We start from the raw sequence: 57,671 nt of genomic DNA on the forward strand, positions 1-57,671 counted from the left end.
GGCTTCTTTTCCACGCGAGTTGAAGTTATCTATAGACTCCAACCAGCGGAAGGAAACTCCTGCAGAAATGCTAGGATTTTTCTTGTCCTTTTGGCGGATAGCCTTTGAGAGGGAGAGGTGGAAATTCAAGAAAAATTCAACTGTTCGTCTTTTTTCGCCGTTTTTTCTGCGAAGTGAGAAGCACATCTGCCACACAGTCGCTGATGCGGTTTTCCGCCTGTTCCATTACATGGCTATAGAGATTGGTAGTGGTGGAGACGCTGGCGTGTCCCAGGCGGCGGCTGATACTGACGCTGTCCACACCGTTGAAAAACAGGACGCTTGTCATGGTGTGGCGGAAAGCATGAGGATTGAGATGAGGCAGGTTATGGCGGCGTGCGAAACGGTCCAGCCAATTGCCCAGCTGCGAAGGATTCATCGGTCCTCCTTTCTCTCCGGTAAAAACAAACGGGGATGGGGTCCATTCCGCGCCCAGACGGCGTTTCTGCTGTTCCTGCCAGCAGCGGTAGCTTTCCAGCAGCTCCACCGTCTGTTCCGGAAGCTTGATGCTCCGAATGGAACCTTTGGTTTTGGGTGTCCCCTCATAGACGCCACGGTCGCTGGCATAGAGCAGTGTACAATCGATGGTGATCTGCCGGTTCAGGGAGTCCACTTTATCCCACTTCAAGCCGAGAATTTCTCCCCGGCGGCAGCCTGTCACCAGCAGCAGCTGAATCAGCGCCCGCCACTTGATGGGTTCCCGGTTCAACGCGCTGAGAATTTGTTCCACTACCTCCAGCTGGTAGTAATTCGGCGAACTGGGGGTTACCCTGGGAGGTGTGGCCCTGGAAGCAGGATTGTAGGGAATCAGCATTTCCCGTTCCGCCTGACCCAGGATACCGGACGCAAGCAGATGGCAGTTTCGGATGGTCCTGCTGCAAAGGGGTGTCAAATCACGTTCGATCCGGAACAGGGTTTCCAGCGGCAGATTCAGGGTGTCCGCCATCCGCTGTGCCGTGACAAGGGACACGTGCTTCCCCTGCAAAGCTGTGTCAAACCTCAGTTCTCTTCCATATCGGTCGCGGATTCTATGGCCCAGATCCCGGTTTTGAAGCACCTCTTTCAATTCGGGACGGGCTACCGCCCGGTCGCTGTTTTTCCTGCCGCCGGGCTTTGACAGCTCTTCATAGAGGAGGTTCAGATGCTGCGGGCGGATATCGGTCAGCTTCAAGCGGCCTAGGCTAGGAAGGATTCTGTCAAGATTTTGCCGGTAGTGCAGCAGCGTCAGGTGTTTCACTCCGGACTGCTCCTTCAGCCGCATGACATATTCCGCATATTCCCCAAAGGTTACCCGTCCGTCAAAAATACGGCCCTCCCTGCATTTTTTTTCGAAGAGGACCGCCTGCCGTTCCGCTTCCTTCCGAATCCGTTTTTCACTCCAGCCGGCCGGAGGCCGCCAAGTGGTGGAATAAGGGGTGAGCTGCTTTCCTGTATTTGGATCTCTTCCTTTGTACACGCGAATACTGTAGGAGACGATTGTTCCATTTTTATTCCTTCTCGGCTGTATATTTGCCATTCCCCATTGACTCCTTTCCGGCCCGTCAGCCGGGCCGCTCTGAATTCTGCCTGTCATTCTAGGGAGAAGGGGGCGGCCTGTCAAGAAAGAGTGGAAAATGTCACTCAAATACACATTGTCAAGGGAAAATACGGTTCAACAAAAATTCAACTGAGTCCAGCGTAAAAGGCTCTGCTTCCGGATACCGACCCGGCATATTCGGTTTTAAGGGCCCAGGCTTTAAAAAGAAACAGGCCCTTTTCCTGTTAAAAAGGAAAAAGGCCTGTTTCAGTATTTTTGAGGGATAGGAAACGACCCGCAGATAGGTTCTGTTCTCCACGTATCAGCCTCTGATTACGTCCCGGTTATCCTTGATATAGATGATCCCTGATACCACGGTAAAAAAGGTGGCTATCAAAATAAGGACTTCTCCGGCAATGATGCAGCCGGCCAGAATGCCGGGAACCAGCGAGGAGATGTACTGCATCAGCAGAATGGCGATGATGGCCGTCATTTGAGACACGGTTTTCAGCTTTCCCCAGTTATTGGCAGCGATCACCCGCCCCTGCTCTACGGCCAGAAGGCGGATGGAGGTGACGGCAAACTCCCGCACCATGATGAGGATAACGCACACGGTGGAGGCCAGGTCCAGCTTCACCAGGCAGATCAGCGCTGCCATGACCATGATTTTGTCCGCCAGGGGATCCATGAGTTTCCCGAAATTGGTGATGAGGTGATCTCGCCGGGCGATCTTTCCGTCCAGGTGATCCGTATAGGAGGCGGCGCAGAACAGCAGCAGGGCGAACAGATAGCGGTGGGGCACAAAGTCCGCCAGCAGGAAAAAGACGAAAAACGGCACCAGGCAGATGCGCAGCACGGTCAGCTTATTGGGCAGATTCATAATAAGAGGTCCTCCTTTTGTACTCAGGGTACAAGATGGCCGGTGAGGTCGCAGTCCATGCAGTCTTCAATTTCCACCTTGACGAAAGATCCCAGGACCGGCTTCTTTTCCGAAACGCTGAAGAACACCTTGCCGTCGATATCCGGGGCGTCCATGGCGGAGCGGCCGAACCAGCATTCCGCGTATCGGTCAAAGCCCTCTACCAGCACCTCCAGGGTCTGGCCGACCAGGCGCTGGCCCTGCTCTTCCATAATTTCCATCTGGTCCTGCATGACGATTTCGGCGCGGCGCTCTTTCACATCCTCGTCGATCTGGTCCGGCAGCTCTGCGGCGGGTGTGTCCTCCTCCTGAGAGTACGCGAAGCAGCCCAGCCGGTCAAACCTGACCTCTTTTACAAATTCCATCAATTCCGTGAAATCCTCATTGGTTTCTCCGGGGAAACCGGTGATCAGGGTGGTGCGGAGAATGACGCCGGGCACCTTTTCCCGGATTCTTTTCATCAGAGAGGTGAGGCTTTCCCGGTCTCCTCTGCGGTTCATGGCCCTCAGTATTTTTCCAGAGGCATGCTGCAGGGGAATATCCATATACTTGACAATTTTCTCTTCACAGGCCATTGTGTCCAGCAGCTCGTCGGTGATGGAGTCCGGATAGCAATAGAGCACCCGAATCCAATGGAGGCCGTCAATTTTGCACAGCCTGCGCAGCAGCTTCGACAGGGAGTATTCCCCGTAAAGGTCGATTCCGTAGCGGGTGGTATCCTGGGCAATCAGGATGAGCTCTTTGGCGCCGTTCTGCACCAGAAAACGAGCCTCTCCCTCGATGCTTTCCATGGTCCTGCTGCGGTAGCCGCCCCGGATGAGAGGAATGGCGCAGTAAGTACAGCGGTTGTCGCAGCCCTCAGCGATTTTCAGATAGGCGAAATAACTGGGGGTGGTGAGCACGCGCCCGCCGCAAAGAGGCATTTTTTCCTTTTCCGGAAAAGCCTCTACAAATCCGCCTTCCATCATCCGTTTTAAATGGCCGGCAATCTCTGCATTGGCGCCGATTCCCAGAACGGCGTCCAGTTCTGGGAGTTCCTTATGTATCTCTTCCCGGTAGCGTTCCGCCAGGCAGCCCGTCACCACCAGCTTCTTGATCCGCCCCTCTTTTTTCAGCTGGGCCAGTTCCAGAATTTCCTCAATGGATTCCTTTTTTGCGCTCTCTATAAAGCCGCAGGTGTTCACAATGGCGATATCCGCCAGAGCCGCGTCGTCCACAAGCTCAAAACCAGCCTGCTGCAGCGAAGCCATGAGCATTTCACCGTCCACCTGGTTCTTTGCGCATCCCAGGCTGATCATGCCTACTTTTATTGACATAGGATCGTTCCTTTCATCCCCTGCGGGAAGTTATTTTTGCAAATGGTTCCGGAGGAGCTTATAAAATTCGTGAGGGCCGGGAGGCACTGGGGAAAGATAGGGCTCATGACCATCCATGGCTTTTTTCTCCCATTCCTCAAAGGGCAACCACTGCGCGCCGTCGGTCTCTCCCGGCTGAAAAACCACTTGCTCCAGGGAAAAGTCCATACGGGCGAGGAAGACATCCCGGAAAAACCCCTGGCCTTTCCAGGAATACAGCAGGGTGAGCTTTCCGGGATCCACAGTCAGCCCGGTTTCCTCCCGCAGTTCCCGCACGGCGGCGGAGAGGCTGTCTTCTCCGGCTTTTGCCGCGCCGCCTGTGGATTCCCACCAGCCGGGAAACGCGCTTTTTTCCGGGCTCCTCCTGGTGCAGAACACCCTGTTTTTCCGATCCACTACCATCAGCACCACTACCAGGTCGTACCAGCCCGGCTGCAGGGGATTGCTGCGCTCCCGGGTCATGCCGGTCTTCCGGCGGTTCTCATCGTAAATATCCAGAAGCTCCAAAGGATTCCCTCCCAGCCAAAATTCAAAAGGCCTTTAACCCTATTATTAAAGCATAAATCAAAAAAAACCGCAAGCAATCCGGGCGGTTCCCCGAAATTTCCTGCAGTTTTTCCTTTATAGCGCCGTAGCGCACGGGGGTCAGGCCTCCCGGCTTTGTTGGAACTGCGTTTCCAGGACACAAGCCCGGCCTATGTTGGAAAGGCTTCCACGGCTTGTCCACATTCTTCAGAGCGGATTGCCGCCGAGCAGTTCTTTGGCCTTCTGTACTGCCAGCTTCACGTATTCCCCCAGGGGAAGTTCAGTTACGCCCACCACGGTGACAGAGCAGCGGTTGACAGGGATGAGCAGTTTCTGCGCCCTGCTTTCCGAAACTGCCGCCGCCATCTTGGGAGTGATTTCCCCCAGCAGGGCATTGGCGGTGATAATGCCCATGGGGCCAGTGATAAGGTCTGCGTCTGCGCAGTTGACCACTACGGGATTTTCACCGGTGGCGCCCGCGTCTGCGCCTGCCTTCAGCATGGCGGTTGTGGCGGCCGAGTTGGCGCCGATGGCCACAATTTCGCAGGAGGGAAGGTTTGCGGCCTTCAGCTGAGAGGCCAGGGCCGCACCCATGCGGCCGCCCTGCCCGTCTATAATCACTACTTTTTTCATAACTTCTCCTTTTTTAGTCGCGTCATCGTTCAGGGCAGATTTCCACCCGGCAGAAGAGGGCCGAACAAAGTGAGGGCATCTTCTGCAAAGCCTCGGCTCTGCCGCCTTCCACACAGCCGCCGTCTTTCTATGGGTCCGAAAGATCAGACAGCCGGACGGTAATTGGTTTCTACTGTTTTTTCTACAGGAAGCTTATCCGGGAGGAAATCCTGCGCCCTGGCGCTGCCGCATAGGATTTCCTCCCCTTCACATTGGAAGGAAATCTCATCCAGGCTGTGATCCTGATAAAAGGCGACGAAGGTTCCCACCATGGCGCGCAGCATGGTTTCATGGGCCGGTTCTGCCAGGTAGTCGGCGGTGTCCCGGTTGAACTCCAGGTTGAGAGTCAACGTGCCGCCCATGGTATAGACAACGCTGCTGCCCTCAGCATGCTCTTCCCCGTGATTGTCCAGCTTGACGGAGAGCAGCTTCCCGCCTTCCGGCATTCCGCCCAGAGCCACCATCTGTGCCGCAACCTCCGTCAAATCACCGGGGGTGTCCTTGACTCTGTATTCTGTAAAGCCGGTATCTGTAGGCACAAACACGGATACAGTGGAAATCTCCAGGGGGAGCTCCGCGGAGGGGTCTTCCGGGAGTGAGCTTGTCTGAGAAGAAGGATTCAGGTAGTCGTTGATTTCTTTCAGCGGGTCGTTGGAGGGGTCTGGCTCCATTTGGCTGCGGTAGGAGGAAGAAGAGAGATAGGGGATACCGTTGAACCAGCCGTAATGCACCCCAAGATAGCAAAACCCGCAAAATACCAGAACCCCCAGGGCCGCCCAGGGAGCCGCCAGATCCATGCGGCGCTTGAAAAAACGCAGCCGCTGCTTGCCCTCGAAGCCGTCTTCGCTCCGTTCCATCTCAAAGCGGTCCCACACCCGCTGCAAGGCGCTGTCGCCCACAGACAGGGACGCCAAAGCGGCTTCCGCCTCTTCTCTGCCGAGCCCTGCCCGCTTCAGGGCCTTATCCAGGCCATGCCTTACAGCGGCGGGGCTGCGGTCCAGCAGCTTCCCAGCCTCCTCTTCGGTAAGGCCCAGCCGCAGGACGAAGAACAGGGGGGCTTTGCTGCCGTAGGGCAGCTGCAGCAGGGAAAGCAGTGAGTCCGTCAGAGGAAAGGGCACGTTTGCTTTGCGCAGCTCCTCCGCGTTCGGCATTTTTCGCGCCTTGCGCAGAAAATAATCCATGCAGCCGCCATAGGCCGCACGGAAAAAACCTTCCCGCCCCTGCAAAGCCAGACGGAAGGTTTTTTCCCGGTACGCCATATCCGACAAGATGGTCTGCATCAGGCTTGTGGCCTCGTTGCTTCTGAGGGTATAAAAAAAACACAGCGCAAAGAGGTCGCCTGAGAATTGGGCATATACAGGTTCCAGGTCCTTGCTTTTGGCGGAAAAGGAAGCCAAAAAAGATCACTCCTTCAAAGTGTTGGGGGATTTTGTGTTGCTGGCGCGGCCGCGCTTTCCCCTGCTTTTCTTAATTTTGGACGCAGGGGCTACGGCACGGGTTTTCTTTCGGCCCAGCAGGTCCCGCAGGTCCTGGCCGATACCGCTGTGCTCCAGCCACATGCTCACCTCGGCACCCAAAAACATGATGTACATACAGAAAAAAAGCCAGAACATCAGTGTGACAAGGGTTGCAAGGCCCCCATAGACAGAAAAGTTGGAGAAGTTTTCCACAAAAAGGGAAAAGAAGAAGGAAAACAACACCCAGCCTGCCGCGCTGAAAGCGGCGCCCGCCAGGTTATGCACAAACCGCACCCGGCGGCGGGGCACGCAACTGTACATAAGGGTAAAAAATGCAAACAGCAGCACAAAACCAGCCAGGGATTTGAAGTTCATCAACAGCGTGGCAAAGAAGGGCGGGGTCTTCGTCAGCAGATAATTATAGATGGTGGAGCCGAACACCAGAACAACCGCCGTGAGAATGAGCACCAGGGCAAAGATGATGACGTACACCACTGCTACGATCCTGAGGCGAATATAACCCCGGGTTTCCTCCACGTCGAAAATGTGGTCCAGCCCCTTGATGATGGCTACCATGCCCATGGAGGAGGACCAGAGAGCGGCGATCACCGCTACCGGCAGCACGCCGGAGGAGGTGATGGGGTCCGGCAGCAGCCCCTGGATATAGTGAGCGACGCTGTCCGGAAAGATCTGCAGGGCGGCTTCGATCACGGGGATTCCGGAAGAAAAATGGATCTGCTGCATCAGGGTCAGCAGAAAGGCGATGAAGGGAAGAAAGGAGATGATAATGAAATAGGCGCCGTGGGCCGAGGTGGAATCCAGGCGGTCCTTTGCGACATGCTCCATAAACCAGAGGACATGCTTTTTTAATAGCTTCTTCATGAGCTGGCGTCTCCTTTCTCCCGTGGAAAGCGAACTGCAGAAAGAGTAGGGCTGACTGTTCCGGCGCAGTTCCTGATAGCGGGAATGCGGCTGAAATTGTGCTTTTCCGGATTTTCATCCATGCTGTAAGTCTTTGCAGGCATGATTCCGTCTATCCGGATGACTGCCGGCTGTTATATCCTATATTTAATACTCCGCACACCTGCGGTGGGCAAGCCGCGCATCCCACCCCTGTGGTTCTTCAGCCGACCACACGCGTTACAAATTATGATTTCTATATATTATACCACACCTGCGGTGGGCATGTCGCGCCTCTTGGTCTCTGCGGTTTTTCGGCCAACCCCACGCGCTACAGGCTTTCTGCGGTTATTATACCATATAAAAAGAAGATTTTGCCATAGATTTTTCCTGCCGTGTTTTGACGATTCCTGCGGAAACAGGGGAAAGCTTCTGAATCCCCGTTGAGTTTGAAAAGCAAAATTCCTCAAATTGCAAATTTCGAAAATAGAAATTGCAAAATCTCTCTATTTTGTAAAACCGGAAAGTCTGGAACAGTCCTGAGAAATGATTACAGGGTTGAAACTTATTTAGAAAATACAAGGGTAAAAACCTGCTGTTTTCAGCATAAACGACAAAAAGACCAAAATATAAAATTGCGAAATTTCTATCTTTGACGATTGTAATACCCGGCATGGTGGTGTATTATAATGAATATCGTGAATTCTTGGTGAAGGGAAAATTCACAAGGAATTCACTTTCCTAAAAATTAATTCAGGAGGAATCATCATGAAACGCAGCAAGATCCTGGCCTTGGTCCTGGCACTTGCGCTGGTTTGCACCACGTTTGCAGCCTGCGGTGACAACAACACGTCTTCCACCGCCAGCAAGCCTGCAAATTCCGGTACAAGCAGCACAGCCGAAAGCAGCACCGGTGAAAACAGCGCCGAGTCCACCCCTGCTTCCGACAATATGGCATATCCCGGCACCCCCGGTGACAATGAGATCACCATCAACTTCGGCGCCGAGGAAAAGCTGAACACCCTGGTGGAGACCTACAGCCACTGCTTTGCTCTGACGAAGCACTACATGGTCAACCTGGTTCAGCTGGACGAAAATGACGAGGTTGTGCCCGGTGTGGCCACCGAGTGGACCATTTCCGACGACGGCCTGGTCTATAACTTCAAGCTCCGCGAGGGCATGACGTGGACCAACGGCGAACCCGTTACCGCCAAGGACTTCACCTTTGCCTGGGAAAAGCTTCTCACAAAGGACACCGGCTCCAACTACGCCTACTTCGCCTATATCTTTAAGAACGGCGAAAAGTTCTATAACGGCGAGTGCGGCATTGAGGACGTGGGCTTTAAGGCTGTCAGCGATTACGAGCTGGAAGTCACCCTGGAAGGCCCCACCCCCTACGCCCTGTTCACCTTCTCCTTCGGTTCTCTGGCTCCCGTGAACCAGAAGTTCTATGAAGAAGTGGGCGCAGACAAGTATATGACCGAAGCCCAGTACTTCAACACCAACGGCGCATTTAAAGTGGAATCCTGGACTCATGACGACAGCATCGTGCTGGTCAAGAACCCCGATTTCTATGATGCCGACAAGGTGCAGCTGGATAAGATCAACTGCAAGATGATTATCGATTCCGCCGCCCAGCTCAACGCTTTCCAGGCAGGCGAGCTCGACGTCTGCACCCTGAATGCCGACAGCCGTGAGATCATGGTCAACGAAGACTATCCCATTCAGTCCTATAGTGACGGCGCTGAGTTCCACATGCTGTTTAACACCAACAACGAGGTGCTTGCAAACGCCAACATCCGCAAGGCCCTCTCTCTGGCTATTGACCGCGAGGCCTTTATCGCCGCCATTGCGAAGGGCAGCAACCAGGTTGCCACCAGCTTCACCACCGGCGTTAACGGCGTCAACGGCACTCCCTTCCGCGACGATGTGCTTGCCGAGTACGATGAACTGTTCAAGAAGAATGCTGATCCCGACGCTGCCAAGGAAGCATGGAACAAGGGTCTGGAAGAGCTGGGCATCACCTCTGAAGAGGCTGCCTCCAAGATTTCCATGAACACCGGCAACAGCGACGACGCCACCAAGCAGGGCGCTTTCTTCCAGGAGCAGTTCCGGACCAACCTGGGCATCGAAATTGCCGTGAACCCCATGACAACTCAGGCTCAGTCCGACGCCCGCGACAACCGCGACTATGCCCTCGACTTCACCGGCTGGGGCCCCGACTACAACGACCCCATGACCTTCCTGGATATGTGGGTTACCGGCAACGGCAACAACTCTGTGGATTATTCTAACCCCGAGTATGACAAGCTGATTGCCGAGGCAGGCTCCACCAATGATCTGGAGCTCCGCCAGAAGAACTTCCTCGCCTGCGAGAAGCTCATTGCCGACGAGTGCCCCATCGCTCCTGTCTACTGGAGAATGCGCGACTATGTCACCAGCGGCAAGATCAACAACGGTTATTGGAGAACCACCTTTACGGACTTCAACTTCACCTATACCACCCTGAAGTAAAGTTCCGAAAGCGGATTCTTACTCGAAACTGAGATACTGCTACGGTGTGGACCGCTTCAAAACGGCGCCACACCGTACTGTATTTTCAGGGAATCCTTTCCTTGTGGTGGCGGAAAAGAATATTTTTCTGTCAGTTCCTTAAATTGGAAAATGCAGTGTGCCAAGGGCGGCTTCTTGGGAATTCCCTGGGAATGGGAGGCGTCGTTTTGGCACATTTCCTTATAGACCGCCGCCTTGCACAGAGGTTCTTTGAAAGTTTTGTACAGGGCGGAAGAAAATTGTAAATTCAGGCAAAACTCTTGTGGTAAACTGAGGTTTTGTGCTATAATACCATCATATCTGCAAGTTTACCAGAGAAATAATTCATGAGAGGGGGACAGGCCATATGGCAAAATATGTCCTGAAGAGGCTGGGGTATGCGGTGCTCACCTTGTTTGTGCTTGTGACGCTTACATTCTTTACCATGCAGCTTCTGCCTGGCGACCCGTTTACGGGCGAGAAAAAGGTTCCGGAAGAGGTTTTGGCCAGCATCAAGGCAAAATATGGCTTGGACAAACCCGTGTTTGAGCAGTATCTGATGTATCTCGGCAACTGCCTGCACGGTGATTTAGGTGATTCCATGGTGACGAAGCGAGCGGTCACCGATGTTCTGCTGGGCTCGTTCAGCGTCTCGTTCGACCTGGGTATGCGGGCGTTGATTTTTGCGTTTGTGGGCGGTGTGCTTTTGGGCATTATCGCCGCGGTAAAACGAGGTACCCCGTGGGATACGCTCACGATGATCATAGCGCTGGTGGGCGTTTCGGTGCCCAGTTTTATCGTGGGTTCGTTCCTGCAGTTCCTGTTGGGCCTGAAGCTGCCTCAGTGGACCGGTGTCAAGCTCTTTCCGGTGACAGGCTGGAACGGCTTTGCCAGCACGGTGCTGCCTACCTTTGCCATGGGCTTCGGTTCCTTGGCCACCATCTCCCGGCTGATGCGTACCAGTATGCTGGACGTGCTGGGAGCGGACTACATCAAGACGGCCCGTGCCAAGGGTATCAGCAATAAGAGGATTATCTGGCGGCATGCGGTGCGCAACGCCATCATGCCGGTAGTTACGGTGCTGGGACCCATCACAGCGGGCATCCTCACCGGCGGTTTTGTGGTGGAAAACATCTTCGCCATTCCCGGAATGGGCAAGTACTTTGTCCAAAGTGTACAGCAGACAGACTATTTCCTCATTTCCGGTACCACGATCTTGTACGGCGGCCTGCTGATCGCCTGCAATCTGGTGGTCGACTTGGTGTACGGATTTATCGATCCGAGAGTCAAACTGGGAAAGGAGGGGTCGTAGCATGGAGAAAATCGACAAAAACCGGTTTCAATGGGTCGGCCCCAATGCGGAAGAGAGCGAGGGCATGGCCCGTCCCAGCGTAACCTATTGGCGGGACGCTATGGGCAGGCTGGTTAAAAACAAGGTGGCCCTGGTTTGCGCCATTATCATCATCCTGCTGATTCTTGCCTCTTTGATTTTCCCGCTGGTTTCCCCCTTTGAGGGCAGAGAGCAGCATTTGACCCATACCAACGCGCCCCTGTTCTCCACTTGTGACCAGAACGGCCAGATGCATATCTTCGGCACGGACAGTCTGGGCCGCGACCTGTTTACCCGCCTTTGGGAAGGCGGCCGGGTTTCCATGTTCATCGCCTTTGCGGCGGTGATCTGCAACCTGATCATCGGCGTGGTGTACGGCGGCATCTCCGGTTATTTCGGCGGCGCCGTGGACAACGTGATGATGCGTATCATTGAAATCATCAACGGTATTCCCTACCTGATTGTGGTTATCCTATTGATGATGATCCTGCCGCCCGGTCTGATGACCATTGTTGTGGCTTATGCCACCACAGGCTGGACCGGTATGGCCCGTCTGGTGCGCGGGCAGGTCATCAGCCTGAAGGAGCAGGAATTTGTGGTGGCAGCGAAGGCCCTCGGCGCAAACGCTCCCCGGCTGATCCTGCGGCACCTGCTTCCCAACTCTCTTTCCGTGGTCATCGTCAATCTGACGCTGTCCATCCCCAACGCAATTTTTACAGAGGCGTTCCTCTCTTATATCGGCCTGGGCGTACCGGTGCCGCTGTCTTCGTGGGGCATGCTGGCGCAGGCCGGATCGGCCGCCATGCGCACCTATCCTTCCCAGCTCATCATCCCCGCGCTGTGCATCAGCCTTACCATGTTCTCCTTCAACCTGTTGGGCGACGGTCTGCGCGATGCATTTGACCCGCGCCTCAGGAGGTAACAGCATATGAGTAAAGTATTGGAAATCAAGGATCTACACGTGTCCTTCGACACATACGCAGGCGTAGTACAGGCGGTGCGCGGCGTCACCTTCTCCCTGGATGAGGGAGAGGTGCTGGCGGTAGTCGGAGAATCCGGCTGCGGCAAAAGCGTGACGGCCCAGACCATCATGAGGCTGAACCCCATGCCTCCTGCCCGCATTCCCGCCGGGGATGTACGGCTCGGCGAGCACGACATTGTCAAGGCGTCTGAAAAAGAAATGCAGAAAATCCGCGGCAACGAAGTCGCCATGATCTTCCAGGACCCCATGACCTGCCTGAACCCCACCATGAAGGTGGGAAAGCAGATTGTGGAGGCCATCAAGCACCACAGGAAGCTCTCTTCATCCGAGGCGAAGGCGGAAGCCATTAAATATCTGAAGCTGGTGAACATCCCCAACCCCGAGGAGCGGGCCGACCAGTATCCCCATGAGTTTTCCGGCGGTATGCGGCAGCGGGCCATGATCGCCATGGCGCTTTCCTGCAACCCGAAGCTGCTCATCGCCGATGAGCCCACCACGGCCCTGGATGTGACCATCCAGGCCCAGATCATGGATCTGCTGGCGGAAATTAAGGAAGAGACCAGCACCGCCATCATCCTGATCACCCACGACCTGGGTGTTGTGGCCAGCATGGCTGACCGTGTTGCGGTGATGTATGCGGGTAAAATCGTGGAGATGGGCACCTGTGAGGACATTTTCTACCGCAACGCCCATCCCTATACCCAGGCGCTGCTGAAGAGCCTTCCCTCTGTGGACGCGGATAAGAAGGATAAGCTGGTGTCCATTCCGGGCACGCCGCCCGACCTGCTGGCGCCGCCCAAGGGCTGTGCCTTTGCGGCCCGGTGCTCTCACTGTATGAAGCTCTGCCATGAGGAACAGCCTCCGGAGTTCACGGTTGGCGACGGACATTATGCCGCCTGCTGGCTGCTCCATGAGGACTGCCCCAGCCCGGAGGAAAGGGGGGACAAAGCGGATGCCTAAGGAATTGACAGAAAAGCTGATTACTCTGGATGGAATCTGCAAGTATTTTAAGGTTTCCGGCGGTGTCCTGAAAGCCGTGGACAACGTGACCTTTGACATTATGAAGGGCGAAACCATGGGCCTGGTGGGAGAATCCGGCTGCGGAAAGTCCACCCTGGGCCGTGTGGCTATGGGGATTTATACCCCGACCAAGGGTGAAATTACCTATAAAGGTAAAAATGTAGACCTGAAAAAGGCTTCGGACCGCTTCAACTATTCCAAAAAGGCGCAGATCATCTTCCAGGATCCCTACGCCTCCCTGGATCCCCGAATGACGGTTGCCTCCATTATCGAGGAAGGCATGATCATTCACAAGATGTATGATTCCCAAAAGCGCCGGGAGCGCGTCTATGAGCTGCTGGAGCTGGTGGGTCTGAACAGGGAGCATGCCAGCCGGTTCCCCCATGAGTTTTCCGGCGGCCAGCGCCAGAGAATCGGCATTGCCCGGGCTCTGGCCATCGAGCCCGAATTCATTGTCTGCGACGAGCCCATCTCCGCGCTGGACGTGTCCATTCAGTCCCAGGTGATCAACCTGCTGCACGACCTGCAGGAAAAGCTGGGCCTGACCTATCTCTTTATCGCGCACGATCTGAACATCGTGAAATATATCAGCGACCGGATTGCCGTTATGTATTTGGGCAATGTGGTGGAACTGGCCTCCTCAGACGAGCTGTACCACCATACGCTGCATCCCTATTCCAGGGCTCTGCTCTCCGCGGTGCCGATTCCGGACCCCAGCAAGGAGGCGCAGAAACAGCGGCAGATCCTTACCGGGGACGTGCCCAGCCCCATCAATACGCCCAAGGGCTGCAACTTTGCGGGCCGCTGCCCCATGGTTTGCGACAAGTGTAAGGAATCGAAGCCGGTTCTGAAGGAAGTCCGGCCGGGCCACTATGTGGCCTGCCACCTGGTAGAATCTGAAAAATAAGCCGCCAAAGAAAAAAGGTCAGCTGCAGAAAAAAATCTGCGGCTGGCCTTTTCGCATTGCGCATCTCGTTCCGGAGAAACCTGCCGGGAGGGAAATGTACCGATACAATCAAGGGAAGGATGACCGTCCGTAGGTACAAACCCACTGCTGTTTCCGTACTGGGGTCGTGCTCTCCATCCTATCACAGCAGACGAATTCGGAATTGTGACGGGGATCCCTTTTGACCGAAACAGAATGGATTGCGGGCTTTTGGCGTCCAGCCTCTGGACCGTACCTCAGAAGACGGCCAGTAAGGAGAAAAGGCAGACTAGCAGAAGGCTGCCGATTCTGCCGAGCCAGACTGGAGGGACGCGGAGTCGCGTTACTGCGCCCAGGCAGGGTTCAAACGGCAGAGCCTTGACCGGAGGGGTGTCTTCTACCTCTTCTATGTACTGCTCTTCCCATTCCAGCAGCAGCTTTTGAAGCCTGCTGGAAGCCTCAAAGCATCCTTGGCGGGAATCTGGATTTTCTTTAGCCCGTGCGTCAAGGACGTCGATGAGCCTGGAACTTTCCAGGACACAGGCGTGATAGAGCCGCTCGTAATTCACCATGATCAAACACACTCCTTCTAGTTGTGACAAATTATCACTTTTTTTCATTATATTACGGGATTCCGCTTTCGTCAACAAAAGTCATGCTTCATATTTCTACAGGTTTCGTCAACGTTCTTTTCCTTGGGTACTGGTGTCAGCCAATGGACTGCAAAAATATACCGCCGAGTATTTTACGGCTCTGCAACCGGGACAATTGGAAAGCCGTTATCCTGCAAATTAAGATTGTTTCATCACTTTTGCCGTCACATACAGTGTATAAAAGAGGCGCGCCGCCTTTGATCGCCAGGGGCTTGGTAAACCTGCACAGCGCCATAAAAAGGAAAAGAGTGATATTCCAACGCAGTGCTTTGGAATATCACTCTTCTATTTTTTGCCCTGTGGTTCATTGGTGAATTCGATGATGTCGTTGGGAGTACATTCTAATATCCTGCATAATTTTTCCAATGTCGCTGTGGTGATGTGCTTATTGTGCTTTAAGTTGTAGATAGTTTTTGACAATACTTTATACTTTCCAATCAATGTGTATGTTGTTATATCTTTCTGCTTCATTGTTTTCCACAAGGGCTCATAGGATACCATTTTATATCCCCCTTCGAAACCCCTATTTTACGTGTATAAAAGGGATATGGATATATCGATAATAATCGGTATAATAGAGATCTGTACCTTGACGAAAAAACATCCAGCGGCAAGTTTGCCGCTGGATGGGGAAATTTATCCGGTTTCATCGTTTAATTGGCACGCAGCAGATCAAATTTCAGCCGAAAACCATGCCCTGGCCTATGCTTTTTCCTGAGGGGCGAAGACACGTTCCGCGGTCTCGCTTTCGAACTGTTTATGGTAGAGGTCCGCGTAATAGCCGTCCTGTTCCATAAGCTCCTGATGGGTGCCCTGCTCGATGATTTTGCCGCCGCGCACCACCAGAATCAGGTCTGCCTTGCGGATGGTGGACAGGCGGTGGGCGATCAGGAAAGAGGTGCGGCCCGTCAGCAGGGTTGAAATGGCGTTTTGGATCAGGGCTTCGGTTTTGGTATCGATGGAAGAAGTGGCCTCATCCAGCACAAAAATTTTTGGATTGGCCAGAATCGCCCTGGCGAAGGAGACCAGCTGTTTCTCACCGGTGGAGAGCTGACCGCCGCCCTCGCCCACATCGCTGTCATAGCCGTTTTCCATATGTAGAATAAAATCATGGGCGTTTACCAGCTTTGCCGCCTCCACGATCTCTTCGTCGGTGGCGTCCAGCCTGCCGTAGCGGATGTTCTCCTTGACGGAGCCGGAGAACAGGTGGGGCGTTTGCAGCACATAGCCGATATTGCTGTGAAGCCAGAGCTGGCTGCGCTCCCGGTAATCCCTGCCGTCGATGAGGATTCTCCCGTCTGTAGGCTCAAAGAACCGGCAGGCCAGGTTGACCAGGGTGGATTTTCCGGCGCCTGTTTCCCCCACAATGGCCACGGTGGTGCCTGCGGGCACATCCAGGCTGAAATGTTCCAGCACATTTTCTGTACCGTCCGGATAGCGGAAGGTGATGTCGTCGAAGGTGATGTGTCCCTCCAGCGGCTCCCAGTTGTCCTTTTTCGGCTCCAGCGAGGTGCCGTACCGGGCAATCACCTCAGGGGTATCCTGAATTTGGGGCTCCAGTTCCAGCAGGGCGGAAACCCGTTCGATATTGGCCTGGGTGGAGATGAAGTTCGAGATGGTACGGGCCAGGGTCTGCACCGGGTCCGCGATGACCAGGGCAAAGTTCATGAAGATGGTCAGCTCGCCGATGCCGATATCGCCCCAAAGCACCATATTGCCGCCGCCGGTGATGACGAAAGCCACGGCCAGGGCGGTGAGAAAGCCGATGATGGGCACATACACGGCGTTGAGCATCACGGCGCGCACAGTGGTATCTTTCATGCGGCCGGTCACCTGTTGAAAAGCCTCGGTGTTTTTGTCCTCAATCACCAATGTCTTGGAGGTCTTAGCGCCGGAGATGCCTTCATTATAGTGCCGGGTGATCTCCGCGTTGATCTTCCGCGCCTGGCGGTTGATGTGCAGGATTCTCTTCTGGAAGTAAAGGGTCAGCAGGGCGATGGCGGGCACCACCACAATAATCAGCAGAGCAAGCTTCCAATTGAGGAACAGCATCACGATCATACAGCCGATCACATAGGTGGCGCTCCAGAAGACATCTACCAGGCTCCAGGCGAACACTGAGCCGATTTTATTGGTATCGCTCATCACTCTTGCCATGATCACGCCCACGGGCGTTGTGTTATAGTAGGAAAAACTCAGAGTCTGCAGGTGGGTGAACAGTTTCTTCTTTAAATCCCTGCCCAGGTACATCTCCACCTTCAGCGCCGCCCTGGCAAAAAACATGGTGCACAGCATTTGTGTGACCACCAGAACCATATACAGGGCAGCGAAGCCTGTAAGACCTTCGCTGGTGCGTGGGGTGACAAACTGGTCCACCGCATATCCCGAGAGCAGCGGGAACGAGATATCGATGCCCGCGTTTACCAGCATCAGAATCAGGATACCCGCCATGTTTCGGGAATAGGGCTTCAAGAAGGGAATCAGCTTGGCCCACGTTTTCAGCGACGAGAATTTTTCCTTTCTGTTTTCTTGTTGTGTCAGTTCCATAGTGCAACTCCTTTCCGCCTTTTTGAAAAAAGGCGGGCGAAAAACTTTATGCCGCGGGACTGCTCGGAGGGTGCTGACGGCCCGCCTCGCGATGCCCCGGCCTTTCTTGTTCAGCCTTTTTGAAAAAAGGCTGACGAAAAACTTTTTATGCCGCGGGACTGCCCGGAGGGTGCTGACGGCCCGCCTCGCGATGCCCCGGCCTTTCTTGTTCAGCCTTTTTGAAAAAAGGCTGGCGAAAAACTTTTTATGCCGCGGGGCTGCCCGGAGGGGGCTGACGGCCCGCCTCGCGGCGCCCCGGCCTTTCTTGTTCAGCCTTTCAGGAAACTTCCTGTGGAAAATCGGGGTCCGATTTTCCACTTTGCATATCAAAAATCCTCTTATAGATGCCTTCCTGCTGAGAGAGCTCCTGATGGGTGCCCAGCTGAACCACTTCTCCGTGATCCAGAACCATAATCTGGTCGGCGTTCATCAGGGTGGTGATACGGTGGGCGATCAGGATGGTGGTGCCATGCACATTATGCTGGATGGATTTCCGGATTTTGGCGTCTGTCTCCATATCCACGGCGGACATGGAATCGTCGAACACCTTGATAGGGGTATCCTGCATCAGCATGCGGGCAATGGCCACGCGCTGCTTCTGGCCGCCGGAGATGGTCACGCCCCGTTCGCCGATGGGAGTATCATAGCCCTGAGAGAAGTTTTCGATGGCGTCGTCGATGACAGCCAGCCGTGCGTAGTGGCGCACCGTCTCTTCGTCGTGCCGGGCTGCGCCGTCCGAGATGCTCTCCCGGAAAGTTTTGGAGAACAGGAAAGGCTCCTGCAGGACTATGCCGATATGGCTGCGCAGATGAGCCAGGTCGATCCTCCGGATGTCCACACCGCCGACGGTGATGGTACCGCAGCCCTCCGGCAGTTCGTACAGCCGGTCCAGCAGGTACATCAGCGTGGATTTTCCGCTGCCGGTGGCTCCCAGAATGCCGAAGGTGGTACCCGCCTTTACGGTGAAGGAAACGTCCTTGAGCACTTCACTGGAATCGGAATATCCGAAGTTCACGTGGTCGAACACAATGTCGCCGTTCATGTCCGGCTTTACAGGGGCGTCGCAGTCACGCTCCTGCTCTGCGTCCAGGATGTCGAACAGGCGGGTGGAGCTGATGGTGGTTTTGCTGAGCTCCCCCAAGAGCCTGCCCAGGTTCCTGGCCGGCCAGACCAGCATGGAATTATAGGCGGTAAAGGCCAGGAATTCCCCCTCGGTGAGGGTGCCCCGTTCCACAAAGAACACGCCTGCCACGATGATGACCAGCACCTGGAATCCGGCCATAAAATCTCCCAGGCCCCAGTTGACGCCCATGATCTTTCCAAGCTTTACCCAAAGGTTGGTAAAATACTCGTTTTTCTGATTAAAGCGGTCGATTTCGAACTTTTCCCGCCCGAAAGCGCGCACAACCCGTACACCGGTGAGGTTTTCCTGCACCAGCGCGGTGAGTTCGCCCTCAGTTTCGTCCGCCACACGGAAGCGGCGGCCGGTGACCACATAAAACCCCAGGGAGATGCCGATGACAACGGGCAGAAACGCCGTGACAAGCAGCGAGAGTTCCACGTTCATGGAGAACATCAGCGCCAGGGAAACCGCAATCAGCAGCACGGTGCGGATGCATTCCATCAGCTGGTCGCTCACAAAGTTACGCACCAAATCCACATCCTGGGTACAGCGCTGGATGATATCGCCGGTTTGATGGGTATTGTGCCAGGCGTAGGGCAGATGCTGGATATGGTCGAACAGGGTGTCGCGGATTCTTGCCACCGTACCCTCGCAGGCACGGGCCAGGTTCATGCGGGAAGCATAGTTCGACAGCCCGGAAAGAGCGGCGAAAAAGAGGGAGATGGCCGCGCAGATCACAATGTGGGTGCGCAGCATTTCCCTGCCGCCAATAGCGTCGATCCAGGAGGACATAAAGCCTGGCAGGTTAAAGGGATTGTCGTTAATCACCGAATCCACGGTTACGCGGATCACTTGAGGGGTCATGTAGTTGGCGATGACCGCCACTACCACCATCAGCACGGAGATCAGGAATTTGGCGCGGAACCCCTTTGTAAAGGAATAGAACCGCAGGATATTGGATTGCTTTTGGGTCTTTTTGTTTTTCATATCATACCTCTCACACACAGACACGCCGGACTCTTCCGGCGCCGGACCTGCCGGTTGCAGGCCCGTTTTCCATTCCCAAAAAAGCGGGAAAACGAAAAAGAAGGAAGCGGCGGCCTTTCTCCCCGGAAAAGGCCGCCGTCCCCTTTCCACAACTGCTTGGCAGGCCTGTTGAAAACTTCAGCAGGCACACCAAACCAGACGAGGCGTCTGCTGGACGCCGCGCTGTACGGCGTGCGTTCACGGCTGCACGCCTATTTTTTGGAAGAATGACGGTACTGCCACTCTACCACGGCACCGCGAAAAAGTCAACAGAAAAGGGCAAAATGCTGGAATCTTTTTCACATGTCTCCTGAAGGATACTGCAAGGTTTCCTCCAAAAGTTACCCCTTGTATTTTTAGGGGGACAGCGTTATAATACAATTAATCTAGTTTTAAATACTACATCATTTAGAATTTGTGTCGAAATAAAGAACAGGAAAGGAGCGGCTGGGATGAATACCGCAGAGAAAAGCAGAAAAGAAAAAAATGAAGACAGAGCCCGAAAGCGAAGCGTATTGGGGCTTCCCAGGTACACGCTGGGGGAAGAGGTGTTCTCCGCCGTTTCCCACGGGGTATCGGCGCTGTTTGCGATAGCCGCGCTGGCGCTGCTGCTGGTTTTTTGTGAGAAAACGCCGCTCAAGATCGTCTCTGTTTCCATTTATGGAGCGATGATGGTGTTGCTTTATACGGTTTCCACGATTTATCATGGGCTGGGCCTGAACAAGGCCAAGGTGGTATTCCGTTCCTTGGACCACTGCACCATTTTTCTGTTGATTGCCGGCACCTATACGCCCATTACCCTGGTCTGTCTGGGCGGAGCCTTGGGCTGGACTATGTTTGGTGTGGTCTGGGCTGCGGCGGTATTGGGGGTAGTCCTTAACGCGGTGAGTGTGGAGCGGTTCAAAAGGGTTTCCATGGTTTGCTACCTTGCCATGGGCTGGGTTGTAGTGTTTGCCATGAAAACCTTTATGGCCCATGTGAGCGCCCTGGGCTTCTGGTGCCTGCTGGCGGGCGGCATTGCATTTACCGTGGGAGCCGTCCTCTATGGAGTGGGGAAAAAGGTACCCTATATGCACTCGGTGTTCCACCTGTTTGTGCTGGCGGGCAGTGTGCTGCACTCCATCTGTGTCTATGAAATTGTAAAATAAATAAAGAAATGGAGAGACCCCTGTTCACGCTGAAAGCGGACGGGGGTCTCTTTACGGGTTAAAGCCATTGTTCCCCTTTCCGCCTCAGTTAACTTCCGTGCCTGTTCCAAGCAAACGCGGTGAGGACAACTTTGACTGGAGCCGGGAATAAAAACGCCGCCTTGGGACTATAAATAGTACCGGGGCGGTGGTCTGTTTGGAGCAAAAGAAAAGAAAGAGAATGTATGCGCTGGTGAAGATCAATTTAAAGGTGGCGGCAGCGGTATTGGTTTCCCTGGCGCTGTGCTGCGCAGCCGTGATCACAGTGAGCGCGGTCACATCGGAGGAGGGGGTGGAAATCCCAATCGTGATGTACCACTCCTTATTAAAGGATGAGGCGCGCCACGGGAAATATGTGATTTCCCCCGCTGAATTTGAGAACGACCTGCAGTACCTGAAAAAGCACGGTTATACCACGATCCTGATGAGCGACCTGATTGCGTATACCCAGGGAAAGGAACTGCCGGAAAAGCCTGTTCTTCTCACTTTTGACGACGGGTATTATAACAATTACCTCTATGCTTTTGAACTGGCAAAGCAGTATCAATGCAAATTTGTCATCTCTCCCATCGGCTACTACGCGGACCAGTACACCGACACGCCGGACGAGAATGCCTATTACTCTCACGCCACCTGGGAAGAACTTCAGGAGATGGCGGAATCCGGCTTGGTAGAGGTGCAGAATCACAGCTATAACCTGCACAAGAGTGACGGGTCCCGGCTGGGGGTGAAAAAAGTGTCGGGAGAGACGGAGACCCAATATGAGAGCATGCTTTCCCAGGACTTGCTGACAGCCCAGGAAAAAATAGAACAGCATGTGGGGATGCGGCCCACCACATTTGTCTATCCCTTTGGAGCCGTAAGCAAGGGGACTCCGGAAATTGTCAGAAAGCTGGGGTTTTCCGCCACACTGTCCTGTGAGGAGCACATCAGTAAAATCACCCGGGACCCGGAATCCCTTTTCGGCCTGGGACGTTATCTCCGTGTGTCCGGCGGTCATTCTGCGGATTTCTTTGAGAAAAAGATGCATCTGAAGTGACAGGCGTCATATCTGATGCGGCAGCTGTCAAGAGAAAGGAGTATTGATTTATGGAGGCACCAAGAATTTTTCTCAGCCCTTCCACACAGCCCTACAACAAATATCCCAACGGGGGAGACGAACAGTACTGGATGAACAGGATCACCGACGCGATGATCCCCTACCTCACTGCCAGCGGAATCGAATACAGCCGGAATACGCCGGATACCAGTGTGGGAACCTCTATCCGGGATTCCAACAGCGGCTATTACGGCCTGCATCTGGCGCTGCACTCCAACGCAGCCCCGCCGGAGCTGGAGGGGAAAATTAAGGGACCGGATGTCTATTATTACCAATATAGCGAAAAGGGGAAGCGGGCGGCCGGCATCATTGCAGACAACCTGAAAAAAATTTATCCCGAGCCGGGACTGGTGGACACGGTACCCAATACCACACTGGCGGAGCTGACCAAGACCAACGCCCCTGCGGTGCTGGTGGAGCTTGCCTATCACGACAATCCCCAGGATGAGGTGTGGATCACCAACAATATCGAAGGGATCGCCAGGAATCTGGCGCAGTCTGTCTGTGAATACTTCGGGGTTCCCTTCCGGGATGCTTGAGACGCTGAGCAGCCTGCTGTGGGGCTGGCATGTGCTGGGCCTGATCCTGGCGGCCGGCGTGCATTTCTCCCTTTCCACAGCATTTTTCCAGGTGCGCTGCTTTTTTACCTGGATGAGGGCCTCTCTGTGCGGATCCAGGGGGAAAAACGGAGGGGTGACGCAGTTCCAGGCGCTGACAGCCGCGCTGGCGGGGTCCATCGGCACGGGGAACATCGTGGGGGTTGCGGCGGCTATCACCGTGGGCGGGCCGGGGGCATTGTTCTGGATGTGGGTTTCCTCCCTGCTGGGGATGATGACCGTGTTTGCGGAGAACCTGCTGGCGGCAAAGCACCGGGGCGCGCCGGGCGCGCTTGGCTACATAGAAAAGGCGGGAAGGTTTGGAAAAAAGCTGGCTGCGCTGTACGCGGCGGGCTGTTTCCTCTCCTCCCTGGGAATGGGCAATATGGCCCAGACCAACGCGGCCGCCGCGGCATTTTCAGAGTTTGGCGTTCCGGTGTACGTCAGCGCGGGTCTGATTTCTGTGCTGATGCTGTTTGTGGCCAGAGGCGGCCTGCGCTTTGCGGTGAAAATTACGGAAAAGCTGGTGCCCGCCATGACTCTGCTCTTTTTTGCGGCCTCTCTGGGAGTGCTGTGGGTGTTTCGGGATAACCTGCCCGGGGCTTTCCGCCAGATTTTTGAGGGGGCGTTTTCCCTGCGTGCCGGGGCGGGCGGTACGGCCGGCATGCTGCTTGCCATGAAAACAGGCGTCTCCCGGGGCGTGTTTACCAATGAGGCAGGGCTTGGCAGCGCTGCCTTCGCCTATGAAGAGGTGCAGGGAAAAAGCCCGGTGGAGCTGGGGTGTATGGGTATTTTTCAGGTGTTTGTGGATACCATTGTCATGTGCACAGTTACCGGGCTGTGCATCCTGTGCTGCCGTTCCCCCATGCTGGAAGGGGCTCAGCTCACCTTTTTTGCCTACGAGGGGGCGCTTGGGGAATGGGGAGGCCGGGCGGTATCGCTGTGCACGGCGCTGTTTGCCCTGGCCACGCCGCTGGCCTGGTGCTGCTACGGCAGGGAAGGGCTGTTCTATCTGACGGGGGGAAAGGGGAAAAACTTGTTTGCAGCCGTTTACGCCGCCGCTGCTTTTCTGGGCTGCGTACTGCCGCTGACGGCGGTGTTCCAGATCGGGGATGCTTTCAACGGGCTGATGGCGATTCCCAATGTGCTGGCGCTGTTCTATTTTTCAGGAGAGGTGCCCCGGGAATGCGCCCGGGAAAGAACGCTGATGAGAAAAGCGATCCATTCTGCATAAAGATTTCACAAATTTTTGAAAAGAGGGTGGCTTTTTTCCGGTTTTGATGTTAGAATATTGATATGGAATAGGAATCTCCGGCGGGTTCCTGCCGGGAAAGGCATGGTGATCTCTCATGAAACTTATCCTTGCAATTGTCAGCAACGACGACAGCGGCGCAGTTTCCTCCGCTTTGACGCGTGAGGGCTATTCGGTCACAAAGCTTGCCACCACAGGTGGATTCCTGATGGCCGGCAATACCACGTTCATTTCCGGCGTGGATGATGAAAAGGTGGATGATGTGATCGGCATCATTGCAAAATACAGCAGCCGCAGAACGCAGATTGTTCCCAGCACTTCCACCATGGATGTGGGGATGTATTCCTCCTTCCCTGTGGAGGTTACGGTGGGCGGCTCCACTATCTTTGTGATGAATGTGGACCGTTTCGAAAAGGTATAATGGATTTTTTTGGTTTTTTGGGCAACGAAGAGGTGAAGGAGGCGCTGTCCGCCGCCTTTGCTTCCGGGCGTTTTCCCCATGCAATTCTTTTGCAGGGGGAAAACGGCTGCGGAAAACGCACTTTGGCCAAACTGCTTGCCAAGGCGCTGGTGTGCAGAGAAAAGGAGCGCGTCCCCTGCGGGACATGCCCCTCTTGTATTCGCGCTGACGCCGGGTCGCATCCTGATATCCGGATCGAAGAAGGGAGCGGGGTAACCCGCTCCCTTAGTGTTGATACAGTGCGCTCCATTACGGCAGACGCATACCGTATGCCGGAGGAAGCGGATGTCAGCGTATACCTGTTGTTTTTGGGCAGCAGAACCCTGGAGCCCGCCCAGAACAAGCTGCTGAAACTCATCGAGGAACCTCCTGCCAACACGGTGTTTGTGCTGGTGTGCGAATCGGGAGAGCAGCTGCTCCCCACCATCCGTTCCAGGGTGCAGAGCTTTACCCTGCGGCCGCCTTCTGAGGAAGCTGCGGCGGCCTATGTGCAGGAGCATGCGGCGGTGAGCGCGGAACAGGCCAGGGAACTGGCGGCGCTGTGCGGTGGGAACATTGGCCGCATGCTGGGCGAACTTTCCGGCGGGGATTCCGCCGCGGCCTTCGCCGTCGCCAGGCAGATGGCAAAAGAAATGGCCGGCTCCAGCGCGCATGCCCTTCTGGAAGCCGCGGCCCCGGTGCTCAAGGACAGAAAGCTGTTCCGTGAGGTGCTTACCAGGCTGTCCCTTATTTTCCGGGACGCCCTGGTGCTGCGCATGGGCGGGGCGGCGATGCTGGGCGGCGCACCTGAGGAAGCACAGGCGCTGTGCGCTTTACCTAAACGGCGGTTGGCGGCTCTGCCGGGCCTCGCAGAGGAATTTAAAACAAAGGCGGACCGCAATGCAAATATGGCTTTGCTGGTAACGGATTTCTGCGCCAAGCTGAGGGAAGCTGCAGGCGCAGCATGACGCTGAGAATTGCTGCGTGCCGCCGCTGCGCTGACAGGAAGAGCCAGGCCCGGATCACGCGTCCTGGAAGAAGCTTCCGTCGGAAGGCTGGACGAAAACGGGACGGGACGTCGGGGCGTAAGCGATTGGTTCGCGCCGGGCCCTATGGAGCAATAGTCTTGGACTACTTTCCTGAAGGAAAGTAGTTTGCCTGCCTTTCTTCAGAAAGGCAGGCGGAGAAAAGGAGGATGTGCGTATGGCCGAAGTAATAGGCGTACGTTTTAAAAATACAGGAAAAGTATACTATTTTGACCCTGAGCAGGAGAAAGTGCAAAAAGGGGAAATGGTGATTGTAGAGACGGCCCGGGGCGTAGAATGCGGGGAAACTGCTATGGAAAACCGGGAGGTCAGCGACGAGGCCATAGTACAGCCTCTGCGCAAGGTGATCCGGAAGGCCACCAAAGAGGACCTGAAGCGGGTGGCGGAGAACCGGAAAAAGGAAAAAACCGCGTTTTCAGCGTGCGAGAAAAAAATAGTGGAGCACGGGCTGGAAATGAAACTTGTGGATGTGGAATACACCTTTGACAACGGAAAAATCCTTTTTTATTTCACTGCGGACGGCAGGGTGGATTTCCGGGAACTAGTGAAGGATCTGGCGGGCATGTTCCGCACCCGTATCGAGCTCCGTCAAATTGGCGTACGGGATGAGGCTAAAATGCTGGGAGGCATCGGGATTTGCGGCAGGCCCTTCTGCTGCGGCTCTTTCCTGGGCGGCTTCCAGCCGGTCTCCATCAAAATGGCCAAGGAACAGGGGCTGTCATTGAACCCGGTGAAGATTTCCGGCACCTGCGGCAGGCTGATGTGCTGCCTGAAATATGAACAGGAGGCCTATCAGGATCTGCTGCGCACCACACCCAAGGTAAACGCCCTGGTCTCCACGCCGGACGGCAAGGGCGTGGTCATCGACCAGAATCTTCTCACCCGGAAGCTTACTGTGCGTCTGGATAAGGATCCGGATGCGGCCCCAAAGGTCTATAAGGTGGGCGACGTCAAGGTTCTGCGGGACGGCAAGATCAAGGTGGAAAAGAAAGAGATAGAACAGCTGAAAAGCCTGGAGGAATCCTGAAGGGCTGTTCAAAACCGGAGAGAGGGACCGCGAAAATTTCGCGGTCCCTCTCTTGCTTCACTTGACGGTTATGACAGTTATCGACGAAGTCCGGTAATCATTTCCACCGTGGCCGGGTCGTAATGGGAGAAAAACAGACTTTCCTTTTCGTCCAAAGCGCGGACCGCCGCCATGTCCTCCTCGGCAAGAACAAAATCAAACACGTCGAAGTTTTGAGCCATCCTGTCCTTATGGGTAGATTTCGGGATCGCCACCACACCGTTCTGAATCAGAAACCGCAGGGCAATTTGGGCGGCGGTTTTTCGGTATTTCTTACCAATCTCCGTCAACACGGAATTGGTAAAGAAATCCTTGCGTCCCTCGGCAAAAGGACCCCAGCTCTCGTGCTGCACGCCGTACTTTTCCATATACTCGTGAGCCTTTTGCTGCTGTTGGAACACATGGGTCTCCACCTGGTTGACCGCGGGGGTGATGTCCACGAACCGGCAAAGATCTACAAGGCGGTCCGGATAAAAATTGGATACGCCGATCGCCCGGATCCAGCCCTCCTGATATGCCTCCTCCATTGCCCGGTAGGTACCGTAATAGTCGCCAAAGGGCTGATGGATCAGCACCAGGTCGATATATTTCGTCTGCAATTTCTGCAGGGATTCCCGCAGAGATTCTTTCGCCTTCTTATATCCGGCATTGGAGACCCACACTTTCGTGGTGATAAAAAGCTCCTCGCGGGGAACGCCGCACTTCCGAATAGCGTTTCCCACCGCTTCTTCGTTGCCATACGCCTGGGCGGTGTCAATGGAACGGTAGCCCACACAGAGGGCGTCCAACACACAGCGCTCGCATTCCTCATTGCTCACCTGATACACGCCGTACCCCAGCACGGGCATTTTAATGCCGTTGTTCAGTGTTACAAATTCCATAATGATACTTCCTTTCTTCGACGACGGATCTCCCTGCCCTCACAGAGTCATGCTTCGAAATTGCATTTTGTGGTGGCAAGCCGCTGTAAAGATTCTGACGTCACCTGGTAAATGGGAGCGTGCCGGTTGATCCCTGCGATGCGCTCCATATCTCCGGCAGTCAGGGCAAAATCAAAGATCTGGCCATTTTCCCGGATATGCTCCTTCGAACTGCTGCCGGGCACAGGGCAGAAGCCCATTTGAAGATGCCACCGCAGAACGATTTGTGCTGCGGATTTCCCATACATTTGGGCCAGTCCCACCAGTACCGGGTTATTTAAAAGGTCCGTGCTGCCGTGGCCCAAGGGGTACCAGCATTGCAGCCGAATTCCCTGTTCCTCGCAGAACGCCCTGACCTGCTCCGCGGGGTAATAGGGGTGGCACTCTACCTGCATCACCATAGGCCGTATCTCACACTGTTCCAGTACCTCCCGAAGCTTCTCCACAGGAAAGTTGGAAACGCCGATGGCCCGCAGCTTCCCTTCCCGATACGCCTTTTCCAGCATTTTGTAGGCGTGGAGATAGTCGTTTACCGGGTGGTGCAGCAACATCAGATCCACATAGTCTGTGTCCAGGCGTTTTAAGGTGTCCTCCACAGCGCCGTCCTTGCTGTAAAGGGTGGGCCCCAGCTTAGTCTCCAAAAAGTATTCTTCCCTGGCAAGGCCTGATTTTTTCAGCCCCCGTCCCACTTCGACCTCGTTACCGTAGCGGTTGGCAGTGTCGATCAGCCCATACCCGTTGTGCAGGGCAAAGGCGACGTTTTCGATGATCTGCCCCCCTTCCTGCCCGATGGTGCCATAGCCCAGCATGGGCATCTTCGCACCGTTGTGTAATGTGGTGTATTCCATGTGGATCTCTCCTTGAGTCATTTAGTCGAATTCTTTCGATACCGTTTCTAGCAGGTCACGGATTTTCAGCTTTTGGGGACAGTTCTTCTCGCATAGCCCGCAACGAATGCAGTCTCCAGCCCGGCCATGACTTTGAATAAGGTTCACGTAATAGATCTTTTGATTGCTCATATACCCAGTGTTTTTTAGCCGTTTATGGTTATTATACAGCCCAAAATAATCCGGGATGGCAATATTCTTGGGACATTCTGTGGTACAGTAGCGGCAGTTGGTGCATGGGATCGCGGTATTTTCCCGGATGATTTTCGCCACGTTCAGCAAAAGCACCTTCTCATCCGCGGTCAAAGGCTGAAAGCTGTTCATAAAACTGGTATTGTCCTCCACCTGTTCCATGGTGGACATTCCGCTGAGTACCACCCGAACGCCCTCCAGGCTGGCCGCAAAACGTATGGCCCAGCTCGCGTAGGAGGCTTTGGGGTCAGCCTGTTTCAGCAAGCCCGCCGCTTTCTCGGGTAAGTTTACCAAGGTGCCGCCCTTCACGGGTTCCATCACCAGGATTTCCTTGCCGTACTTTCTGGCGACCTCGTAGCATTTTCCCGCCTGCAAAGCTGGATCGTCCCAATCCAAGTAGTTGATTTGAAGCTGCACCAGCTCTGTTTCCGGGTGGTCGTTCAATATTTTTTCCAGTATTTCGGGAGAGCCATGGAAAGAAAATCCAATGTGCTTTACCAAGCCCCGCTCCTTCAGCCCATTCAGAAACTCAAAGGTACGAAGCCTTTCCGCAACAGGATACCACGCCTCCCCCATGTTGTGCACCAGATAGTTGTCAAAATACTCTACGCCGCAAAGTTTCAGCTGCTCTTGAAAAAAGAGCTCCTGGTCCTCTTCCTTTTTGATGTAATTGAGCGTGATCTTATCGGTCAATTCGTAGCTGTCCCTGCTGTAACGGCTGGTAAGCGTTTGACGGAGAGCGGGTTCGCTCATTTCGTCGTTGTACCGGTGGGCTGTGTCAAAATAGGTAAATCCCCGCTCCAAATAAAGCCTCACCATTTTTTCGGTCAGCGGAATATCCACGGTGGAGCGGTCGTTTTCGTCCAGCACCGGCAGCCGCATAAAGCCGAATCCCAGTTTTTTCATCCTCGGTCTTCCTCCCGGTTCAATCATGGATTTTTCTGGTCACGCACATTCGCACAAAATCCGGGTCGAAGTGTTTCACTGCCGTGCCTGCATAGCCCAAATCTAACGCTGAGATCTGCCCCATCTCCTCTTCCGTCAGGGAGAAATCCCAAATATCCAGGTTCTGCACGATTCGTTCCCGATGGGTAGATTTCGGGATGACCACCACACCCCGTTGTACGTTCCACCGCAGCATCACCTGGCTGACCGCTTTGCCGTGGACCGCGGCGATCTTCAAAAGCGTTTTGTTTTCAAAGGGAGCGTACCGCCCGCCGCCCAGGGGCGCCCATGCCTCGGGCACGACGCCGTAATGGCGCATGGTTTCCAGCGCATTTTCCTGGGCAAAGAAAGGATGCAATTCCACCTGGTTGACCATAGGACCAATCTTCACCGTCTCACAGAAATTTGTCAGGATGTTCGGGTAGAAATTGGATACGCCGATGGCCCTTAGCTTACCTGCCTCATAGGCATCCTCCATGGCCCGCCACGCGCTGAAATAGTCCTTCATAGCCTGGTGCAGCAGGTAGAGGTCCAGGTATTCCAGCCCCGTCTTTTCCAAGGAGGCATCGATGGCGGCCTTAGCCGTATCGTAATTTTCCATATCCTGCACCCACATTTTCGAGGTAACAAACAGTTCCTCCCGGGTGCACAGCCCCTCGGCAATGGCCTCCCGTACCGCTTCCCCCACCGCGTCCTCGTTGGTGTAGGAAGCCGCCGTGTCGATCAAACGGTACCCTGCACGGATTGCTTCCAGGACGGACCGCTTACATTCTTCCTTATCCTGTACCTGGAAAACGCCGAAGCCTTCTTGCGGCATCTGGATGCCGTTGCATAGGGTAACAAATTCCATCATCAAATCCTCCTGTTTTTGTCATGGACCGGTATCCGCTTTCGGGTATCCGGCCAGGTGTTACTCACAACTATTTATCCAGTATTTTCGCGCCGCCGTAAACTCCGCTCATCTCCATACTGTTGAGGGATTGGTCGATGGCGGCTACCTCCTCCCCGGTCAGCCGTATCTCCGCGGCTCCCGCGTTTTCCTGGATACGCTCTGCTTTCCGGGAACCGGGAATGGGCACGACGTAAGGCTTTTTGCAGAGCATCCAGGCAAGGGAGATCTGGGCGGGCGTGGCCTCTTTCTGCCGGGCCAGCTGGTTCAAAACCTCAAACAGCTTTCGGTTGGCTTCAAACGCTTCCGGGGAATACTGCGGCATGCGGCTGCGGTAATCGTCCGCCGCATACGTCTCTCCGGCCCGGTAAGCGCCGGTCAAAATACCGTTCGCCAGGGGGCTGAACGCCACATAACCGATTCCCAGCTCCTCCAAAACGGGGAACAGCGATTCATACCACCGGGCCATCATGGAATAGCGGTTCTGTATGCAGGCCAAGGGGCAGACCCTATGCGCTTTGCGGATGATGCTCTCATCCGCCTCTGAAATGCCCCAGTGGAGGATTTTCCCCTCCCGGATCAAATCGGCCATGGTACCGGCCACCTCTTCCACCGGTGTCTTCGGGTCCACCCTGTGCTGGTAGTACAGCTCCACATGATCCATTTTCAAGCGGCGCAGACTGTTTTCCAGCGCGTTGCGGATCTGTTCGGGCCGGGAATCCACCACCAGCTCGTTCCCCTCCCGTCTCACGCCGAATTTTGTGGCGATCTGCACCGCATTGCGGTGAGGCCTCAGCGCCTCTCCCACCAATTCCTCGTTGTAGGAAATACTGCCGTCCTGGTTTTCACCGGTGTACGACTCCGCCGTGTCAAAAAAGGTATACCCCATTTCGACAGCCTGTTCCATGACCCGGATTGCTTCTGCCCTGTCCGTAGGGGCGCCGTAGGCATGGCTGAATCCCATGCAGCCCAAGCCAAGCTCGGACACCTGCAGTCCGTCTCCCAAAGCTCTCAGTTTCATTGGATATCCTCCCGCTCCATCAAGCTTCTATGCCGGGCTTATAGAAATTGGTAAAGGTGAGGGGTTCTTTTTCGGGCAGACCCAGCTTTTCTTTGCCCATCGCAATGCTCTTGACCAGAAACGCCATGTTCCGGCCCAGGGTACGCATGGTCTGCAGCCCCTCTTTATCCTGGAGGACTTCCTCGGCGCTGCCGCCGTGGACCATGTTCCAATATTGGCTGGTGGCGATGGGCATGCCGTTCATGGCAAAATACTTGTTCAGCACATCAAAGGTCGCCGTATTGCCGCCCCTTCGGCAGGTGACGACCGCCGCGCCCACCTTCATGCTTTTGTCCACGTTGAAGGTGCTGAAGAACAAGCGGTCCAGAAAGGAGATCGCTCCGCCTGCGGGAGAGGCAAAGTAGACTGGGGAACCGATCACGAATGCGTCACATTCTTTGAGCTTGGGCGCGATCTCATTTACCACGTCGTCAAAAACGCATTTCCCGGTCTGACGGCATTTCCGGCAGGCGATACAGCCCCGGATATCCTTATTTCCCACATGGACGATCTCGGCCTCGATCCCCTCCTGCTCCAACGTGTTTTTCAGTTCTGTCAGAGCCGTAAAAGTGCAGCCCTTTGCCCGGGGACTTCCATTGATCAATACTGCTTTCATGAGATATGACCGCCTTTCTGCGAACTGAGTCGCTCATCTGTTCTGATTTTCTATATTCAGTATAAAAAAAGAGAGACCTCTTGAGAAGTCTCTCTTGGTTCACCAGTTGATACGGAAAGGTTATCACTCCGCCTCGCTCTCCCGCACAGCTTGTATGGCGGATAGAAAGCGCTGGACCGTTTTCGAGGGCGCGGGGGAATACAGCAGGCCGTAGGGGATCTTATAATCCCATTCCACCGGCAGGATTTTCAGGAGCGGATGGATAGTATCCCAACGCTTGACCACCATCAGAACGTCCTCGCTGCTCTCGCAATGGTTAAAAACCTCCAAACTGTAGATACTGAAATCCCTGATCTTGATTTGGGGGTGGTTTCTCAAGATGTCGTCCCGCAGCTCGTCCACATAATTGCTCCAGCCCCGGTGCATCAGCATCAGAGTCTCCCCATGCAGGTCCTCCAGCGTCAACACATCTTTTTGGGCCAGCCGATGGTGGATCGACACCGCGCAACAAATGGGGTCCCGGGAAAACTCAAAGCCCGCGCAGCCCCGCAGGGTCAGCATGGCGTCGTCAAACACACCGGCCACCACGTCGATATTCTGTCCCAGGTTTTTCAGGATTTCCCGGGCGTTCTCCAGAGAATTCTCGTAGGGGACCAGCTGAAATTTAACGTCTGGGCACAGCTCGTGGATTTTCGGCCAAAGGCCCATCAGGAACTGCGCCGGAGTCATGGGGGAGGTGCCGATCCGAATGACGCTCTCCTCCTCCTGCATGGCGTTTTTCGCACGGGCCACCGAATCCCTGCAATACCCGATGATATATTTCGCGTCCTGGTAAATGGACTGCCCCGCCTTCGTCAAGGTCAGGCCGCGATGAGTGCGCTCAAAAAGCTGTACGTCCAGTTCCGCTTCCAGCAGATTGATCTGCTTGATCACAGCGGTAGGCGTGACAAAAACCGCCTCCGCCGCCTTATTGAAGCTGCCCGCGTCAGCCACACGCAAAAAGGTTTCCAACTGCGGATTGTACATTGACACTCACTTCCTTACCGTATAAAATGAACCGCTTAAATGAGCACGGAATAATACCGCGCCCGACAGCTGGGCGCGGTTTGTTCAGTGGTTGTTAAAGCGTAGATTGCAAATAACGCTCCAACAGGCCGGGCAGCCAGTCCTCCAGTTTGGAAAAGGAGAATCCGGCCGCCTCGGCCCGGTCGGTGCGCAGGCTGAAGCTCTCGCAGCCGTTGTAGGGCCCCTCTTCCCCGCCCGGGGAGAGAAGGACGGATTTGCCCGTATGTTCCTCCACAAAGCGGAAAATTTTCCGAAGGGAAACAGTGCCCTGGGCCGCCGCGTTGAAGGGGCCCGTTTCCCTGCGGGAACCCAGATGGCAGAGGAAGCGTCCGGCTTCCTCGGAACTGATGAAGCTGAGCCGGGCGTCAAGGTTGTCCACCTGCATGGGCAGCCCCTTCCGGATATGCTCCACATAGAACAGGAGGCGGCGGGTATAGTCATCCGGGCCGATCACATAGGGGAATCTTACAGCGACGGCGTTCTGACCGGGATCAGCCTGAAACAGGGCGCATTCCGCCTGCCTTTTCCCCTCCCCGTAGTCGAAATCCGTCCTGTCGCACCAAACCAGTTCCTTTTGAAAGGGGTCAAATTCCTCTTCCGGGGTGTCCGGCCGGTCGGGATAAACGGAAGCGGAGGACACCTGGACGAGCCGCTCTGCGGAAACAGAGTCCAGCAGATTTTTCACATCGTTGGAACAGTAGGCCACGTCGTCAAAGACCACGTCGTACCGCGCTCCTTGCAGGGCTGCCTTCATGGCGTCAGGGTCGGTGCGGTCTACCCGGATACGGTTGACCCGGCTGCCGAAGGGGTCGGGCGTCAGGCCCCGGGTGGCAAGCGTCACCCCAGCCCCCTGCTCCAGAAGGCTTTTCACCAGATGTATGCCGAAAAAGCGCGTACCTCCCAGCACTAACACCTGTTTCATAGGACGGTCATCTCCTTTGTTCGGGCGGATCAGACGCTGCTGACCCGCCCGTTTTTCGCATCCAGGCAGACCACGGTGCCCGCCTTCAGGATATGGGTGGCGTTTGCCGCACCGGTGATGACCGGTTTGTCCATGGCCAGGCCGGAGATGGCGGCGTGGGTGTTGGTGCCCTTCTGCTCGGTGATAATGCCGGAGCACCTGCGCAGGCAGTCAATCATGGAATTGTCGGTTTCCGGCACCACCAGGATATCCCCGTCATGGAAGGATTTTTCTATGTCTTCCGGCTTTCTGCAGACACAAAGCCTTGCGGATACGGTCTTGTCGGTGACGCCGTCCCCCATCAGCAGTACGTGGCCCACCACGTGCACCTTCATCATGTTGGTGGTGCCGGAGACGCCCAGCGGCATGCCGGCGGTGATGACCACCAAATCCCCGCTGGCTACCAGGCCGGCCTTTTCGGCAGCGTCAACCGCATGGTCGAACAGGGCGTCGGTATCGGTCTCCTCGTCGATGAGCAGCGGGGAGACGCCCCAGGAGAGATTGAGCTGACGGTAAACGTGGTCGTCCGTAGTACAGCCCACAATGGGATAGAGAGGGCGGAATTTGGAGAGCTGGCGCGCCGTCATCCCGGATTTCGTCACAGTGATAATGGCCTTTGCGCCCAGGTCATGGGCCGTGGTGCAGGTGGCGTGAGAGATGGCGTTGGTCACGTCGAAAGCGATATCGCTGTTGTCGCGGGAATTGAAACGCTTGATATAGTTGATGTTCTGTTCTGCCTTTTCCGCAATGCGCACCATGGTTTCCAGCGCTTCCACAGGATAACTGCCCGCGGCGGTTTCCCCGGAGAGCATGATGCAGCTGGTCCCGTCATAGATGGCGTTGGCAACGTCGGTGGCCTCCGCCCTGGTGGGACGGGGGTTTTTCATCATGGAATCCAGCATCTGGGTGGCGGTGACCACCTGTTTGCCGGCTTTGTAGGATTTCTGAATCAGCTCCTTCTGCAGAATCGGTACATCCTCCAGAGGGATCTCTACACCCATATCGCCCCGGGCCACCATGATGCCGTCAGCCACACGGAGGATTTCGTCGATGTTTTCCACGCCCTCCATGTTTTCAATCTTGGCAATGATGTTCATGGAGTGGCAGTTGTATTCCTTAAAGATGCTGCGGATGGCCAGAATATCCTCCGCAGTCCGGGTAAAGGAGGCTGCTACATAGTCAAAGCCCGTCTGAATGCCGAAAATGATGTCGGCGCGGTCCTGTTCGCTGATAAAGGGCATGGAGAGCTTGGTGCCCGGCACGTTGATGCCCTTGTGGTTCGAAACCCTGCCTCCGTTGATCACCTGGCACACAATGTCGGTTTCAGTGACATGGATCGCTTCCAGTTCCAGCAGGCCGTCGTCGATCAGTACACTGGAGCCGGGCCTTAAATCTTTGGGAAGATCCTGATAGGTGATGGAAACGATGTTCTCGTCCCCTTCCACTTCCCGGGTGGTGAGGGTGAAGGTGTCTCCGGAGGAGAGCTCGATGGATCCGTTTCGAAAGGTCTTCACCCGGATTTCCGGGCCCTTGGTGTCCAGAATGGTAGCTACGGGCAGGCCCAGTTCTTCGCGCATCCTGCAGACTGTGTCAAATTTTTTAGCCGCGTCTTCATGGGTGCAGTGGGAAAAGTTAAATCGTGCCGCGTTCATGCCGCCCAGCATCAGCCGGCGGAGAATATTTTCGTCCTCGGTAGCGGGACCCAAGGTACAGATGATCTTGGTTTTTCTCAGCATGGAAATCCGTCCTTTCAGCAATGTACTTTTCATGGCTCTATCATACCACAAAGACGGATTGCGGTCATCGCTTTTTTGAGAATAGAAAAAATTTAACAAAGGAGTTTTATCTCGGGCAGGTGTCTCCCTAAATGAAAAATCCGGCAAACAAGGCTGCACTTGCTGTGCTTGTCCGATCCCTTCGTTCCCCCTGCATCCTTTCCTGATCCTGGAAATTCAGCAGAAACGATTTTCCATAATCGAACCGCCCAGCCTGGGTAAAATAGAGATATCTCAAAAAAACGGAGGTATCCCTATGAAAAATCACATCATCAACAGTAGCCGTATCCAGGAGTACGCCCGGCAGCTCCAGGCAGAGGAACGCGCATCTGGCACCGTCGAAAAGTACCTGCGGGACGTGGGGGCCTTTGCTGCCTTTGCGGAAGGACAACCGGTGGACAAAGCCCTGGTGGCCGCGTGGAAGGAACAGCTTGTCTCCCAGGGCTATGCGCCTAGGACCGTTAACTCCATGCTGGCGGCGGTACACGGTTTCCTGGCGTTTCTGGGTTTTACAGGCTGCAAGGTGAAGTACCTGAAGATTCAGAGGCGAGTGTTCCGGGAGACAGGCCGGGAGCTGGATAAAGGCGATTACGAAAAGCTGGTAGCTATGGCAGAAAGCAGGGGACGGCACCGGCTGGCCCTGCTCATGGAGACCATCTGCGCCACGGGCATCCGGGTATCGGAGGTGCAGTATATCACGGTGGAGGCTGCCCGCAGGGGCGAGGCAGAAATACGCTTGAAGGGGAAAATCCGCAATATCATCCTGCCGAAAAAGCTCTGCCGGAAGCTGCTGAACTATGCCGGAAAACAAAAAACCGCCTCCGGCGAGATTTTTCTCACCAAAAGCGGAAAAGGACTTTCCAGACGGCAGATCTGGGCGGAGATGAAAAGCTTGTGCAGACACGCAGGCGTGGACGCCGCAAAGGTGTTTCCCCACAACCTGAGGCACCTCTTTGCCCGGGTGTTCTACAAATCCTGCAGGGACATTGTAAGGCTGGCGGACGTGCTGGGGCACTCATCCATAGAAACCACCCGCATCTACCTTGTCACCACCGTGGCAGAGTACACCCGGCAGATGGAGCGGTTGGGGCTGGTGTGTTAAACAAAATCGTTATTTCGTGGACAGACACTAGGTCTGCCTCGAGCTTTTCATTGTCATTATAATGTGATGAGCCAAAAAAAACAAGAATTTTGCATGAAAACAAGACCGTTCAAGAATTTTTTCGGAAACGGTCTATTTCTTGCGTCCTTTTTAAAAAAACGTCATTTCATTTGCTCTGCCTATGTAATACTTGTCACATACTTCTTGACAAAATAACGATTTTGTCTTTTGGAAGAAATGGAGGAAAGAAGATGAGAAAAAAACTGTTGGCCCTGCTGTTGACACTATGCATGGTCTTGTCCCTCCTGCCGGTAACCGCAATGGCAGTGGAGGGAAACGTGTCGCAAGAGACCGGATACGGGAATGCCGCTCTTCCCGCCGCACCGGCCGTGACTGGCGATGTGATTACGGTGACCCCCGAAAACGCACAGTACACCCTGGATGGAGCTTATGGCTCTATTGATGGGAAAACGATCTGTTTCAGCGGCGGCGACTATACCGATGTGCTGGTACTGGCTCGTCCTACCAAGTTTGTGGGCAGCAACACAGAATATTACAACGGCGAGTGGACCTCAGAGAAAGGCTGGGAACCAGTTAAACCGAATATTGACTGGGAGCAACTCACGAGCACAATTTGTTACTATAACCGCAAAGTGGAAAACGTGACCTTTACCGCAGAGGAAGGGGTTGTTCTGCCTGGATTTTCTTACAGCTCCGGTCATGTGTATGGACAGAATGGCGCTCCCGCCTATGACCATGTGCGGGATATGGAGATCGTCGATACGAACAGGAGCTACCACGCTTACTCCAGCCTGAAGAACATCACCTTCCAGGGTCTGACAATCAGCGGGCAGGTGTTCCTCCAGAATTATTCCGGGAATCAATCCATGGAGGCTGTGGTTTCTGGTATTACCTTTGATGGCTGCACATTTACTGGCGATGCAAGTAAAATGGACACAGCTACATTTGCTGCCGTAAAAACGGGGGCGGACAGCAGGTATTTCACGAACATCACGGTCAAGAACTGCTCCATTAAGAATTATTATCAGGGCGTCTATATTCAGGGCGTGGACGGCTTGACAGTGGAGAACTGCGTGATCGAAAATACCAGGCACAACTCCATCGCGGTTCAAAGTTCCACCAGCAACCCCGTTAAGGGCGCCGTCCTGATTCAAGAGAATGTGCTCAAAAACGCGCAAGATCGAGCCATCCGTTTTGGGGATATGGGCAGTGATGTGACATCCATTCTCATCAACAACAACGTTATGGTAGGCTCTGGCGATACTGCAGGGGAACTCATCAAGGCTGGAACATTGCCTCCTGGTGCGATCTCTCTGGAAAACAATTATTGGGATGGAAAAGAGCTTTCCACTGCGGTACAAACATTTTCAGTACCCAAGAGTACTGGTATCATCAGCGGTACTTTCTTCATTGAATTAGACCCGGCGTGGTGCGCCGAAGGGTACACCGTGGTGCGTGATGGAGATGGAAACTACACTGTTGTCAATCTGAGTGCGGACAATGCCGCCGCCAGGATCAATGAGAAGTATTACGCCACCCTGGCCGCCGCCACCGCCGCCGCAAAGGACGGCGAGACGGTAACGCTGCTGGAGACGACCACGGATAACCCGGCAATTGTCGTGAACAACGGCAGGAAGATCACTCTGGATCTGGCAGGGCATGAAATAGGCTTTGCAGAAAACAGCTATTTTATAGTCGAGAATGGCGCATTGAATGTGACAGGCTCCGGCAAAATATATGAGCAGGTGCCCTATACCGCTGTCATCACGATGGTTGGCTCTAATGAAACCAGTGCCAGCGAGTATTCCGTGTTGACTGTGGGAGAGAATGTTGTTCTTGAGGGCTACAGCGGGGTTCTGCTGGATAAGAACGGGAATAATACGTCCTATGGTACCGTTGTCACGATAAACGGGACCATCCACGGGAAAAAGGACGCTGGTGGATACGGCTCCCCCAGTATCAGTGTGAACGGGACTATCAACGCGACTGAAGGCAATGTTCCAAAGATCACCATTGCCTCTACCGCTGAGATCACCAGTGAACGCGGTGACAGCCAGAACAATAACAAAGCCGCGTCTGCCGGGGTCTATGCGGCCGGTTATGCAGAATGGGAGATTGAGGACGGCGCAAAGCTCTCCGGCAATGATGTGCTGAGTATTAAATCCGGCAAGTTTACCATCAAGGGCGGTACCTTTACCGCTGACGGGCCTTTCATTGATCCGGCGGAGGCCTTCAATAACGGCACCGAATCCACCGGCGCGGCGATCAGCATCACCAACAACAATAGTTATGCGAGAAATGTGGAACTGACTGTTGAAGGCGGTACCTTTACCTCGTTGAACGGCTATGCTCTTTATGAGAGCGATACAGCGGCAAACCAAGGAAATGCGTTAAAAGTAGGCGGCACGTTCGAAGTCTTGGGCGGCGCTTTCTCAGGAAAAGCCGGCGCTGTAAGCTCGAAACACGGGGAGAAATTCATCTCCGGCGGACATTTCACGTTCAACCCCGGCGCGTATCTCGCCAAGGACAAGATGGTGGCCGCAAGTACGGAAAAAGGTTACACCTACATGGTAACAAACCAAGTGAAGGTGGGCGAAACAGAAGTAGCGCCTGCGCCGGACGCCGCGCCTGCCGTGGATGTAACTAAGATTCCAGAAGGCTCTCAAATTGATGTCCAAACAGCAATAGAGAACGCCACCTCTTCCGGCCTTGACGCCGCTGCGGGCAGCGTTGCCTCTGACAGCAACGCTGTGACAAAGGAAATGGCAGAAACAGCACTCACAAAAGCAAAAGAGGAACTCCAGGTTACGGGAACTGAAGGTAGTGGCCCCGCCGCCGCAGACATCAAGCTGGTGGTGCAGCCCTACATGGAGATTAAGGCTGAGAGCTATAGCGCGACAGAGGCGGAAAAGACCCTGCAAGTGGAAATCACCCCCAAGTACAACCTTCTTGTGGTGAAGGCCGAAACCTCTGTTGATGCACCGCTTATCACAAATCCCGGTACAGGTGAGACAAAGAACGCGGCTGTCGTGGAAGAAGAAAAAGATCTCCCGGTGGACAGGAACACCCGGGTGACCATCAGCTTCCAACTCCCCAAGGGCTTTATCAGCGGGACAGATGCAGCCAACTTGTACGTCGTCCATACAAAGAAGGACGGTACAACCGAAACCTACAAGCCCACTGTAACAGAGGCTGAGCAAGAATCTGCTACGGGGACAACCGAAAAGATTTACATCGCCACCTTCACCACCAACGGCTTCAGCCCCTTCCTGTTCAAGGTGGACGAGCGCACCGCCAGCGTCCAGTTTACCGATAAGGACGGAGGAGCATTGGACAGCGCTGTAACTTACACTCCGGCGGACGTGGGCAAGGCCCTGCCGGAGGCGGAAGCGCCCTCCGGCCAGAAGTTCAGAGGTTGGAAATTTACAGCACTGGGCGATACCGTCTATCAAACCCTTACGGAAGCCCTGCTCTCTGAGCTGAACGCATTGCGGCTGAGCGGCACCTCAATCACCGCCACCCCCGTGTTCTATACGCCCTCCAGCGGCGGCGGTTCCATGGCTTATGACGTCATCGTGCCGGCTGACCCTGAAAACGGAATCATCACCGTTTCCGATACCTCCGCCAGCCCCGGCAGCACGGTCACCATCACTGTGAAGCCCGACGAAGGCTATGCGCTGTCCGGGCTTACCGTCACCGCCCAGGACGGCAGCGAGCTCAGCCTTTCGGACCTGGGCAACGGCCGGTACGCCTTCACCATGCCCGAATCCCCCGTCGCCATTGGGGTATCCTTTGGTAAAGCCGGAGAACTGCCCTTTGCCGACGTGGCGGCAAACGCCTGGTATCACGAGGCGGTGCAATATGTTTATGAAAACGGCATGATGCTGGGCACAGGCGAGACAAGCTTTTCCCCGGAGACGAAGCTGACCCGGGGGATGGCTGTGACAATCCTCCACCGTCTGGAAAAGGAACCGGCTGCCGCCCCCAATCCCTTTACCGACGTGGCGGACAGCGCTTATTATAATGAAGCCATTGCCTGGGGCGCGGAAAACGGGATTGTCAACGGCTTCGGCAACAACATTTTCCGGCCCGACAGCTCCATCACCAGGGAAGAGTTTGCGGCCATCCTCTGCCGGTATGCCCAGTACAAGGGCATGGAAGATTCCGGAAGCGGCGACCTTTCCGCCTTTACCGACGGGGACAAAGTCGGCTCCTGGGCGGTAGAGTACATGCGCTGGGCTGTGGGGAACCGTGTGATCAACGGAAACGGAGACGGCACCCTTCGCCCCGCCGGCACCGCCACACGGGCAGAGGCCGCACAGATGCTTAAGAACATGCTGGCAAAATAAACAAAGTAAATTTTTACAGAACAGGGACGCAGACGACTTGACCGTCTGCGTCCCTGCATTTATTGAGAAAAGCGCCGCGACCAACGCGCCCGGTTTCCGGCGGATGGATGCGGCGTCCCCTCGTTATCCCAGCAGGCGGTAGATGTCCCCTTTCTTCAAGCCCGACACCTTCGCCGCTTCCCTGGCGGCCTCGCTGGCTGAGACGCCGTCCTGCAGGAAATCCCTGGCCAGCTCTGCGGCTTCCTCCAGAGTGTATTCCTCCCGGGTTTCCTTCGGTTTGGCGCCTTCCACCACCAGCACGAATTCCCCCTTGGGTTCATGCTGCCGGTAATGGGCGGCGGCCTCCCGCAGGGTGGTGCGCCAGACCTCCTCGTGGATTTTGGTCAGCTCGCGCACCACTGCGAGCCTTCGTTCGCCGCCGAAGACGCTTTCAAAATCATTCAGGGTTCTGCGCAGCTTATGGGGGGCTTCGTAAAAGACCATGGTGCGGGTTTCCTGGGATACGGAGAGAAGATGTTCCCGGCGGCTTCGCTTGTTCATGCTGAGAAAGCCTTCAAAGGTGAACCGGCCGGTGGGCAGGCCGCTTACCGCCAGCGCAGAGATCACCGCCGTGGGGCCTGGAACCACGTAAACCGGAATATTTTCCGCTGCGCAGGATGCCACCAGCGCCTCGCCCGGATCGGAGATGGCGGGCATGCCCGCGTCCGACACCAGCGCGCATGTTTCCCCGGCCCGCAGGCGGCCAAGGATCAGCTCCCCCCGCTCCTCCTTATTGTGCTCAAAATAGCTCACCATGGATTTCTTGATGCCAAAGCGGCTGAGGAGCTTTAAAGTGACTCTGGTGTCCTCCGCCGCAATAAAGTCGGCCTCCTCCAGGGTTTCCCGTGCCCGGGGGGAAAAGTCCCCCAGATTGCCGATGGGCGTTCCCACCACATAGAGGGCGCCTTTTTCCAACACGTGTATCCTTCCTTTCGGGGAGCTTTGATCAGGAGCGGTTCTTCCAGCCCGCATTCGCCCTGTAATCTCCATATATTTTTTCCAGCGCTTCGGAATATCCCCCGCCGTCCTGTTCCAGCAGCAGCACCGGCTCTACGGCAAGCCCGGTTTTGCCGCCGCTGCGGCATTCCAGCAGGAACAGAGAGGGGGGCCTATCCTTCCTCTGCTGCACCAGCCGCAGCCGCTTGGGTTCCAGCCCGAAGCTCCGAAACAGGGACAGGGCCTCCGCCAGCCGCTCCGGGCGCAGGCAGAGGCAGAGCCTGCCGCCGAAGCGCAGGGCGAATCGGGCGGTACCGGCAAGCTGTTCCAAAGAAAAGCGAAGCTCGTGGCGCGCCGTACTCCTGCTTTCCTCTGCGCCCTGGGGGCCTGTGCCCGCCGCCTGATAGGGGGGATTGCATGCCACCAGGTCCAGGGACTGGTTCCGGAAGAGGGCCTTCGGGTTTCCTGCATCCCCCAGAATCACTTCGATCCTGTCTGAAAAGCCGTTCGCCTCCACCGCGGTACGGGCAAGCCTCGCGGCCTCCTCCTGGATTTCCACAGCATAAATTTTTTGGGGCTGCGCCCTCTCCCGCCACAGCAGGGGAATGGCGCCGCAGCCAGTGCCCAGGTCGGCGCAGACTTCACCCCGTCTGGGGAGAGAGAAATCCGCCAGCAGCAGCGTGTCCGTCGTGAAGCTGTGTTCCCGGGTGACCAGCGCCCGGCAGGCGCTGGAAAGCGGCTCCCACCGTGCGCCGGGGATACCCGGAAAGCAGTTTTTGCCTGTCATGAAAGATGCTCCTTTCCCGAACCGGCAGGCAAGCCTCTGCCGGAAAGCCGCCCCCGGGCGGGGCAGCAAAACAAAAAGAAGAGCCTGGGAAAAAATTGTTCCCCAGGCTCCGCTTTTCTGATATTGTATCAGGCCCGAAAACCGATCAGCCCTCCTGAGGAGCTCCAACCGGGCAAGTTCCGGCGCAGGCGCCGCAGTCGATGCAGGTATCGGGGTCGATCACATATTTGCCGTCGCCCTCGGAAATGGCTCCGACGGGGCAGTCGCTGGCGCAAGCGCCGCAGGCAATGCAGTCATCATTGATTACATAAGGCATGGGGAACACCTCCTATTAATTTTACATGTTTATTCTATCACAAACTATCAAAAAAGCAATACTTTCTTTTCCTTATGGAAGTTTCTGCACCGTTCGGCCAGATATTGGAAAGCCTGCAGAACCGGGAGGAAGAGAGCTTTGGAAGGCTTCCTGCAAGATATTCCCCAGCATCCGGCTTCCTGTCCGGAGACAGCGCCGCCCCAGGAAAGTGATTACTCCTCCAGGCTGCGGTGGGGCTGCACGGCCATATAGGCCGGGCGGATGATCTTGCCGCCGCCTACCAGCTCCTCGATGCGGTGGGCGCTCCATCCGGCGATTCGGGAAATGGCGAAGATGGGGGTATAAAGCTCCATGGGCAGATCCAGCATGCTGTAAATAAAGCCGCTGTAGAAGTCCACATTGGCGGAAACGCCCTTGTAAATCTTCCGCTTTTCCGTGATGAGCTTTACCGCAAGGCGCTCCACATTGGAATAGAGCTGGAACTCCTCGGTGCGGCCCTTTTCTTTGGAAAGCCCCTCCACAAACCGGGCCATGATCTTGGCGCGGGGGTCGGAGATGGAGTAGACAGCATGGCCGATGCCGTAAATGAGGCCGGCCTTGTCAAAGGCCTCCTTGCTCAGGAGCTTCTGCAGATAGGCGGTGATCTCCCCGTCGTCGTTCCAATCCTTCACCTCGCGCTTGATCTCCTCGAACATGCGCACCACCTTGATGTTGGCGCCGCCGTGCTTGGGTCCCTTCAAAGAGCCCAGGGCCGCCGCAATGGCAGAGTATGTATCGGTGCCGGAGGAGGTGACCACGTGGGTGGTAAAAGTGGAGTTGTTGCCGCCGCCGTGATCCGCGTGAAGCATCAGGGCGATGTCCAAAACCTTGGCCTCCAATGCGGTATACTGGCAGTCTGGCCTGAGGATGCGGAGGATATTTTCCGCGGTGGAGAGCTTGGGATCCGGCTGGTGGATGAACAGGCTCTGGCCGTCGTGGTAATGGCGGTAGGCCTGGTATCCGTAAACAGAAAGCAGCGGGAACAGGGCGATGAGCTGGATGCACTGGCGCAGAACGTTGGGCACTGAAATATCTTCCGCCGCTTCGTCATAAGAATAGAGGGTGAGCACGCTCCTCGCCAGGGTGTTCATCATGTCGCTGCTGGGCGCTTTCATAATGATATCCCGCACAAAGCTGGTGGGAAGAGTACGGTAGAAGGAAAGGAGTTCACAGAATTCCCTGAAGCTGCTCTCCTCAGGCAGGTCCCCGAATAACAGCAGGTAGGCGGTTCGTTCGAACCCGAAATTGTCGTCCTTGGGCTGGCGGCGGATCAGGTCTTCCACATTATAACCCCGGTAATAGAGCTCCCCCTCGCAGGGGACACTCTTTCCGTCCACCATTTTGCTGGAAACAATTTCGGAAATGTTCGTCAGTCCTGTCAGAACGCCTTTGCCGTTCAAATCGCGCAGGCCGCGCTTCACGTCGTACTTTTGATACAGTTCGGGGTCGATGGCGCTGCTCTTCAGGCTGAGCTCAGACAGCTGGAGCACCTCCGGTCTGATTTCCGAATAGATAGACATTCATAAAACTCCTTTCATCACATTTTTGTCCGGCTTCCCCGCCGGACTCCTACTTTTTTTAAATAATAAACTTCATTATACTAAAGTTTTAAATTGAAATCAAGTTTAAATTATGAATTTTTTTGGAAAGGAACTTCCCCATGCAGAAAAAATTGCTCCAATTTTCCAAAGCGTTTGCCATACTTCTCTCCGTCTTCGTCTGCGTCTGGTGCGCTGCCGTAAGGTTTCAGAGCTGGGCCAGAGAAGAGGGTACAGACGCGCTTTTGCTGGCCGCGGGAATGCGGGTGGAGGAAACCGAAAAAGCGGAGGGGAGGCCCCAGGCCCCGCCCTCCGCAAAGGAAACGGCCAGATCTCAGGTCGAGGCGGAGGAGACGGACCTGGGCCTGCCTGACGATGGGATTGTACCTTTCCACGGAGAGGAACTGCCCGGCGTCAGCGCCACCCCGGATCCAGGGCGCGCTTCCAACACCGTGGAGGAGATTCTGATTGACGGCGGGGAGCAGGTGGGCAACTTTTTTGTCAAGGATACCTCTGGTTCCGGCGTCAATTTGACGGAAGAGCTGAAACAGGACCCCGCTGTGTCTCTGAAGTCCAACGGGGAGGTGGAAGTGCTCATCTATCATACGCATACCTCGGAAGCTTATATGCCCCAGTTTACGGGTTTCTATTATACGGATATGGAAACCCGCACCCAGAATCAGGACAGAAGCGTGGTGGCGGTGGGTGAGGAGATCAAAAAGGCGCTGGAAGCGGAGGGAATTGGGGTGGTGCACGACACCACGGTGAACGACGCCCTGTACAACGGCTCCTACTCCCGCTCCTGGGAGGTGCTGCAGAACAATCTGGAGAAATATCCGGGAATACAGGTAACCATTGACGTGCACCGGGATTCTATGACCACGGAGGAAGGGGTCAAATACAAGCCCACCGCCGTGATAAACGGACGGAAAGCGGCGCAGATCATGTTTTTGGCAGGCAGCGACGCCAACGGGGATTGGGGGGATTTTCCCGATTGGCGCGACAACCTGCACCTGGCGCTGCGGGTACAGCAGACAGCATCGGAGCTCTATCCGGAGCTTGTGAGGCCTCTGGATTTTTCCGACAGCAAATATAATATGAACGCCACCAAGGGCTCTTTGCTGGTAGAGGTGGGCACCGAGGTGAATACGGCGTCGGAAGCCAGATATTCGGGGAAACTGGTGGGGGAAATTTTAGCAAAAACCCTGAAAAAACAGTGATTTGGAATTTGTCAAATTTTGAATGTGGGTTTAAGAAAGATGGATTGGGGGAAGGATAAAAGCAAAAGGACGGAAAGGACGGGACTGGATGAAACGGCAGAATCGTGGAGCATGGCGCGTCTTTTTTTTCTCCTTTGCAGCCGCGCTCTGTCTTTTTATCTTGGGAATCGGATTTGTGCTGGTCGACTACCAGGGAAGGAAGCTGAGCTTCGGGGACGACCAGCCGCCCTTTCAGGTGGTGGAGCATCAGGACGGGACAGCGGACCTGAAAATTAAGCTCATGGGAAAAGAGACTGAACTGGATGTTACAGCTTTCGACAAAATGTTGAAATTTATTTGTGAATTCGGTTGCCTTCCCCATAGCTAGACGCTATAATGTCTTTGGATACCATATAAAGGGGGAGTCGCCGCGTGAAAACCCAATATTTCCGCTGTTGGGTGCTGCTGCTTGCCGCCGCGTTCCTGGTGCTTTGGTGCGCCAGCGTCGGCGTGACCTATTCGGCTTCTGATACTGTCCTGCAGGAGCAGGCCGCGGCAGAGGCCGCTGCAGCCCCGGTGCGGGACGAGCTTGGTATCCGGATGATTGGTATTTTGGGCTGGTGCCTGGTCGGGCTTGGCTTTTTGGGGGTGGCCCTCACCGTGGTTTTAAGCGGAAAACCCCGCCGTAAGCGCCGTGCGGCCCATACCTCCGGCGTGGTGAAGCGGTCTGCCCGCTATTCCTGTTCCCATTATCCCGGTACGGCTTACCGGAACCGTGTGGAACGCAGGTATTAAATTCGTGAAGATCCTGAAGCTGAAGGGCGCGGCTCCTGCCGCGCCCTTCAGCTTTGTTTCAGGTGAAGTGGCGTCTGTCTTTCCAAAAGAGGGAAAGGGCCGGTTCTGCCGTTTCCCATGAAAGAGAGCGGTTTTTTAATCAGCGGACAGTGTTTTCCGCTGCGGAGAAAACACGGGAAACCTGCCGGAACCAGAAGGAAAATAAAAATTATTTAAAGTTTGACAGAGCACGCCATATCTAGTAGTCTTGTGAGGAAATGGCCCTATTTTCAAATAATATTTACATATAAATTCTAAAAAAGAAAAAAAACGCGGACAAAATAGGTTACAATCCTTTAAGAAATTTATGTCAAGTACAGAAGGCTCTATGGCTTCACTTTCTTAATTTTCGAGGAGGAAAAAGCTCTATGAGAAACAGTATATGGAAAAAACGTTTAGCATCGGCTGCGATGGCGGCCTGTATGCTGATTGCAATGCCGGGCGGCGCGATTGCGAAAACCGTGGACGAGCTCAAGGCGGAGCAGCAGCAGCTGGAGCAGGAAAACCAGGAGCTGCAGTCCAAGCTGGAAGACCTGAAAGAGGACGAGGCCCAGAAGGAAGCGTATCAGGAAACGCTCAGCGAGAAGATTGATGTGGTGAAAACCCAGATTGACACCACCCGGAAGAACATAGAAGAGCTGGACGCCAGCATCACGGAGCTGACCCAGCAGATTCAGGATTCTCAAAAGGAAATCGAGAATACCTTGGAGCTGTTCAAGCAGAGGCTGAAGGCCTTGTATACGGCGGGCAATGTGGGTACGCTGGAAATCCTGCTGGATTCCACCAGCTTTACGGATTTTAACATGCGTTCCCAGGCCATTCAGAGCATGAGCGAGAAGGATCAGAAGCTCATGGACGAGCTTACCGATTTTATGGAAAAGACCCAGGATAAGCGTGAGGAATGCGAGGCCAAGAAGAAGGAAGTGGCCGAGGAAAAGAAAACCCTGGAAAGCAAGCAGGAAGAGCTGGCCGGACTCTATGACGAGAACGCGGCCGCCCTGGCGGAAAACCAGAACACCCAGAGTGAAATGGAGGCCACCATCGCCCAGAACGAGGAACAGGGCGCTGCGAAGATAGCAGAGATTGAGCAGCTGATCGCGGCGCAGAAAGCCGCGGAGGAAGAGGCCCTGCGCCAGCAGCAGGCGGCGCAGCAGAACGGCAGCTCCGGGGACGGCGGCTCCAGCGGCACCATCGGCGACGGCGAGTTCGACTATCCCACCGGGGGCGGCGGGGTGGACGGCTTCAATCCCATTTGGCCCCTGCCCGGCGTGAGCTATGTCTCCTGTTATTACGGAGGCTACGCGGGCCACCGGGGTATGGACATCGCGGGTCCCTACGGGACCCCAATTGTGGCGGCGGAGTCCGGCACGGTCATCGAGGCCAACAACTATGACAGCTGGGGAGATTCCTGGGGCTATTATGTGCTCATCTATCACAACGGCACCTATACCACCCGGTATGCCCATATGAGCTCCATGGTGGTATCCACGGGGCAGGCGGTGCAGCAGGGCCAGCTGATCGGCTATGAGGGAGATACCGGCAATGTGACCGGCCCCCACCTGCACTTCGAGGTGTATGAGAACGGCAGCCGCGTTGACCCCATGAACTTCCTTTAAAACAGCATAAAGTTTCCCCCGGCGGCCTGCTGGGGGATTTTTTTCAATTCAGGCACGGCAGGGAATCCGGCAGGCGCCGCGTCAGAGCAGGTTTTCCCTTGCAAACAGCTTTTCCGAGGTATCCCGGATAACAGCCGCGGAGGCGCGGAAGAGGGAAAGTTCTTCCGCTGTCAGGCCCAGCTCCAGCACGTCGGCCACGCCGGTCCGGTTCAAAATGGCGGGTACGCCGCAAAAGACATTATTCTCCCCGTACTCCCCTTCCAACAAAGTGGATACGGGGAGAATTCTGTTTTCATCCTGCAGCACCGCCTTGAGAATGCCAGTGGCGGCTGCGGCAATCCCATAGCAGGTGGCTCCCTTGCGGTTAAGAATCTCGAACCCCCTGCGGGCAGTTTTTTCGGCGAGTCCCTGCAGTTCCCCGCCGCCGGCCAGCAGACCCGCAATAGGCTTGCCGGAGACGGTGACACAGGACCAGGGAATCATCTGGGAATCCCCATGTTCTCCCATGGCCAGCGCATGGACGCTGCGGGGATCCACCCGGAGGATGCCGCCCAGAAGGTTTTGAAGCCGGGAGGAATCCAGCGCGGTGCCGGAACCGATCACCCGGGTTTTCGGAAAACCGGAAAGGCGGAGCACATAATGGGAGATCACATCCACCGGGTTGGAGACGATCAGGAAGATCCCGTCAAAGCCGCTCTTTCGGATGGGCTCCACGATGGCCCGGGCCACCGCCACGGAGGCGTCCAGCGTGTCAAGCCGGGTCTGCCCGGGCCGGGGAGGCGGCCCGGCGGCGATCAATACGACGTCGGCATCCCCACAATCCTCGTAGTTTCCAACCCGGACGCGGGTATTCCTGCCGAGATAACCAATGCAGTCCTTTAAATCCATGGCTTCTCCCAGCGCCTTTTCCCGGTTGCTGTCCAGCAGCAGAAGCTCGTCGCACAGGCCTTGTACCAGCAGGCTGAAGGCGATGGAGGAACCGACCAGCCCGCAGCCGGCTACTGCAACCTTACTTTTGTGAATTGTCATCTTGCCACATCCCTTTCAGAGTATGTAGGAAAGAAGTTATTGGGTGTCATCATCACCGGTTTTCGCGGGAAAATGTGTATGCCGGAGCGGCATACGCGACGGTTTATGCTCCAAACGCGGCCTTTATCAACCAATTCACCGCGGTGAGCGGCGCCGGTTGGATATCTGACACGCGGGGAGATAGACGGCGCGTCAAAGATTCAACCGGCTGTGAGAGCGTTGCGCCGTAATGGCGCTGCAATACCGGAAAAGTGTAATGGAGAATGCCCGTGCGGAGCTGGGCAAACAGGCTGTGGCAGTCCAACCCGGCTGAAAAGCCGTTCTGCCGGTTTCTGAAATGGGCAGAATTCCCAAAAAAGGAAGGGCCCGGGCGGAGAGGGCGTCCACCTGGGTCCTTCCTTTTTTAGTTTTGCCGTCCTGGCCCGCAGTATTCCTGGTACAGCCGGCGAAAAATGACGAGATGTTTTTCCTCGTCGAGGAGAATTCTTTTTAACAGTTCGCAGATATTCGGGTCGGGCAGCTGTTCCGCCTGGCGGCGGTACTGGGCGATGGTCTGCGATTCTCCTGCCGCGGCCGCATTCAGCAGCGCGGGCAGGTCCTTCCGGTAAGAGCAGCAGGAGGCGTTCCAATAGGAGGCCCCGCCGGCATTGCTCCAGAGCCGGGGGTCTGCCCCCAGAAGCTGAGCAGCCTGGCAGAACAGTTCCAAATGGCGCATTTCCACGATCATGATATGATGAAAATATTCAGCAATCTTGGGCCAGCGCTCCCGGGTGAGAACGCTGTCGTACAGATACAGGGCAATGGCCGTCATTTCCGAATGGCAGCTTCCGATATTCTCCAGCATAGCCTGCACGCACACGGGGCTGGGCCCCTGAATCCGCAGGGCCGGATACGGCGCCGCGTCTGAAACCGGCAGTTTGAGTTCCACTTGTGTTCCCCCATCCCGTTTATGGTCTGTTTCACAGTATGCGGGAGGCGGACTGCTTATGACTGATTTCTCTCCCGGGAAAGGCCCTCGAAAAGAGAAGCGGCCGGAAAATAAGTAGAGGGGCAGTGACCTGCCCCCCTGCGTTCCCAATAAATTATGCCTCTGTCAGCGTTTTGACCAGGTCGGCAATGAGGGCGTCCCGGTGGATGCTGTTGACGTACCGGATGGGGTGACGGCTGCTGCTGAAGGCGTAATAACCGTCATATTCGGGGATGGGGCTGGGCTTGAGACAATCGTTCATAAAGTCTCCGTCCGCCAGCCAGCCTACGGTGGTCACATCCCAGATCACCCGGGTCCAATTGTTCTTATAGCGGCTCTCCCGCTCTCCCTCCGAGCAGCTGTAACTGCACAGGTAATCGCACAGCTCATTTTTTCCCTGGAACCATTTTTCCAGCTCCGGCCCGCTCACCGTGAAGGTGGAGACCACGCCCATACAGGGCAGCTGTACCACGGCGGCCCCGCAGCCGAAGAGCACCCGTGCCGCGGCCACGTCCTGGATGAGGTTAAACTCGATGCAGTGCTCCCACTCGTGGGCGTTGCCGCCCAGCCAGACCACCACGATGCGGTCCCGGATTTCCGGGTTCAGCAGCAGGGCGGAGGCCACGTTGGTGATAGCGCCGATGGCCACCACGTAAAGGGGCTTTTCCGGGGTGTAGCCCATGGCCCGCTCCGCCAGGTCCTTTGCCGCGTCGGACTGTACGGGTTCCGTTTCGCTGGGCAGATACCGCACGGAGCCGCGGTATACCTTTTCACTCAGGTCGGAGCGGCCCATGAGTTTCAGCAGCTTCAAAATTTCCTGATAGCTTTTTTCCATGCCATCCTCTGGACCGGTGGATTTGTCGTTGAAAAAAGGGGCCGCATATAGGGCCTGCAGCTTCAGCTTGTCCGATTTCTTGACCAGATAGGAGATGGCGTACTGGTCGTCGATTTCATTGTAGGCATCGGTGTCGATGACCACGTCCACCGGGCCCTTGGGCTTTTCCAGACGCCGAACCAGGGCCGGCAGGTCGATGGGAGCGGAGAAAAGCTCCCGCAGCTGTTTTTTCTGTTCCATCACCAGGCTGATGGTGTCGTTGAGATGATCCATGACAATGTCCGTGCGCGCAGGCCTGCGCAGGCTCCCGATGGAGGGCTGCACCGTAACTGCGCGGCTTCCTTTCTTCTGTAATTCCTTTTATACGCCGGTTCGCGGCAGCGCAAGCGCCCCTGCCGCCTCCTCCGTCCTGTCTATAAGCATAGCGGAAACCTGGAAAAAGTCAAGCGGGAAAATGCGGGGAACAAAAGGAATGGAGAATGCATGCTTGGGAACCGCGGCTTGGTTTTCAAGGCAGGGGTTTTCCTATTGGGGCAGCAGGGCGATGGCCTGAGAGCCCATGGCCTTGTAGGCGGTTTCCACATCGTCTCTCGGATAGGCGGTGTTCTTTTCGGCCAAGGGGTCGTTGAGATAATAGCTGGTATCGTCCCAACCCACCAGCACGGCACAGTGCAGGGGCTCAATCCAGGTAAAGGGCTCGCCGGAGCTTTCCAGCAGCCAGGTATCCCCCTCAGAGGCGGGGGCCATATCAATGGTGACCCACACAAGGACGGGGGTACCGTCGGCAAGATACTGGCTGCAAAGGGTTTCCAGAGATTCCCCGGTGAGGTCCCTGGTCTCATACCTGCCCTGTGAGGCTTGCTCCAGGGCAGAGAGAATCACAGGGGCAAAGCAGCCCCAGCCGGATTCCGACCGGGGATCCCCGGGGAAAGCCTCGGAAGGGTCGCAGCCTGTCAGGACGCCGTCTTCACCCTGGTGAGGGGCGTCCCCCAGGGGAAGATACCGGTCCACAAACTCTCCTGGGGAGAGGTCTATTCCCAAATATTGCAGCGCCATTACGGCGGAAACGCTTTCACAGCCGGTGGGGAATTCCGGCAGCTGGCTGAGAAACGGCACATCGAGCACGGTCATGGCATCCGGTCCTCCCTTCCGGTTATCTTCCGGAGAATGGAGCAAGGCAGGCCGGCTGAGAAGAAATAGGGCTGCGCCCAACAAGAGCAGCGCGGCCGCAGGGAGCAGCAGCTTCCACTTCCCCCCGCACGCATGGCGCCTTGTCCGTTTGATTGCATAGGATGTCATAGAAATCCCTCCCTTTTCTCCAGTATCTCATGGAGAAGGGCAGAAAGTCCCCATCGAGTTGCAAAAGAAATGCAAAATCAGTCTGCCAGCTGCAGGCTGAACCCGGTAATGGCGTCCAGGTTTTCCTGGTAATACAGCACCAGGGAATCCACGCCGCCGCGCCGGTTTTGGGAAAAGGCGATGAGGGTTTCCCCTTCCCGGGAAAGCGTGGTGTAATCGGCATATTGGATCAACTCGGACATCACCTGATAAGCGTTCTCCTCCTCTGAAAATTCATAGCCGAAGTCGGAGTACAGATACAGCATCCCATCCACGTAGTTCAGGAGGATATTCGGCTTTTCCATGGGAACATCCTCCGGCGAGGATGCTTCGGTCTGGGAGAATTCCCGGTATTTTAGAAGGCTTCGGGCTTCCTCTACATAGGAGCGCAGCTTTTCGCTGGGATTCTCCACGGGGACGCTTTCTCCGAAGCCGTCCAGAGACTTCTGGTGGATATAGCAGATGTACCGGCTGTCCAGGGCCATGCTGACGGAGAAGTGGTCGGAAATTTTGGTTTCCGGCAGGTAGAGGAGCTCCGATTTGGGATCCACCAGAATCCGGTTTTCCCGGTCGATACGGGCCGGAGAATCCCCAGCCCTGTCCAGAAAATCGGCAAGCATTTTGCCCGCGGAGAAACAGGGCTCGGAGACAGCGTCCTGCTGCATGGCTTCTGTCAGAAGGAGGCAGGAGGAACGGTCAAACAAATTCCATGGGTACACCAGGACTTCGCTTCCGGAGCCGGAGAAAAAAGCATTTTGAATGCCCTCCTGCTTCACGCCGGAAAATACCTGGCCGGTATAATCCGGAAGAAACCGGCTGACGGCGCCGGAGCCGAAAAAACCAGCGGAAACGATGAGGAGGGCCAGCAGGAAGGGCAGTACATTTTTGATCAGCCTCATGTGCTTTCCCCTCCTTCCGGTTCTGCGGGCGGCGTCTCAGGAAAGGCCAGAAACACGGTGGTGCCCTGACCCGGAGCGCTTTTGATGCGCAGCTGCGCGCCGTGCATCTCTGCGATGCGGGCGCACAGCGCCAGACCCAGGCCCGCGCCGCCGTTTTTGCGGGAACGGGATTTGTCAGCCATATAGAAGGCCTCCGTAGCCCGCCGGACCGTCTTCTCATCCATTCCAATGCCCCAGTCCGACACGGAGAGGATTACCGTGCCCTCTCCCTTCACGCAGGAGAGGAGCACTTCCTCCCCTTCTTTGGAGGCCTTGGCAGCATTGTCCACCAGGTTGTAGAGCAGGGATTTCACCAGCTCCCGGTCAGCGGTCAGCTTTTCCCCCGAGGATTCCCACAGCAGGCGGATGCCCCGGCGGGCCAGCAGGGGAGCCATGGTCAAGCCCATCTCCCGAAATAGAAGGTCTACGTCCAGCTCGGCATAATCCGGCTTGGCGTGGTTGGCGACAGCCAGCTCCATCAGCTTGCCGGAAAGGGTCTGCAGGCGTTTGGCCTCTTCCACGACGACCCCGGAATACTCCCTGCGCTGCTTGTCGCTGACTGTACGCTTGATGCGCAGCAGGTCGGCAAAGCCCAGAATGGAGGTGAGGGGCGTTTTCATCTCGTGGGCCAGATTGTCGATAAACTGTTTGCGGCTGTCGGCGATCCCCTGGATGCGCTCCACGTTTTCCTCCACGGACCGGGCCATGGTATTGACGTTCTGAGAGAGCTCCCGGAATTCCCGGGAGCCGGATTCCTGCAGGCGCAGGCCATACTCCCCCCGGGCGATTTGGCCGATGCCCCGGTTTACCCTGCCCAGAGGGGAGAGCAGCCTGCGGATGACCAGGCTCAGCACCGCGGCCATCACCAGGGAAAAGAGCAGCAGGAAGCCCTGGGCGTACCGGGTTTCCTGCTCTCTGGCCCGGTAGATCCCTGTGAGCTCCCGTACGGTAAAAAGCTCATATTCCTCGCCTTCGATGGGCAGGAGGGAGGCGGTCACGATATGATACCGGTCCCCGTCTTTTTCAATGACGGTGCGGCACTCCTCCCCGTTAAGCGTTTTTTGCTCCATGCTTTCCAAAAGGCTTCCGGAGCGCAGTTCTATGGGGGTGTTGGCTGAGGCTATGCGGACGCCGTCCCTGTAAACCGCCATGCCGCCCTTGCCGCCCGCCTGGTCTGCGGCGGCCTGCACCAGAATGCTTTCCGCCTCGCCGTCCCCCAGGAAAGGCTGGCCGGAGCCGGCTTTTCGATAATTTAGCTTGCTGAAAATGCCGGCGGAAAAGAAGCTGTGCTCGGTCAGGGACCGGTCCGTTTCAGCAGATACCGTGCGGCTGAATTCCTGCTGGATCAGCAGCTGGGAGGTGCAGAAAACCGACAGCACCGCCAGGGCCAGCGTGCAGAGAAATACCTTGTGCCACAGCTTCATAGGGGTTTCCCTCCTTCCGGATCAACGGCTTTCCAGGCAGTAGCCCAGCTTGGGAATGGTGACCAGCTTTCCCTTCAAATTCAGCTTTCTGCGCACCTGCTGCACGTGGATGTCCACGGTACGGCTCTCCCCTTCAAATTCATATCCCCAGATTGCCGCCATCAGCCGTTCCCGGGTAATGGCGATATCCACGTTCTGCATGAAAAAGACCAGCACGTCAAATTCCTTGGGCGTCAGCGGTACCCGCTCTCCATTTTTTGTGACCACATGCTTCTGCAGGTCTACCAGAATGCCGTCATAGGCCAGCTGTTGACGGCCCGCGTTGGTTCTGCGCAGCACCACTTCGATGCGGGCCAGCAGTTCCACCGCCTCAAAGGGCTTGACGATGTAGTCCTCCGCCCCCAGCCGCAGCCCCTTCACCTTGTCTCCCACGTCCTGCAGGGCGGTCAGAAAGATGACGGGCGTACCCTTGTTTTTTATCTTCGTCAGAATTTCAAAGCCGTCCATGCCGGGCAGCATCACATCTAAAAGGATCAAGTCGTAGCTGCCCTCCAGGATGCGCCGCACCGCCTCACTGCCGTCGGCGCAGCCATCGCAGCGGTATCCCACCATGGAAAGCGTCGCCTCAATCATCCTGGCGATGTTTTCATCGTCCTCCACAATCAGAATCTCAGCCAATGCGTTCCCTCCCCTTCTGTTTCTATTTTACTATGTCAAACTACCTTTTGCAAAGAAGAAGGGAGTATCTGGCAAAATTTTGCATTTCTTTTGCTTTTTGCAATCTCTGACGGGAAAAGGGAGCGCGGCAGTCTTTTCTTCTGCCGCACTCCCTTTTCCCGATCAACTGGATCAACCCTTTTTTCGACAGGCAGCGGCGCCCTATGGTGCAGCGCGCCGGACTCCTCTTATAGAAAAGACTTTGCGTCAGGGGGATTGCCGCCGCCGTTTCCGCATCTCCTCTTTCTCAATAGGACACCTTGACGGGAAGTCCGGTTTCCATGGATTCGTTGCAGGCCATGGCGAAGGCTACGCTTTTGTACGCGTCCGCATAGGGAGATCGTATCCTGGAGGGGTCTCCCGTAAGCACTGCGTCAAGAAAGGTTCTGTCGCATGCAAGGCCGAAATCCTCCCGGCTTTCCACAGTGACGCCCACCTCGTTGTCGCTTTTGCGCTGGGTGCCGTCCCCCGCGATGATACCCGAAGATTCTGCGGGCCGGTCCGCCTCGGTGGTTCCATACAGGGTGGCTTTGGCGCACAGATAGTAATCCATACGGGCGCTCCGGGAACCGAACGTCATCTTGGAGTCCCAGGAGGCGCCGCTCAAAGAGTAGCAGCCCGTCATCATCGTGCAGGTAATGCCGTTTTGAAACGTGATCAGCGTGGTGGAGAGGTCATCCGTAAAATACCCAGGGTTCTCCTCCTGCGTGATATAGCCCCGGCTGGGAACAGAGTATACGGTATCCGGCTCTGTTTTCAGAAGATAACGCAGCATATCCAGCTGATGGATGGTCTGCTCCACCAGCTGCCCGCCCGAGGCGGCCTTGTTATTCCACCAAGGGGCCTCCGGGATGCCTCCCACCCGGGAAGCCGCCACATGCAGGACCGGGTGGCTGTCAATAAACTCCATGGCGGTTTCGTTGATGGTATCGTAACGGCACTGGAAGCCGGAGGCGGCGATCAAGCCCTTTTCCTCCACCTGCCGCACCAGTTCCCTGGCAAGTTTCATGTCCAAGGCCAGAGGCTTCTCCACAAAGAAGGGGATTCCCCTGCGGATGGTCTCAAATTCAATGCGTCCGTGACAGGTGGGCGGAACGCAGAGGAATACCAGGTCTGGCCGCACTTCGTCATACATCTGTATAAAATCTGAATAGGCCTTGCCGCTCCCGGCTTTTTTGACAAAGCTCTGGGCACGATCCAAAAGCAGGTCGCAGAAGCCCGCCAGTTCAACGTCATGAAACTTTAGAAAATGTTCCAGATGGTAAGAACCGATTCCTCCGCAGCCAATTAAAGCCAGTTTTTTCATTATTTTCACTGCTCCTTTTCGTTTTCTTCCAAGATCCTGACCATGGCCTTCGCCACGGCGCTGTAAAATTTTTCATAGGGAATTTCCGGGACGGCGGAATCTTCCCTGAACACCTCAGCGGTCAAATACCCGTCGAATCCCGTCCGGCGCAAGGCGGGGAGGACCGCCTTCCAATTTACATCGCCCAGGAGCAGGTCCACGAAAGCGCCGCCCTGGTTCAGGCCGCCCCGGCGCTTGAAGTCTTTGATATGGACATTATGAATACGTTCTCCCAGAACCTCAATCCAAAATTCCGGCCAGGAAAACGCGACCACGTTGCCCACGTCGAAGTAGGCGCCGACAAAGGGGCAATCCAGCCTGTCGATGAATTCCGCCATCTGAAAGGGCGAGGTAAAAAATCCGTTCCAGACATTTTCCACCCCCGTATAAACCCCGGATTTCAGGATTTCCTCCCGCAGGGAAAGCAGGGTTTCCAAGGATCTCCGGCCGTCTTCAACAAGGGAAATTTTAGGGCTGCCTCCGCCCGGCACCACCAGGATGCCCCCGCTTTCAAGGGCCTGCGCGCATTCTAACTGTTTTTTAAGAAGCGTTTTGGTGAACGCCCGCTCCACGGAGTCGGGCGACCCCATTTTCCCGCCGTACAGGGAGGAGGAAATACTCACCACGGGCAACTCGTACCGTTTGGAAAGCGCCCGGAGCTGCCTTAGCTCCTCTCCGGTGGTAGAAAGGGTCAGGGAATGGGCGGAATGGTTTTCGGCGTCCACATTCAGTTCGACGCCGTCGAAA

The 57,671-nt window shown here is 55.6% G+C and carries 52 protein-coding genes (1 of these 52 running past the window's edge); 19 read left to right on the top strand and 33 right to left on the bottom strand.

The window, feature by feature from the left end; genetic code table 11:
- Positions 1-136 precede the first annotated feature (136 nt).
- The 7 genes from BN3911_RS00675 to BN3911_RS00710 all read right to left on the bottom strand — a co-directional run bounded on the left by BN3911_RS00675 (position 137) and on the right by BN3911_RS00710 (position 7,365).
- Positions 137-1,555, bottom strand: coding sequence for a site-specific integrase (locus BN3911_RS00675; protein WP_066859968.1), 1,419 nt, complete (start codon positions 1,553-1,555; stop codon positions 137-139).
- Between the two features lie 322 nt (positions 1,556-1,877).
- Complete coding sequence (gene pgsA, locus BN3911_RS00685) at positions 1,878-2,435, bottom strand: CDP-diacylglycerol--glycerol-3-phosphate 3-phosphatidyltransferase (RefSeq protein WP_066859974.1); 558 nt, start codon at positions 2,433-2,435, stop codon at positions 1,878-1,880.
- A 23-nt stretch (positions 2,436-2,458) separates the two neighbouring features.
- Entirely contained in the window at positions 2,459-3,790 is a 1,332-nt protein-coding gene (rimO, locus tag BN3911_RS00690; RefSeq protein ID WP_066859977.1) for a 30S ribosomal protein S12 methylthiotransferase RimO, read from the bottom strand.
- Positions 3,791-3,820: 30 nt separating this feature from the next.
- Entirely contained in the window at positions 3,821-4,336 is a 516-nt protein-coding gene (locus BN3911_RS00695) for an NUDIX hydrolase (protein ID WP_082941988.1), read from the bottom strand.
- A gap of 225 nt (positions 4,337-4,561) precedes the next feature.
- On the bottom strand, positions 4,562-4,987 hold the full coding sequence (locus tag BN3911_RS00700; RefSeq protein WP_066859981.1) for a DUF3842 family protein: 426 nt from the start codon (positions 4,985-4,987) through the stop codon (positions 4,562-4,564).
- 143 nt (positions 4,988-5,130) lie between these two features.
- Positions 5,131-6,423, bottom strand: a complete 1,293-nt coding sequence (locus tag BN3911_RS00705) for an RNA polymerase sigma factor (RefSeq protein ID WP_066859983.1) — start codon at positions 6,421-6,423, stop codon at positions 5,131-5,133.
- A gap of 6 nt (positions 6,424-6,429) precedes the next feature.
- Entirely contained in the window at positions 6,430-7,365 is a 936-nt protein-coding gene (locus BN3911_RS00710; protein WP_066859985.1) for a YihY/virulence factor BrkB family protein, read from the bottom strand.
- Between the two features lie 786 nt (positions 7,366-8,151).
- Here BN3911_RS00710 and BN3911_RS00720 point away from each other — a divergent pair.
- The 5 genes from BN3911_RS00720 to BN3911_RS00740 all read left to right on the top strand — a co-directional run bounded on the left by BN3911_RS00720 (position 8,152) and on the right by BN3911_RS00740 (position 14,154).
- Positions 8,152-9,897, top strand: coding sequence for a peptide ABC transporter substrate-binding protein (locus tag BN3911_RS00720; RefSeq protein WP_066859991.1), 1,746 nt, complete (start codon positions 8,152-8,154; stop codon positions 9,895-9,897).
- A gap of 385 nt (positions 9,898-10,282) precedes the next feature.
- Positions 10,283-11,227, top strand: coding sequence for an ABC transporter permease (locus tag BN3911_RS00725; protein ID WP_066859995.1), 945 nt, complete (start codon positions 10,283-10,285; stop codon positions 11,225-11,227).
- A gap of 1 nt (position 11,228) precedes the next feature.
- The gene (locus BN3911_RS00730; RefSeq protein ID WP_066859997.1) at positions 11,229-12,167 is read left to right on the top strand and encodes an ABC transporter permease; all 939 of its coding nucleotides are present in this window, start codon (positions 11,229-11,231) and stop codon (positions 12,165-12,167) included.
- Between the two features lie 6 nt (positions 12,168-12,173).
- Complete coding sequence (locus BN3911_RS00735; protein ID WP_066860002.1) at positions 12,174-13,187, top strand: ABC transporter ATP-binding protein; 1,014 nt, start codon at positions 12,174-12,176, stop codon at positions 13,185-13,187.
- On the top strand, positions 13,180-14,154 hold the full coding sequence (locus tag BN3911_RS00740) for an ABC transporter ATP-binding protein (protein ID WP_066860005.1): 975 nt from the start codon (positions 13,180-13,182) through the stop codon (positions 14,152-14,154). Before BN3911_RS00735 ends, BN3911_RS00740 begins: the two co-directional genes overlap by 8 nt.
- A gap of 275 nt (positions 14,155-14,429) precedes the next feature.
- On the opposite strand, the gene BN3911_RS00745 is transcribed toward BN3911_RS00740, so the two are convergent.
- Both BN3911_RS00745 and BN3911_RS00750 read right to left on the bottom strand, forming a co-directional pair.
- Complete coding sequence (locus tag BN3911_RS00745; protein ID WP_147578475.1) at positions 14,430-14,750, bottom strand: hypothetical protein; 321 nt, start codon at positions 14,748-14,750, stop codon at positions 14,430-14,432.
- A gap of 360 nt (positions 14,751-15,110) precedes the next feature.
- A complete protein-coding gene (locus BN3911_RS00750) occupies positions 15,111-15,326 on the bottom strand; it encodes a helix-turn-helix domain-containing protein (RefSeq protein WP_066860011.1) in 216 nt (71 codons plus the stop codon).
- Positions 15,327-15,372: 46 nt separating this feature from the next.
- Between BN3911_RS00750 and BN3911_RS17325 the strand changes: the two genes are divergently transcribed.
- Positions 15,373-15,543 (top strand): hypothetical protein, encoded by a 171-nt coding sequence (locus BN3911_RS17325; protein ID WP_187127656.1) that lies wholly within the window; start codon positions 15,373-15,375, stop codon positions 15,541-15,543.
- Here BN3911_RS17325 and BN3911_RS00755 read toward each other — a convergent pair.
- Both BN3911_RS00755 and BN3911_RS00760 read right to left on the bottom strand, forming a co-directional pair.
- Positions 15,528-17,372, bottom strand: coding sequence for an ABC transporter ATP-binding protein (locus BN3911_RS00755; RefSeq protein WP_066860492.1), 1,845 nt, complete (start codon positions 17,370-17,372; stop codon positions 15,528-15,530). The genes BN3911_RS17325 and BN3911_RS00755 overlap by 16 nt on opposite strands.
- Before the next feature lie 316 nt (positions 17,373-17,688).
- Positions 17,689-19,521, bottom strand: coding sequence for an ABC transporter ATP-binding protein (locus BN3911_RS00760; RefSeq protein WP_066860495.1), 1,833 nt, complete (start codon positions 19,519-19,521; stop codon positions 17,689-17,691).
- A 491-nt stretch (positions 19,522-20,012) separates the two neighbouring features.
- Between BN3911_RS00760 and trhA the strand changes: the two genes are divergently transcribed.
- The 7 genes from trhA to BN3911_RS00795 all read left to right on the top strand — a co-directional run bounded on the left by trhA (position 20,013) and on the right by BN3911_RS00795 (position 26,206).
- Positions 20,013-20,708: a PAQR family membrane homeostasis protein TrhA gene (gene trhA, locus BN3911_RS00765; protein WP_082941989.1), complete on the top strand. Its 696-nt coding sequence runs from the start codon at positions 20,013-20,015 to the stop codon at positions 20,706-20,708.
- A 196-nt stretch (positions 20,709-20,904) separates the two neighbouring features.
- The gene (locus BN3911_RS00770; protein WP_242871047.1) at positions 20,905-21,786 is read left to right on the top strand and encodes a polysaccharide deacetylase family protein; all 882 of its coding nucleotides are present in this window, start codon (positions 20,905-20,907) and stop codon (positions 21,784-21,786) included.
- A gap of 50 nt (positions 21,787-21,836) precedes the next feature.
- Complete coding sequence (locus BN3911_RS00775) at positions 21,837-22,385, top strand: N-acetylmuramoyl-L-alanine amidase family protein (RefSeq protein WP_066860017.1); 549 nt, start codon at positions 21,837-21,839, stop codon at positions 22,383-22,385.
- The gene (locus tag BN3911_RS00780; RefSeq protein ID WP_066860500.1) at positions 22,378-23,676 is read left to right on the top strand and encodes an alanine/glycine:cation symporter family protein; all 1,299 of its coding nucleotides are present in this window, start codon (positions 22,378-22,380) and stop codon (positions 23,674-23,676) included. Before BN3911_RS00775 ends, BN3911_RS00780 begins: the two co-directional genes overlap by 8 nt.
- Before the next feature lie 115 nt (positions 23,677-23,791).
- Positions 23,792-24,115 (top strand): cyclic-di-AMP receptor, encoded by a 324-nt coding sequence (locus BN3911_RS00785; RefSeq protein WP_066860020.1) that lies wholly within the window; start codon positions 23,792-23,794, stop codon positions 24,113-24,115.
- A complete protein-coding gene (locus BN3911_RS00790) occupies positions 24,115-25,101 on the top strand; it encodes a DNA polymerase III subunit (RefSeq protein WP_066860023.1) in 987 nt (328 codons plus the stop codon). Before BN3911_RS00785 ends, BN3911_RS00790 begins: the two co-directional genes overlap by 1 nt.
- 235 nt (positions 25,102-25,336) lie before the next feature.
- Complete coding sequence (locus BN3911_RS00795; protein WP_066860026.1) at positions 25,337-26,206, top strand: PSP1 domain-containing protein; 870 nt, start codon at positions 25,337-25,339, stop codon at positions 26,204-26,206.
- 77 nt (positions 26,207-26,283) lie between these two features.
- Here BN3911_RS00795 and BN3911_RS00800 read toward each other — a convergent pair whose 3' ends face one another.
- The 9 genes from BN3911_RS00800 to pyk form a co-directional block, all read right to left on the bottom strand.
- A complete protein-coding gene (locus tag BN3911_RS00800; protein WP_066860029.1) occupies positions 26,284-27,126 on the bottom strand; it encodes an aldo/keto reductase in 843 nt (280 codons plus the stop codon).
- 47 nt (positions 27,127-27,173) lie between these two features.
- The gene (locus BN3911_RS00805; protein WP_242871048.1) at positions 27,174-28,034 is read right to left on the bottom strand and encodes an aldo/keto reductase; all 861 of its coding nucleotides are present in this window, start codon (positions 28,032-28,034) and stop codon (positions 27,174-27,176) included.
- Positions 28,035-29,150, bottom strand: coding sequence for an aldo/keto reductase (locus tag BN3911_RS00810; RefSeq protein WP_066860032.1), 1,116 nt, complete (start codon positions 29,148-29,150; stop codon positions 28,035-28,037).
- A 19-nt stretch (positions 29,151-29,169) separates the two neighbouring features.
- Positions 29,170-30,042 carry an aldo/keto reductase gene (locus tag BN3911_RS00815; RefSeq protein WP_338086372.1) on the bottom strand — a complete coding sequence of 291 codons (873 nt, stop codon included), beginning with the start codon at positions 30,040-30,042 and terminating at the stop codon, positions 29,170-29,172.
- A gap of 67 nt (positions 30,043-30,109) precedes the next feature.
- The gene (locus BN3911_RS00820) at positions 30,110-31,099 is read right to left on the bottom strand and encodes an aldo/keto reductase (RefSeq protein WP_066860038.1); all 990 of its coding nucleotides are present in this window, start codon (positions 31,097-31,099) and stop codon (positions 30,110-30,112) included.
- A gap of 19 nt (positions 31,100-31,118) precedes the next feature.
- A complete protein-coding gene (locus tag BN3911_RS00825; protein WP_066860041.1) occupies positions 31,119-31,754 on the bottom strand; it encodes a flavodoxin family protein in 636 nt (211 codons plus the stop codon).
- Positions 31,755-31,877: 123 nt separating this feature from the next.
- The gene (locus tag BN3911_RS00830) at positions 31,878-32,780 is read right to left on the bottom strand and encodes a LysR family transcriptional regulator (protein WP_066860043.1); all 903 of its coding nucleotides are present in this window, start codon (positions 32,778-32,780) and stop codon (positions 31,878-31,880) included.
- 94 nt (positions 32,781-32,874) lie between these two features.
- Complete coding sequence (locus BN3911_RS00835) at positions 32,875-33,741, bottom strand: NAD-dependent epimerase/dehydratase family protein (protein ID WP_066860046.1); 867 nt, start codon at positions 33,739-33,741, stop codon at positions 32,875-32,877.
- 29 nt (positions 33,742-33,770) lie between these two features.
- The gene (gene pyk / locus BN3911_RS00840) at positions 33,771-35,516 is read right to left on the bottom strand and encodes a pyruvate kinase (protein ID WP_066860049.1); all 1,746 of its coding nucleotides are present in this window, start codon (positions 35,514-35,516) and stop codon (positions 33,771-33,773) included.
- A 295-nt stretch (positions 35,517-35,811) separates the two neighbouring features.
- Here pyk and BN3911_RS00845 point away from each other — a divergent pair, with 295 nt between their 5' ends.
- Together BN3911_RS00845 and BN3911_RS16895 are read left to right on the top strand one after the other, a co-directional pair.
- Positions 35,812-36,657 (top strand): tyrosine-type recombinase/integrase, encoded by an 846-nt coding sequence (locus BN3911_RS00845; RefSeq protein ID WP_066860052.1) that lies wholly within the window; start codon positions 35,812-35,814, stop codon positions 36,655-36,657.
- A gap of 251 nt (positions 36,658-36,908) precedes the next feature.
- Positions 36,909-41,027 carry an S-layer homology domain-containing protein gene (locus BN3911_RS16895; RefSeq protein ID WP_082941991.1) on the top strand — a complete coding sequence of 1,373 codons (4,119 nt, stop codon included), beginning with the start codon at positions 36,909-36,911 and terminating at the stop codon, positions 41,025-41,027.
- Positions 41,028-41,150: 123 nt separating this feature from the next.
- Here BN3911_RS16895 and rsmI read toward each other — a convergent pair whose 3' ends face one another.
- The 4 genes from rsmI to BN3911_RS00870 form a co-directional block, all read right to left on the bottom strand.
- Positions 41,151-41,984 carry a 16S rRNA (cytidine(1402)-2'-O)-methyltransferase gene (gene rsmI / locus BN3911_RS00855; RefSeq protein WP_242871049.1) on the bottom strand — a complete coding sequence of 278 codons (834 nt, stop codon included), beginning with the start codon at positions 41,982-41,984 and terminating at the stop codon, positions 41,151-41,153.
- A gap of 28 nt (positions 41,985-42,012) precedes the next feature.
- The gene (locus tag BN3911_RS00860; protein ID WP_066860055.1) at positions 42,013-42,789 is read right to left on the bottom strand and encodes a tRNA1(Val) (adenine(37)-N6)-methyltransferase; all 777 of its coding nucleotides are present in this window, start codon (positions 42,787-42,789) and stop codon (positions 42,013-42,015) included.
- 145 nt (positions 42,790-42,934) lie between these two features.
- A complete protein-coding gene (locus BN3911_RS00865) occupies positions 42,935-43,105 on the bottom strand; it encodes a DUF362 domain-containing protein (protein WP_066860056.1) in 171 nt (56 codons plus the stop codon).
- Between the two features lie 212 nt (positions 43,106-43,317).
- On the bottom strand, positions 43,318-44,664 hold the full coding sequence (locus BN3911_RS00870) for a citrate/2-methylcitrate synthase (RefSeq protein WP_066860059.1): 1,347 nt from the start codon (positions 44,662-44,664) through the stop codon (positions 43,318-43,320).
- A 140-nt stretch (positions 44,665-44,804) separates the two neighbouring features.
- Here BN3911_RS00870 and spoIIP point away from each other — a divergent pair, with 140 nt between their 5' ends.
- The 4 genes from spoIIP to BN3911_RS00895 all read left to right on the top strand — a co-directional run bounded on the left by spoIIP (position 44,805) and on the right by BN3911_RS00895 (position 48,331).
- Positions 44,805-45,902 carry a stage II sporulation protein P gene (gene spoIIP / locus BN3911_RS00875; protein ID WP_066860061.1) on the top strand — a complete coding sequence of 366 codons (1,098 nt, stop codon included), beginning with the start codon at positions 44,805-44,807 and terminating at the stop codon, positions 45,900-45,902.
- 88 nt (positions 45,903-45,990) lie between these two features.
- Positions 45,991-46,269 carry a hypothetical protein gene (locus tag BN3911_RS00880; RefSeq protein WP_066860063.1) on the top strand — a complete coding sequence of 93 codons (279 nt, stop codon included), beginning with the start codon at positions 45,991-45,993 and terminating at the stop codon, positions 46,267-46,269.
- A 44-nt stretch (positions 46,270-46,313) separates the two neighbouring features.
- A complete protein-coding gene (locus tag BN3911_RS00885; protein ID WP_066860066.1) occupies positions 46,314-46,676 on the top strand; it encodes a hypothetical protein in 363 nt (120 codons plus the stop codon).
- 407 nt (positions 46,677-47,083) lie between these two features.
- Entirely contained in the window at positions 47,084-48,331 is a 1,248-nt protein-coding gene (locus BN3911_RS00895) for a murein hydrolase activator EnvC family protein (RefSeq protein ID WP_066860072.1), read from the top strand.
- Positions 48,332-48,412: 81 nt separating this feature from the next.
- Here the strand turns inward: BN3911_RS00895 and BN3911_RS00900 are convergent, their stop codons facing one another.
- From BN3911_RS00900 to BN3911_RS00945, 9 genes are all read right to left on the bottom strand, one after another.
- A complete protein-coding gene (locus BN3911_RS00900; protein WP_066860075.1) occupies positions 48,413-49,360 on the bottom strand; it encodes an L-lactate dehydrogenase in 948 nt (315 codons plus the stop codon).
- Between the two features lie 403 nt (positions 49,361-49,763).
- Positions 49,764-50,288, bottom strand: a complete 525-nt coding sequence (locus BN3911_RS00910) for a ferritin family protein (protein ID WP_066860081.1) — start codon at positions 50,286-50,288, stop codon at positions 49,764-49,766.
- Positions 50,289-50,442: 154 nt separating this feature from the next.
- Complete coding sequence (locus BN3911_RS00915) at positions 50,443-51,486, bottom strand: nucleoside hydrolase (RefSeq protein ID WP_242871050.1); 1,044 nt, start codon at positions 51,484-51,486, stop codon at positions 50,443-50,445.
- 201 nt (positions 51,487-51,687) lie between these two features.
- Positions 51,688-52,461: a C39 family peptidase gene (locus BN3911_RS00920; RefSeq protein WP_082941993.1), complete on the bottom strand. Its 774-nt coding sequence runs from the start codon at positions 52,459-52,461 to the stop codon at positions 51,688-51,690.
- 77 nt (positions 52,462-52,538) lie between these two features.
- A complete protein-coding gene (locus BN3911_RS00925; RefSeq protein WP_066860084.1) occupies positions 52,539-53,399 on the bottom strand; it encodes a hypothetical protein in 861 nt (286 codons plus the stop codon).
- Positions 53,396-54,862: a sensor histidine kinase gene (locus tag BN3911_RS00930; RefSeq protein ID WP_066860087.1), complete on the bottom strand. Its 1,467-nt coding sequence runs from the start codon at positions 54,860-54,862 to the stop codon at positions 53,396-53,398. Before BN3911_RS00930 ends, BN3911_RS00925 begins: the two co-directional genes overlap by 4 nt.
- Before the next feature lie 21 nt (positions 54,863-54,883).
- The gene (locus BN3911_RS00935) at positions 54,884-55,540 is read right to left on the bottom strand and encodes a response regulator transcription factor (RefSeq protein ID WP_074039094.1); all 657 of its coding nucleotides are present in this window, start codon (positions 55,538-55,540) and stop codon (positions 54,884-54,886) included.
- A 286-nt stretch (positions 55,541-55,826) separates the two neighbouring features.
- Positions 55,827-56,885 carry a Gfo/Idh/MocA family protein gene (locus tag BN3911_RS00940; RefSeq protein WP_066860090.1) on the bottom strand — a complete coding sequence of 353 codons (1,059 nt, stop codon included), beginning with the start codon at positions 56,883-56,885 and terminating at the stop codon, positions 55,827-55,829.
- A gap of 5 nt (positions 56,886-56,890) precedes the next feature.
- A protein-coding gene (locus BN3911_RS00945; RefSeq protein WP_066860093.1) for a sugar phosphate isomerase/epimerase family protein crosses the window boundary here: on the bottom strand, positions 56,891-57,671 show its 3' portion. 80 nt of this gene lie beyond the right edge of the window; the window shows 781 of its 861 coding nt (coding positions 81-861); the start codon falls outside the window, past its right edge; it ends in the stop codon at positions 56,891-56,893.

It is taken from the genome of Neglectibacter timonensis, assembly GCF_900048895.1.
Classification (GTDB): domain Bacteria; phylum Bacillota; class Clostridia; order Oscillospirales; family Acutalibacteraceae; genus Acutalibacter; species Acutalibacter timonensis.

Excerpts from the sequence above, each read along its gene's own strand:
- BN3911_RS00795 (WP_066860026.1), top strand. The coding sequence starts at position 25,337 with ATGGCCGAAGTAATAGGCGTACGTTTTAAAAATACAGGAAAAGTATAC.
- BN3911_RS00865 (WP_066860056.1), bottom strand. The coding sequence starts at position 43,105 with ATGCCTTATGTAATCAATGATGACTGCATTGCCTGCGGCGCTTGCGCC.
- BN3911_RS00750 (WP_066860011.1), bottom strand. The coding sequence starts at position 15,326 with ATGGTATCCTATGAGCCCTTGTGGAAAACAATGAAGCAGAAAGATATA.
- BN3911_RS00900 (WP_066860075.1), bottom strand. The coding sequence starts at position 49,360 with ATGACAATTCACAAAAGTAAGGTTGCAGTAGCCGGCTGCGGGCTGGTC.
- pgsA (WP_066859974.1), bottom strand. The coding sequence starts at position 2,435 with ATGAATCTGCCCAATAAGCTGACCGTGCTGCGCATCTGCCTGGTGCCG.
- BN3911_RS00870 (WP_066860059.1), bottom strand. The coding sequence starts at position 44,664 with ATGTCTATCTATTCGGAAATCAGACCGGAGGTGCTCCAGCTGTCTGAG.
- BN3911_RS00780 (WP_066860500.1), top strand. The coding sequence starts at position 22,378 with ATGCTTGAGACGCTGAGCAGCCTGCTGTGGGGCTGGCATGTGCTGGGC.
- BN3911_RS00740 (WP_066860005.1), top strand. The coding sequence starts at position 13,180 with ATGCCTAAGGAATTGACAGAAAAGCTGATTACTCTGGATGGAATCTGC.
- BN3911_RS00845 (WP_066860052.1), top strand. The coding sequence starts at position 35,812 with ATGAAAAATCACATCATCAACAGTAGCCGTATCCAGGAGTACGCCCGG.
- BN3911_RS00940 (WP_066860090.1), bottom strand. The coding sequence starts at position 56,885 with ATGAAAAAACTGGCTTTAATTGGCTGCGGAGGAATCGGTTCTTACCAT.
- BN3911_RS00730 (WP_066859997.1), top strand. The coding sequence starts at position 11,229 with ATGGAGAAAATCGACAAAAACCGGTTTCAATGGGTCGGCCCCAATGCG.
- BN3911_RS00790 (WP_066860023.1), top strand. The coding sequence starts at position 24,115 with ATGGATTTTTTTGGTTTTTTGGGCAACGAAGAGGTGAAGGAGGCGCTG.
- BN3911_RS00725 (WP_066859995.1), top strand. The coding sequence starts at position 10,283 with ATGGCAAAATATGTCCTGAAGAGGCTGGGGTATGCGGTGCTCACCTTG.
- BN3911_RS16895 (WP_082941991.1), top strand. The coding sequence starts at position 36,909 with ATGAGAAAAAAACTGTTGGCCCTGCTGTTGACACTATGCATGGTCTTG.
- BN3911_RS00860 (WP_066860055.1), bottom strand. The coding sequence starts at position 42,789 with ATGACAGGCAAAAACTGCTTTCCGGGTATCCCCGGCGCACGGTGGGAG.
- rimO (WP_066859977.1), bottom strand. The coding sequence starts at position 3,790 with ATGTCAATAAAAGTAGGCATGATCAGCCTGGGATGCGCAAAGAACCAG.
- pyk (WP_066860049.1), bottom strand. The coding sequence starts at position 35,516 with ATGCTGAGAAAAACCAAGATCATCTGTACCTTGGGTCCCGCTACCGAG.
- BN3911_RS00930 (WP_066860087.1), bottom strand. The coding sequence starts at position 54,862 with ATGAAGCTGTGGCACAAGGTATTTCTCTGCACGCTGGCCCTGGCGGTG.
- BN3911_RS00675 (WP_066859968.1), bottom strand. The coding sequence starts at position 1,555 with ATGGCAAATATACAGCCGAGAAGGAATAAAAATGGAACAATCGTCTCC.
- BN3911_RS00825 (WP_066860041.1), bottom strand. The coding sequence starts at position 31,754 with ATGAAAGCAGTATTGATCAATGGAAGTCCCCGGGCAAAGGGCTGCACT.
- trhA (WP_082941989.1), top strand. The coding sequence starts at position 20,013 with ATGAATACCGCAGAGAAAAGCAGAAAAGAAAAAAATGAAGACAGAGCC.
- BN3911_RS00735 (WP_066860002.1), top strand. The coding sequence starts at position 12,174 with ATGAGTAAAGTATTGGAAATCAAGGATCTACACGTGTCCTTCGACACA.
- BN3911_RS00920 (WP_082941993.1), bottom strand. The coding sequence starts at position 52,461 with ATGACATCCTATGCAATCAAACGGACAAGGCGCCATGCGTGCGGGGGG.
- BN3911_RS00710 (WP_066859985.1), bottom strand. The coding sequence starts at position 7,365 with ATGAAGAAGCTATTAAAAAAGCATGTCCTCTGGTTTATGGAGCATGTC.
- BN3911_RS00835 (WP_066860046.1), bottom strand. The coding sequence starts at position 33,741 with ATGAAACAGGTGTTAGTGCTGGGAGGTACGCGCTTTTTCGGCATACAT.
- BN3911_RS00820 (WP_066860038.1), bottom strand. The coding sequence starts at position 31,099 with ATGAAACTGAGAGCTTTGGGAGACGGACTGCAGGTGTCCGAGCTTGGC.
- BN3911_RS00700 (WP_066859981.1), bottom strand. The coding sequence starts at position 4,987 with ATGAAAAAAGTAGTGATTATAGACGGGCAGGGCGGCCGCATGGGTGCG.
- BN3911_RS00800 (WP_066860029.1), bottom strand. The coding sequence starts at position 27,126 with ATGGAATTTGTAACACTGAACAACGGCATTAAAATGCCCGTGCTGGGG.
- BN3911_RS00810 (WP_066860032.1), bottom strand. The coding sequence starts at position 29,150 with ATGAAAAAACTGGGATTCGGCTTTATGCGGCTGCCGGTGCTGGACGAA.
- BN3911_RS00760 (WP_066860495.1), bottom strand. The coding sequence starts at position 19,521 with ATGAAAAACAAAAAGACCCAAAAGCAATCCAATATCCTGCGGTTCTAT.
- BN3911_RS00775 (WP_066860017.1), top strand. The coding sequence starts at position 21,837 with ATGGAGGCACCAAGAATTTTTCTCAGCCCTTCCACACAGCCCTACAAC.
- spoIIP (WP_066860061.1), top strand. The coding sequence starts at position 44,805 with ATGCAGAAAAAATTGCTCCAATTTTCCAAAGCGTTTGCCATACTTCTC.
- BN3911_RS00720 (WP_066859991.1), top strand. The coding sequence starts at position 8,152 with ATGAAACGCAGCAAGATCCTGGCCTTGGTCCTGGCACTTGCGCTGGTT.
- BN3911_RS00880 (WP_066860063.1), top strand. The coding sequence starts at position 45,991 with ATGAAACGGCAGAATCGTGGAGCATGGCGCGTCTTTTTTTTCTCCTTT.
- BN3911_RS00925 (WP_066860084.1), bottom strand. The coding sequence starts at position 53,399 with ATGAGGCTGATCAAAAATGTACTGCCCTTCCTGCTGGCCCTCCTCATC.
- BN3911_RS00785 (WP_066860020.1), top strand. The coding sequence starts at position 23,792 with ATGAAACTTATCCTTGCAATTGTCAGCAACGACGACAGCGGCGCAGTT.
- BN3911_RS00895 (WP_066860072.1), top strand. The coding sequence starts at position 47,084 with ATGAGAAACAGTATATGGAAAAAACGTTTAGCATCGGCTGCGATGGCG.
- BN3911_RS00755 (WP_066860492.1), bottom strand. The coding sequence starts at position 17,372 with ATGGAACTGACACAACAAGAAAACAGAAAGGAAAAATTCTCGTCGCTG.
- BN3911_RS17325 (WP_187127656.1), top strand. The coding sequence starts at position 15,373 with ATGGATATATCGATAATAATCGGTATAATAGAGATCTGTACCTTGACG.
- BN3911_RS00815 (WP_338086372.1), bottom strand. The coding sequence starts at position 30,042 with ATGATGGAATTTGTTACCCTATGCAACGGCATCCAGATGCCGCAAGAA.
- BN3911_RS00805 (WP_242871048.1), bottom strand. The coding sequence starts at position 28,034 with ATGACTCAAGGAGAGATCCACATGGAATACACCACATTACACAACGGT.
- BN3911_RS00830 (WP_066860043.1), bottom strand. The coding sequence starts at position 32,780 with ATGTACAATCCGCAGTTGGAAACCTTTTTGCGTGTGGCTGACGCGGGC.